Raw genomic sequence first — 57,671 nt, forward strand, 5'->3', positions numbered from 1 at the left:
CGGGCACGCTCGAACGCAAGCCCTTGATGCCCTTGCCGCGCAGCCGGAACGTCTTGGCTGACTGCGTGCCTTCCGGTACCGTAAAGCTCGCACGGCCCGCGAGCGTGGGCACTTCGATCTCGCCGCCGAGCGCCGCCGTCGTGAACGGAATCGGCATCTGGCAGTGCAGATCGTCGCCCTCGCGCTCGAATACCGAGTGCGACTTGATATGGATCTCCACGTAGAGATCGCCGGGAGGCCCGCCGTTGAGCCCCGGCTCGCCGTTGCCCGAGGAGCGGATCCGCATGCCGTCGTCGATGCCGGCGGGAATCTTCACTTCGAGTGTCTTCGTTTCCTTCACCTTGCCGGCACCGTGGCAATGCGCGCATGGATCGGGAATATGGGTGCCGCTGCCATGGCACTTCGGGCACGTCTGCTGAATGCTGAAAAAGCCCTGCGACATGCGCACTGCGCCGGAGCCGTGACAAGTCGGGCAGGTTTCGGGCTTCGTGCCGGGCTTCGCGCCCGAGCCGTGGCAGACCTCGCACGAAACCCAACTCGGCACGCGGATTTGCGTCTCGCAGCCGTGCGCGGCCTGCTCCAGCGTGATCTCCATGCTGTAGCGCAGATCGGCGCCGCGATAGACCTGCGGGCCCGCGCGACGGTTGCCGCCCGCGGCCTGACCGAAGATATCGCCGAAGATGTCGCCGAACGCATCGGCGAAGCCGCCGAAACCCTGCGCGCCGGCGCCGGCCATGTTCGGATCGACGCCCGCATGCCCGTACTGATCGTAAGCCGCCCGCTTTTGCGGCTCGGAGAGCATTTCGTAAGCCTCCTTGGCTTCCTTGAAGTGCTCTTCCGCGTTCTTGTTGTCCGGATTGCGGTCGGGGTGGTACTTCATCGCGAGCTTGCGATATGCCTTCTTGATCTCGTCATCGCTCGCGTTTTTCGCAACGCCCAGAACCTCGTAGTAATCCCTTTTCGCCATCGGTTCGCCGCCGGCCACGCGCCACGCGCGGCCGCTCCTTTCCCATGCTGTCGAGTCTCGCGACCCGTTCGGCGTGTGTACCGCGGCCGGCCAGACAAGCCGCGGCGCGCACGCCGTCCATAAAGCAAATGTGCCCGGAGAACCCGAAAGTCCGCCAGGCGCGTCGCCGGCCAGCCGCCCCTACGGGACGTACCGGCCGTTTCCTTCGGCTGGAGCCGAGCTCAGTCCTTCTTCACTTCCTTGAACTCTGCATCGACGACGTCGTCCTCGGGCTTGCCCGACGACTGCTGGCTCGCGCCCGCGCCAGCGCCCGCGCCCGCCGCAGCACCGGCAGCGCCGGCCGCGTTTTGCGCCTGCATGTCGGCGTACATCTTTTCGCCGAGCTTTTGCGAGACCTTCGCCACAGCCTCGATCTTTGCCTCGATCGTCGCCTTGTCGCTCGAGGTGTTTTTCAACGTTTCCTCGAGGTCCTTCAGCGCGGATTCGATCTTCTCCTTCTCGTCCGCATCGACCTTGTCGCCATATTCGGCGAGCGCCTTCTTCGTGCTGTGCGCGAGTGCGTCGCCCTGATTGCGCGCGTCAGCCAGCTCACGCAGACGGTGATCTTCCTCGGCGTTCGCTTCGGCATCCTTCACCATCTTCTCGATCTCGGCTTCCGAGAGGCCCGAGTTCGCCTTGATGGTGATCTTGCTCTCCTTGCCCGTGCCCTTGTCGCGAGCGCCCACGTGCAAAATGCCGTTCGCGTCGATGTCGAAGGTCACCTCGATCTGCGGCACGCCACGCGGTGCGGGAGGAATACCCTCGAGATTGAATTCGCCAAGCAGCTTGTTGCCCGCTGCCATCTCGCGCTCGCCTTGGAATACCTTGATCGTCACCGCCGACTGGTTGTCGTCGGCCGTCGAGTACACCTGCTGGTGCTTCGTCGGAATCGTCGTATTCTTGTTGATCATCTTCGTCATCACGCCGCCGAGCGTCTCGATACCGAGCGAAAGCGGCGTCACGTCGAGCAGCAGCACGTCCTTGCGGTCGCCCGAGAGCACCTGGCCCTGGATCGCGGCGCCAACGGCCACGGCCTCGTCAGGGTTCACGTCGCGGCGCGGATCCTTGCCGAAGAACTCCTTCACCGTTTCCAGGACCTTCGGCATGCGCGTCATGCCGCCGACGAGGATGACGTCGTCGATGTCGCTTACTTTCACGCCCGCATCCTTGATCGCGATGCGGCAGGGCTCGATCGTACGCTGGATCAGATCCTCGACGAGCGCCTCGAGCTTCGCGCGCGTAATCTTCAGGTTCAAGTGCTTCGGACCCGTCGCGTCGGCCGTGATGTACGGCAGATTGATTTCGGTCTGCTGGCTCGACGAAAGCTCGATCTTCGCCTTCTCGGCGGCTTCCTTCAGGCGCTGCAACGCGAGCACGTCCTTCGAGAGGTCGACTCCCTGCTCCTTCTTGAACTCGCCGATGATGTAATCGATGATGCGCTGGTCGAAGTCTTCGCCACCGAGGAACGTGTCGCCGTTCGTCGAGAGCACTTCGAACTGCATTTCGCCATCGACGTCCGCGATTTCGATGATCGAGATGTCGAACGTGCCGCCGCCGAGGTCGTAGACCGCGATCTTGCGGTCGCCCTTTTCGGCTTTGTCGAGGCCGAACGCGAGCGCTGCCGCCGTCGGCTCGTTGATGATCCGCTTTACTTCGAGGCCCGCGATGCGGCCCGCATCCTTCGTGGCCTGCCGCTGGCTATCGTTGAAGTAGGCCGGCACCGTGATCACCGCCTCGGTGACCGGCTCCCCGAGGTAGTCCTCGGCCGTCTTCTTCATCTTGCGCAGCACTTCGGCGGAAATCTGCGGCGGCGCGAGCTTCTTGTCGCGCGCCTGCACCCAGGCGTCGCCGTTTTCGGCCTTGATGATCTCGTAGGGCATCAGGCCGATGTCCTTTTGCACTTCTTTTTCCTCGAAGCGGCGGCCGATCAGGCGCTTGACCGCAAAGAGCGTGTTCTTCGGGTTCGTCACCGACTGGCGCTTGGCCGGCGCGCCAACGAGGATCTCGCCGTCGTCCATGTAAGCGATGATCGACGGCGTCGTGCGGGCGCCTTCCGAATTTTCGATCACCTTGACCTGATTGCCTTCCATCAGCGCCACGCACGAGTTCGTGGTGCCGAGGTCGATGCCGATGATTTTGCCCATTTTTCCTAATCTCCTGACTTTCGATCCCGAGGGCGGCGACACATTCGGCCAAGCCGCCCGTTCAATTCAAACCTGCACTCAACATGAGTGCCCCCGTACCGTTTTCAAGCCCACCCGGGCAATGCGGTCATTAATTTTTTTCAATCGGCGGCTGCGCGGTTGCACCCGCGTGCGCCCCAGCCGATTGCACCTCCGCCCTGGCCTTTTCGCGCGCCGCGGCCACCGCCGCCTGGAATGGCTCGATGCCGTGCCAGCCCGTCGCGCGCCCGAGCCGCTTGCCACGGTAAAAGAAGTACCAGGTCGGCACCCCGTGCAGCGCGAAGCGGCGCGCGAGGTCACGCTCCTCGTACACGTTGGCGTGAAACCAGGTAAGCCCGAGCGCGCGAATGGCCTCCGGCTGCGCCAGCATCGCCTTCTTTGCAATTTCGCAGTTGAAGCAGTTCACGCCCCAAAAAAAGACGACGACGAGAGCGTCACCCGCCGCCGCCAGCTTCGCATCGAACCCGCCCGCGCTCACCGCCTCCATCCTGAATACGGAGAACGCGGTGGGGCCGGCCTGATCGGGGCTCATCGCCGTTGCGCAAGCGCGAAGGTGGGCGAGCTCACGCCTACACCAGACTCACTTCGCCTGCGCGACCGTCACCAGCGCCGGACGCAGCACGCGGTCGGCGATCACATAGCCCTTTTGCAGCACCGACACGACCGTATTGGCCTCCTGCTCGGCGGGGACCATCGAAATCGCCTGGTGACGGTGCGGATCGAACTTCTCGCCGACCGGGTTGAGCGCGGCAACGCGCCCCTTTTCCATCGCGGCCTGGAGCTGGCGCAGCGTCAGTTCGACGCCTTCACGCAGTTTCGCCACGTCACCCGACGAATCGGCAAGCGCTGCCTCGAGGCTGTCGATAACAGGCAGCAGATGCTCGGCGAAGCTCTCGATCGCGAACTTATGCGCCTTGGAAACGTCCTCCTGCGCGCGGCGGCGGATGTTCTCCGTCTCGGCCTTGGCGCGCAGAAAACTCTCGCTGAGCTCGGCGATCTTGGCCTGCGCCTCCGCAAGCGCCGCTTCGGGCGCAGGCTGCGGTTCCGCGGGTGCCGCGGCGGCTTGCGCCGCGACCTGATCGCCAATCGGCTGGGCGCCCTCGCCGGCGCTCGCGGGATTCTGGTTCGGCGAATTGTCTTGCGGGTGTTCCATGTCGCTGAATCGTCCTAATAAGTGAAATCAAAGCGGCGGTAAAGTCGCGCCCCGGCTCGAGTCGCGGCGCCGGGGGCACCTCGGGGGCGCGCGGCGCGTTGCTAAAACGCAACTCTCTGGCGCGCATCGCCGGTGCAAATGGGGGTGCGCAACGGCTTTTCAAGAGCCCGCGCCCCGTTACCGCACCATCCGTGGGCAGCGCGAAACGATCGGTAACACCGGTTACGGCCCCTGAACGCAAGCCGCATTGAGCGCCATTATGGTTTGCCCTACACTGCCTTCATGCAGGCCGGCCGCGTTCCGGTCGGGTGGCAAGCGCCGCGCCTGCCGCACCGTTCCATCCGTTCGCGCAAGTTCGTAGCGCGCTTCTCCTTGGAGGAGTACCGTGAAACTGACCTTTGCTATCGCCGTGGTCGCGCTGGTACTCGTCGCAGGGACCACGACCATCTGCATCTCCGGTGCCGTCACCGACAAGACGACCGAATACGGGGTCGTCCATGCCACGTTCGAGCACTTCTTCAATCCCCACCTGAAAGTTTGTCGATAACACGTCGGTCGCGCTTCGTCGGCCGCCCATGCAGGGAAGCAGCCGGCTCACGATAGGTCTTGCGGCGCTCCGTCTCCGCCGTGCGCCGGGCCTGACTCTCGGTCGTTTCCGCGTAAAGCGTCTGCGCGACGCTCGCCGGCCCGCGCACCTCGCATATGCCCACGACGCGGACCTCCCAGACGAGGCGATCGACATCGATCTGAACAAGATCGCCCACACGGACGTCCTTGGCCGGTTTGACGGCCGCGCCGCCAATGCGCACTCGCCCCTTTTCGACCGCGTCGGCCGCGAGCGAACGCGTCTTGAAAAAACGTGCAGCCCACAGCCATTTGTCGATACGCAGGCGCGCGCCCGGTTCCGTCGAAATCTTGTAGTTCATCGCAATGCTGCTACTTCGGAGCGCGATCGCCCCTTTCGAGAACCAACGGGTGCAACGATCCTGCCCGCATCGGCAAACCGAGGCGCACGGGCAAGTCCCACTTGCCGGCACCTCATGCCAACGCTCCTGCATGAGCAGGTGCGCCCACTGGCCAGCCGGCGAGCTGCTGCGCGACGATCTCGCCAAGTGCCGCGACCCATGCGGGCGTTGCGTTCAGACACGGAATGCGGTGAAACGCCTTGCCGCCCGCATTCAGAAATTCGTCCCGGACTTCGATGCCGATCTCCTCGATCGTCTCGAGACAGTCCGCCGTGAAGCCCGGGCAGAAGACGTCGGCCCGACGTACGCCAGCCGCACCGAGCTCGTGCAGCGTCGGCGCCGTATAAGGCTGCAACCACTGCGCCCGGCCAAAGCGGGATTGGAACGTGACAAGACATTCGGTCGACGTGAGGCCGAGTTCCGCCATGAGCAGGGCAGCCGTCTGCCGGCATTGATCGTGGTACGGATCCCCCAGGTCGAGCGTGCGCTTGGGCACGCCGTGAAAACTGAGCACGAGTTTGTCGCCGGTGGAGAAATCCGGATGCCCGTGCGCCGCCCAGTAACCGCGCACCTGGGCGGCCAGCGCGCGGATATACGCGGGATGGTCGGCATAGTGCCGGACCGTGCGGACTTCGGGCTGATTGCGCATGCGCCCCAGCGCGGCGAAGGCATCGTCGAATGCCGTTGCCGTCGTGGAGGCCGAATACTGCGGGTACATCGGCATCAGCAGCACGCGCTCCGCCCCCGCAAGCTTCAGTTGCTTGAGCATCGCGCCGATACCCGGCGTGCCGTATCGCATTGCATACTCGACGATGACAGGGTAGCCGTTGGCGTGGAGCAACGTGCGCAGCGCCTCCACCTGCTTTTCGGTATACACGCGCAGCGGCGAGCCTTCGGGCATCCAGACGGCTGCGTACTTTCGTGCCGACGAGCGCCCGCGCAGCGGCAAAATCAGGCCGCGCAGCAACGGTTGCCACACGAGCGGCGGAATCTCGACCACTCGCGGGTCGGACAGAAACTGCGCAAGATAGCGGCGCACCGCGCGCGGCGTCGGCGCGTCAGGCGTGCCGAGGTTGATCAGCAGCACGGCAACGCGATGAGACGTGGCGGGCTGCGACGGCAGCTCGAGGTCGAAACGCATAGGCGATAAGAGGGGCCTCGCGCCGCGAGACCAGGTTCAGGTGCAGGACATTATAACGACGGCCGCTCGCCGCTCCACTCGGCCGTTCGGCCAATGGCACAACCGGCCCGCAGCGGGCATGATGGGTCGATCGGCGGTGGATGCGGTGCGGCGGCCGTTACTGCTGGCTCAACGCCGTGGAGAGCAGTCGGGCGGTAATGTCGACGATCGGAATAACGCGGCTGTAGGCCATGCGCGTAGGTCCGATCACGCCAAGCGTGCCAACGATCTTGCCGTTTACCTCGTACGGCGCCGTCACGACGCTCATCTGCTCGATCGGCACGAGAGTCGACTCCCCGCCGATGAAGATCTGCACGCCTTGCGCGTGACTCGATACGTCCAGCAACTGCAGGAGGCTCGTCTTTTGGTCGAATACGTCGAAAAGCTTGCGCAGGCGCGCCATGTCGGACGAAAGGTCCGCCACCTCGAGCAGATTGCGCTCGCCGGAAATCAGCACCGTTTCCTCGCCCTCGCTTTCCTCGGTGCTCGCCGTCACGGCAGCGTGCATGAGCGCCGTCATATCGCCGCGCAACTGGTCGATTTCCTCGCGCAGGCGCCGCCTCACCTCGTCGAACGACAAGCCTGCGAAGTGAGCGTTGATATAGTTGGAGGCCTCGGTCAGTTCCGACGGCGAATAATCGCGCTGTGTCGCCATCATGCGGTTCTGCACGTCGCCTTCCGGCGTCACGATAATGAGCAGGATGCGCTTGGCCGAAAGGCGCATGAACTCGATCTGCTTGAACACGTGGCTGCGGCGCGGCGTGAGGACCACACCCGCGAACTGAGACAGCCGCGAGAGCACGCTCGCGGCCGCGGCGATCACCTTTTGCGGCTCGCCCGGTCGAAGCGTGTGTTTCACGGCACGGGCAAGCGCCGCCTCGTCCTCGACCGATTCGACCGTGAGCATCGTGTCGACGAAAAGGCGATAGCCGCGCGGCGTGGGGATGCGTCCGGCCGACGTGTGCGGGCTCGCCACGAGCCCCATTTCCTCCAGGTCCGACATCACGTTGCGGATCGTGGCTGGACTCAGTTCGAGCCCCGAATACCGCGAAAGCGTGCGCGAGCCAACCGGCTGACCTTCCGCGATATATCGCTCGATCAGGGTTTTCAGTAGAGTTTGTGCGCGTGGTTCTAACATGACGCAAAATTTAACCCAAACGCCGATGCCCGCCGGGCACGGCAGCGTGCCCGCATACCGGCCCCCGCCCCTCTGTATGGGCGCCCCAGATTGGGGCACCCACGCGCGGCGGGGGCGCCGGCCGGGCCGATTCGTCATCGGCACGACATCATTCTAGCGACAAATCAACCCGGCGGATGCAGCCGGGTTGCCGCCGCCGTCGCCAACGGCTCGCTCGACGGTTCTTTTAGAGCCTTAACCTGTGGTGTAATGCCGGCATGGAAATTGGCAGCCAATTCAAGACCGTCGCGCTCATCGGGCGCAGCAACACGCCCGGCATCGGCGCGTCCCTCACCGCCCTCGCGGCATGCATCGCTCAGCGCGGGTTCGAGGTCATCTTCGAAACGGACACGGCGCGCGACATCGGCGCCGCCGGCTACCCATCGGCCACGCCGGCCGAGATCGGCGCGCGCGCCGACGTTGCCGTGGTACTGGGCGGCGACGGCACCATGCTCGGCATTGGTCGGCAACTCGCGCCCTATCGGACACCGCTCATCGGCATCAACCAGGGGCGCCTCGGCTTCATCACCGACATCCCGATCTCGGAGATGCAGCAGCGCGTCCCACAGATGCTGGCCGGGAGCTTCGAGCGCGAGGAACGCACGCTGCTGGAGGCGCGCATCATGCGCGCGGGCGAGCCGATCTATCATGCGCTGGCGTTCAACGACGTCGTGGTCAATCGCAGTGGGTTCTCCGGAATGGCGGAGTTGCGCGCCTCGGTGGACGGGCGGTTCATGTACAACCAGCGCTCGGACGGCCTCATCGTCGCCACGCCCACGGGATCCACGGCTTACGCGCTCTCGAGCCAGGGCCCGATTCTGCATCCGCAGTTGCGCGGCATCGTGCTCGTACCGATCGCGCCTCATGCGCTGTCGAACCGGCCGATCGTGCTGCCAGACGACTGCAAAGTCAGTATTCAGATCATCGCCGGGCGTGACGTCAACGTGAATTTCGACATGCAGTCGTTTACGGCCGTGCAACTCAATGACACGATCGAGGTCCGCCGTTCGAAGCACACCGTACCGTTCCTGCATCCGATCGGCTATAGCTACTACGCGACTCTGCGGCAAAAGCTCCACTGGAACGAGCATCCGTCGAGCGACGAGGACAAGGACAAGGACCCCGATGAGGCGCAATAAGCGCACCGCAGCGGCGCGCGGCATCTGAGGCCCGCCCGCGCGCCACGACCACACGACGCCAATACGATCTCATGCTCCGCCATCTTTCGATACGCGACTTCGTCATCGTCGCCGCGCTCGACCTCGAATTCGACCGCGGCTTCACGGTCTTCTCCGGCGAAACGGGCGCCGGCAAATCGATCCTCATCGACGCCCTGGCGCTCGCGCTCGGCGCGCGCGCCGATGCCGATGTCGTCCGCACAGGCATGGCCCGCGCCGACATCACGGCGGAATTCGCCGCCACGGCCGAAGCGATGCGCTGGCTCGACGATCAGGCGCTTTCGAACGGCGAAGCCGACGAGCACGGTCGCGACACAGTGCTGCTGCGACGCGTAGTGGATGCAAACGGCCGCTCCCGTGCCTTCATCAACGGCACGCAGGCCACCCTCGCCCAGTTGCGCGAGGTGGGAGAGATGCTCGTCGACATCCACGGGCAGCATGCGCATCAATTGCTCATGCGCCCGGACGCGCAGCGCACGCTCTTCGATACCCATGCCGGCCTTGCGGCGCAAGCGGCGAAGGTCGCGGGCGCCCATCGCGTCTGGCGCGACGCGGCCCATGCGCTGGAGCTCGCGCGCACGCGCGACCGCGAAATTCAGCTCGAACGCGAGCGCCTTGCCTGGCAGTTGGCCGAGCTCGACAAACTCGCCCCGCAGCCCGGGGAATGGGACGAGATCAGCGCCGAGCACCGGCGGCTTGCACATTCGGCGAGCCTGATCGAAGGCGTGCGCGGAACGCTCGACGCCCTCTCCGAAGGCGACGATGCGATGCTCGGCCAACTCGGCGCCATGATTTCGAGGCTGCGCGGGCTTGCGGATATCGACCCCGCGTTGGGCGACGCGCTCGCTTCGCTCGAACCGGCCGAGATTCAATTGCGCGAGGCGTCCTATTCGCTCTCGCATTATGCGCAGCGGCTCGAACTCGATCCGGACCGGCTGGCACAGGTCGAGGCACGGCTCGACGCGCTGCACTCGCTCGCGCGCAAGTTCCGCCTGCAGCCCGAGACGCTGCCGGCCGAGCACGAGGCGCGCCGCGCGCAACTGGCCGCGCTCGATGCCGCCGCGGACCTGGACAAGCTGACGGCGGCCGTCGAGGCGGCGCGCGAAGTCTACCTGCGCGACGCGAGGCAGCTATCGAAAGCCCGTGCCAAGGCGGCGAAAGCGCTCGGCGCCGCCGTCACCACCGGCATGCAGGAGCTCTCGATGGCCGGCGGCAGTTTCGAGGTGGCGCTCGTGCCGCTCGCGGAAGGCGGCGCACATGGGCTCGAGCAGATCGAGTTTCGCGTCGCGGGACACGCCGGGGTGCCAACCCGGCCACTGGCCAAAGTGGCGTCGGGCGGTGAACTCGCCCGCATCAGCCTTGCATTGGCGGTGATCGCAAGCACGGCGAGCCCGACGCCCACACTCATCTTCGACGAAGTGGACACCGGTATCGGCGGCGGCGTGGCCGAGGTTGTCGGCCGCCTGCTGCATCAGCTCGGCCGTGACCGGCAGGTGCTTTGCGTCACGCATTTGCCCCAGGTCGCGGCGCGCGGCGATCACCATTTCCAGGTCGCCAAGGCGGCTGCGTCCGATGGAGGCACGCTCTCGACCGTCACGCCGCTCGACCACGCAAACCGGATCGAAGAGGTCGCCCGCATGCTGGGCGGGCTCGAGATCACGGCAACGACCCGACGTCACGCGAAGGAAATGCTGGCGGCCTGAGCCGCGGCTGGCGGGCCGCACGCGGCACGGTCTAACCAAACACTCGCCTCCACAGGCCCAACACCGCATCGCGTTCGGCGGCAACCTGTTGTGTCGGCACGCGCGCCTTTTCCATGCCGTCCAGGCGCAGCCTGTGCTGCAGCTTGCGATAGGTCCGGTAGGCCGCGCCCACGGTCCCGGCTTCCTCCCGGCTCATCAGCCCGAAGCGCGAGACCTCGCGCAAAAGCGCGATGTTGCCTGTATTGCGGATCAGTTCGGGATGCGCCGCCGCATGCAGCAACACCCAATACTGAACGATGAATTCGATGTCCACCATCCCGCCGCGGTCGTGCTTGAGATCGAAGAACTCACTGCGGTTCGGGTGCCCCGCGTCTACGCGCTCCCGCATCGCCACGATCTCCTCGGCCAGCGGCCCGGCTTCGCGCGGCATCGTCAGCACCTGGGCGCGAATCGCCTCGAATTGGGTGCCTATGCGGGCATCGCCGGCACAAAAGCGCGCGCGCGTGATCGCCTGGTGCTCCCAAACCCAGGCCGTGTTCGCAGCGTCGCCCTCACGCAACTGATAGCGGCGGAACGCGTCGAGATCGGTGATGAGCAGCCCCGCCTCGCCGTTCGGCCTTAACCGGAGATCGATATCGAACAACACGCCCGCACCGGTGGCCGTCGTCAGCCAGGTGATCAGGCGCCGCGTGAACGTGGCATAGATTTCGGCCGCAGCCTCGTCGGGATCGTCATAGAGAAAGATCAGATCGAGGTCCGAGGCGTAGCCCAGCTCCTTGCCGCCGAGCTTGCCATAGGCGATGGCGGCGAAGTGGGGCACCTCGCGATGCCGCTTCGGCAATTGCTGCCAGACCGCCTCGATCGTGACGTCGAGCACCGAATCGGCCAGCTCCGAGAGACGGTCGCTCACCTGCTCGACCGTGAGCTTGCCGGCCAGATCGATGAGCAGAATGCGGAAAACCTCGGCCTGATGCGCATGACGCAGCAAGTCCATTTGCTGCTCGACGCCGTCGGCCGCGGCAAGACGCGCACGCAGTGAGGCCCTGAATTCGGCCCAGTCGAAGGGGGTCGCGATCGCTTCGTCGTCGAGCAGTTCGTCGAGGAGTTGAGGATGCCGGGCCAGGTAGCCGCCCCCCCAGCGCGAAGCCGAGAGCAGTGCGATCACGCGCTCGAGCGCGGCTGGGTACTCGTCGAGCAGTGCGAGGTAGGCCCCGCGCCGCCCGACTGCTTCCAGCAGTTCGATGAGGCGGGCCAGCGTCGGGCCGCGCTTGTCGGCCGGCTCGAGTACCGCGGTGGCATCGAGCGCGCGTCGCACGATGGTATCGAAGCGCTCCCGGCTGCGCTCGGGCAGCCGCTGGTAGCGCGACGAGCGCCGTACCCCGGAGAGCCGGGCCAGCACCTCGCCGGCGTCGCCAAAGCCGAGCGCGGCCAGACGCGCGCCGAGCGGCTCGGTCGTCGCATCGTCCTCGAGCGCGCTCGTCCAGATCTCGGCAGCGCCGCGCTCGTCGTGCACAGCCTCGCCATGCCGGCGTGTCTTGTCGGCGAAAATCTGATCGAACTGCGCCTGGACGAACTCGCGATGCGTCTCGAGCTTCGCGCAAAGCGCCGCGTAGTCGGCGAAGCCCAGCGATTCGGCAAGCCGCGCACGCTCGTGCTCGTCGACCGGGATGGCGTGCGTTTGCGCATCCTGCCTGTATTGCAGCCGGTGCTCGACCGTGCGCAGGAAACGGTACGCCTGCGTGAGCCCCGTGCAAACCGCCGGCGCGAGCAGTCCGCGCGCGGCCGCATGCTGGAGTACGGCGAGCGTCGGGCGTATGCGGAAACCGGCGTCCTGGCCACCCCGGATCAGTTGAAACACTTGCGCGCTGAACTCGATCTCGCGGATGCCGCCGCGCCCGAGCTTGATGTCGTCGGCTTTGTCCGGCCTCATCGACGCACGCCGCCGGGCCTCTTCGCCGATCTGACGATGCAGCGAGCGGATGGCGCTTATCACGCCGAAGTCGAGATAGCGCCGGTAGACGAACGGTTTGACGAGCGCATCGAGCTGCGAGGCGAGACGCTGGGCCGCCTCGCCCTCGCGCCCCGATACGAGGCGCCCCTTGATCCAGGCGTAGCGCTCCCACTCGCGCCCCTGCACGTAGAAGTACTCTTCGAGCATGCCAAGGCTGCACACGAGCGGACCCGAATCGCCGTTCGGCCTCAGGCGCATATCCACGCGAAATACGTAGCCGTCGGCCGTCTGCTCCGCGAGGGCGCCGATCAGGCGGCGCCCCAGCCGCGTGAAGAATTCCTGCGTCGCGATCGGCGGCCGCGCACCGCCCGCCGTCTCGCCTTCGTCCTCGTAGACGAAGATGAGATCGATGTCGGACGAAACGTTCAGTTCGCGGCCACCGAGCTTGCCCATGCCGAGCACGCCAAGCGTGAGCTTCTCCCCCTCGGGGCCGCGCGGCTCGCCGTAAAGCGCTTCCAGATCGGCCGTGAGCGCAGCCAGCGCGTACTGGATCGCGGCCTCCGCGAGGTCGGTCATCGCCCCCATGACCTCGTCGAGATCGCCGGTGCCGGCAAGGTCGCGCTCCATGACCGCGCAGAACACCTCCGTGCGCAAGCGGCGCAGCGCCCGGCGCAATGCCGGCTCGGGCAGCGGCGCGTGCTCGTCCAGCCCGCCGGCCAGGCGCTCTTCGGCCGCCAACGCCGCAAGGCGCGCGTCGATGCGCTCCCGGGTCATGGGCGCCTGGGCCCAGGCCGCGACGAGCGCGGCCAGTTCAGGCCGCGCCGCCATCGCGCGCGCGGCATAGGAGGAATAAGCGGAACTCGACAGTGCGGCAGCAGTCATGGATCAGGATGGTGCGCGCGTGGCGCTTCGAGATGTCGTTCGTGAATGAGGTTTTGCAAGATTCAGCAACATTGCCGAGGCCCGGCACGGCACTTGCAGCCACGCCGGCGCGCGCCCCTGTGTTACATTTCGTCGTCCGAGACGCCAAACTACCACAGCCCCGATTCACTGCAGCATGTCCGACAGCAAGGAATCCGTCGAAAAGGCCGTTGCCGGACCTGCGCGCCCCGATCTTCGTCTGCTGCGCCGAGCGCTGAAGGCGTCGCTCGCGGTCGCCGCCATCATCTACTTCGTCGTCGGCGCTGCATTCCTCGGCCTGCGCTACCTCGTTCTCCCGCGTATCGACACGTTCCGTCCGCGTATCGAGGCCCTCGTTTCGAGCAGGCTGCACGTCGAGCTGCGCATCGGCCGGCTCGATGCGCATTGGTCGGGGCTCGAACCGGGCGTCGACGTGACGGACCTCGAGATCCATGATCGCAACGGCGCGCTCGCCCTCTCGGTGCCGCGCGCCACGGCCACGCTCTCGTGGAGCGCATTGATGCGCGGCAAGGCGACACTGGCAAGCCTCGTCGTCGAGCGCCCCGACGTGCTCGTCGAGCGCGCGCCCGACGGCAGTTTGTCGGTGGCCGGCGTGCAGGTGCCGACGATGCACACCAGCAGCGACTCGACCTTCTCGAGCTGGGTGCTCTCGCAGCATGCGATCGTCCTGCGCGGCGGCACGCTGCGGTGGCGCGACGGGCAGCGTAAAGCGCCGGAGCTCGCGCTGCACGACATACGCGCGGCGATCTTCAACCAGGGCCTCTCGCACCGCGTCGCGCTGCAGGCACCAGCCGACGGCACCGTGCTCAAGGGGCCGCTCGACTTTCGCGCGCGGTTCCGCCATCTGCCGCTGCACGAAATCGGCGCACCGCAAAACTGGAGTGGGCAAGCCTACGTCTCCACGGGCCCGGTCGATCTTCCCTCGCTCGCGCGCTACGTGAAGGTGCCGTTCACGCTGTATGCGGGGCGCATCGACAACGCGATCTGGACCACGTTCTCGGGCGGCCAGTTGCGCTCGGCGCAAGGCGAGCTCCAGGGCAGCGATATCGCCCTGCGGGTGCGGCCGACCCAACCGCCGCTCGACGTACCAGCGGCTCGTTTCGGCTGGGCGGCGCAAATCGCGCCGCAAAGCGACTACCGCATCCGACTGACCAATTTGCACGCCGAACTCGGCCAGCCGCCGCTCGCGGACGGAACGCCGGTCAGCCGCACGCTCGCGTTCGAGACATTGACGGGCCGCTACCGCGTGCCCGACGCGCGCCATGGGCAGTTGATGAGCGTGGCGGGGGACCGCGTCGATCTGGGCGTGCTCGCGGAATTCAGCCGGGCGCTGCCCGTACCGGAGCGCTTCCTCGACGAACTCGTGCGGTTCGATCCGCGTGGGCTCGTCGCGAACTACGCGATCGAGGTCGAGCGCGCGCGCCCCGAAACTTCGCAGGCGGTGAGCGAGCAGCGCACCGCAGGCACGGCCCCCATCATCCGCTACAGGGTAAAAGGCGAACTCGAAGGCGTGAGCGTCGCGGCACAGGAACCGCCGCCGGGGCTCTCGGCGGCCGGCCACCCGCGCGCGGGGCTGCCCGGCTTCGAAAATCTCTGGGGAGCGATCGACGCGGACGAGACACGCGGCACGGCCACGGTCGATACAGCCAACGCCACCATCACACTGCCGGGCGAGTTCGACGATCCGCGCCTGGCGTTCGATCGCCTGCGCGGCCACGGAAGCTGGACGATCACGCCGGCGCCGGGCGAGCCGCACAAGGCGTTCGCGGTGAACGTGCCGGAGTTGAGTGTCGCGAACGCCGATACGGCAGGCAGCGTCGTGGCGACCTACACGAACCCGGGCCACGGCCGCGGTGTGCTCGAACTCGCCGCGAAAATCGATCGTGCGACCCTCCCGAGCATTCCGCGGTATCTGCCGACGAGCATCGGCGAGCACCTGCGTCACTATCTCGGCCACGCGCTGAAAGACGGCGTTGCGCGCAACGCGACGATCGAGGTGCGCGGCGGCCTCGACAAATTCCCCTACTCGCGCGAGCCCACCGCAGGCATCTTCAAGGTCGTCGCGCCGTTTGCCGGCGGCAAGTTCGACCCGTCGCCGTACCCGCCCAAGACGCTCAAGAGCGGCGAGCCGGACTACTGGCCAGCGCTCGAGGGAATCGACGGCGTCTTCACGCTGGCCCAGAACGTTTTGCGCTTCGATATCGACGCGGCCCGCTACAAACGCGTCGTGCTCGACCGCGTCAACGGCCGCATCGACGATCTCGGCAACCATGCGTCGAGCCTCGTGATCGACGGCCGGGCGCACGGGCCGCTCGCCGATTTCCTCGGCTATCTCAACGAGAGCGCGGCAGGCAGCATGACGGGGCACGTCGCGGAGAAAGTGCGGGCGAACGGGGCCGCCACGCTCGACCTGACGCTCACCGTGCCGCGTACGAACGAGCCGCAGGTGGGCGTGAGCGGCACCGTCGGCCTCATCGACAGCACGATCGAGCGCGATCAATGGCCACCGCTCGACCGGCTTCGGGGGCGCGTGCACTTTACGGAACATACGCTCGCGCTCGAGCACGTCACGGGCCGCTGGCTCGGAGGCGAGGTACGCGCCAACGGCACGCTTGCAACCGACGGCCGCTATGCATTCGACGTCGATGGACGCATAGCGGCCGACAGCGCGCGCGACCTCGACCTGCAGGGGCCGGCCGGCAAGCTGCTGGCACACGTGTACGGCGCGGCGCCGTATTCGCTTCAGATCCGCGGCGCCAGAAACGGCACCCCGCAAATCGTCGCGCGCTCGGATCTGACCGGCCTCGCGCTCGATTTGCCGGAACCGCTCAACAAGGCGCTCGGCACGCCAATGCCCTTCTCGTTCACCGTCAAGCCTACCGAAGCCGGCAATGGCGCGCTTTCGCGCGCCGAACTCGAACTGGGCCCGATCGCGGCCACCTATCTCCTGCGCCGCGATGCGACGCAGACCTCGCTCGCTCACGCCCTCAAGGTCGAGCAGGGTGCGATCGGCATCGGCCGCCCCGCTGCGCTGACCGGTTCGGGCGTGAACGTGGTTGCCACGCTGCCCTCGCTCGATGCGGATGCCTGGCGCGCCCTCGTCGGCGAACTGCACGCCGGCGCGCCGCAAAGCAAGGCTGGGCAACCGGCGGGCAGCGCCGCGGATCCGCTGCGGCAGTTCAAGCCAACGCAGTTGAAGGCCCACGTGGGCGAGCTGACGCTCCTCGAGCGTCGATGGACCGGCGTCGAGTTCGACGGCTCGGGCGTGCCGGGCAACTGGCAAGCCACGATCGCATCGGATCAGCTCGCGGGCACGCTGGCCTGGGAGCCTCGCGCGGCCGGCAACGACAGCGGCCTTCTGAAAGCGCATCTCACGAAAGCCGTCATTCCCGAGAGTACGCATCACGATCTCGTCGGGCAGATTTCCTCGGCGACGAGAGAACAGATGCCGGCCATCGATCTGCTCATCGACGATTTGACGGTGCGCGGGCACCGCTTCGGGCGGCTCGCAGTCGACGCGCACAACCGGGAAGAAGACGGCATGCCTGTCTGGCAGCTCGACAAGCTGGAACTCACGAACGCGGCAGCCCACCTGGTCGCAACAGCAAACTGGCGCACTACGCGGCGGCTGAGCGCCGCGGCCGCAGACGAAGATGCGCCACGTCGCACGGCGATCGATTTCAAGCTCGACATCGCAGACGCGGGCGCGCTGCTCGATCAGCTCGGCCTGCCGCGCACGGTCAAGGCGGGCACCGGCTCGCTCTCGGGCAAGATGTTCTGGCGTGGTGGCCCGACAGCCGTCGACTACCCCACGCTGCACGGCCAGATGGCGCTCGATCTGCGTCACGGCCAGGTTCTCAAGGTCGACCCGGGGGTCGCGAAACTGTTGGGCGTGCTGAGCCTGCAAAGCCTCGCGCGGGTAGTCACGCTGAACTTCAGGGACGTACTCGGCGAAGGGCTGCCTTTCGAAAGCATCACGGGCAAGGGGCGCGTGATAGACGGCATCGGCCATCTCGACGACTTCCATATCGTGACGGCGCCGGCCCGGGCCGACGTGACGGGCACGGTGAACCTCGCCGCCGAAACGCAGGACCTGCGGGTCATGGTCACGCCGACGCTGAATGCCGGTTCGGCCGTCATCGCGGCAGCCATCGTCAACCCGCTGCTCGGCCTGGGGGCGTTCGTGGCGAACCTGGCACTGTCGGAGTCGATCGCCCACGCGTTCGCGAGCCGCTACACGATAACGGGGTCATGGTCCCATCCCACCGTCGAGCGACTGTCGGGCGATCGGGGTAAGATGACTGCTCCGACAGAAGCGATCCACGAGTGACGCGCCGCGCCCCGCAGGCGTTGCGCTCGCCGCCCCGACCGATGAGCGATCGACAAGACCTACCGACGAAGCCATTTCGCGTCGCCGCGCTGCAGATGGTCAGCACGCCCGATCGCGAGCGCAATCTCGACGCTGCCGCGCAACTCGTCGCCGAAGCCGCCGCCGCCGGCGCCGAGCTCGTGCTGCTGCCCGAGTACTTCTGCTTCATGGGCCATAAGGAGACGGACAAGCTGGCTGTGCGCGAAGCGTACGGCGATGGTCCGATCCAGCGCTTTCTCGCCGATACGGCACGCCGCCACCGCGTGTGGGTCATCGGCGGCACGCTGCCGCTCGCGGCGGGCGGAGCCGCGGCGGACGCCACCCGCGTACTCAACACGACACTCGTGTTCGGGCCCGACGGTACTCAAGAGGCGCGCTACGACAAGATCCATCTTTTCAACTTCGAGAAAGGCAGCGAATCGTTCGACGAGGCGCGCACGATCCAGCCCGGCAAGGAGGTGCGCACGTTCGAGGCCCCGCTTGGCCGAGTGGGGCTGTCCGTCTGCTACGATCTGCGCTTTCCCGAGCTTTACCGCCGCATGGGGGATGTCGCGCTGATCGTCGTACCCTCGGCGTTCACCTACACCACGGGGCGTGCGCATTGGGAGACGCTGCTGCGCGCGCGGGCGGTCGAAAACCAATGCTACGTGCTTGCCGCGGCGCAAGGCGGCACGCACGAAAACGGCCGGCGCACCTGGGGTCACAGTATGCTGATCGACCCGTGGGGCGAGATCGTCGCCGTGCGCGCGCAAGAAGGCGCGGGCGTGGTGGCGGGCGACATCGAGCGTACGCGCATCGACGAAGTCAGGCGCAGCCTGCCCGCGTGGCGCCATCGTGTGCTGGCCTAGCGGGCGCCGTACGCACCGCGCGCAACGCCCAGGCGGCAGCCCGCCCGGGTTGCCGATACAACCGGCCCGAACCCCGAAACGAACGAAGCATCCGCAGCAAACTGCTCAACCGAACCGCTTTTCGCACGAACCATCCGCATGAACATCATCGAACCCGGCATCCGCAATCTGGCGACGGCGAAAGACGCGCTGCTCGCACCGTACGGCCTCGACGAGGCGCTCCTCACGCGCACGCTCGCCGATATCTTCACTCACCGCGTCGACTACGCGGACCTCTACTTTCAGGCAACGCGCAGCGAAGCCTGGAGTCTCGAGGAAGGCATCGTCAAGTCGGGCAGCTTCAGCATCGACCAGGGCGTAGGCGTGCGAGCCGTCTCGGGCGACCGCACGGCTTTCGCCTACTCCGACGACCTTTCTCCCGCAGCGCTCGCGCAGGCGGCCGCAGCCACGCGCTCGATCGCCAAGGCGGGCGGCGGCAAGCAGAAGATCAAGGTCGCCACGACACTCAAAGGCGTGGCCGGCCGCGATCTCTATCTGCCGGCCGACCCGCTCGCCTCGCTCGACGCAACGGCGAAAGTGAAACTGCTCGAGCGCGTCGAGCAGATGGCGCGTGCAAAAGATCCGCGCGTGACGCAGGTGATGGCCGGGCTCGCGGGCGAATACGACGTCGTGCTCGTGGCGCGCAGCGACGGCGCGCTGGCGGCCGACGTGCGGCCGCTCGTGCGCGTTTCGGTAACCGTCATCGCGGAGCAGAACGGCCGGCGCGAGATCGGCACGGGCGGCGGCGGCGGCCGCTTCGACTATGGCTACTTCACGGACGACGTCCTCGCGAGCTACGTACGCGACGCCGTCGATGCGGCGCTCGTCAATCTCGAAGCGCGGCCCGCGCCGGCCGGCACGATGACAGTCGTGCTCGGGCCGGGCTGGCCCGGCGTGCTGCTGCACGAGGCGATCGGCCACGGCCTTGAGGGCGACTTCAACCGCAAGGGCTCGTCGGCATTCGCGGGACGCATCGGTGAGCGCGTGGCGGCCAAGGGCGTGACGGTGGTGGACGACGGCACGCTGCCGAACCGGCGCGGCTCGCTCAACATCGATGACGAAGGCAACCCGACGCAGTGCACGACGCTGATCGAAGACGGCGTGCTGAAGGGCTACATCCAGGACACCCTCAACGCGCGGCTCATGAAGATGCCGGTGACGGGCAATGCGCGGCGCGAATCGTATGCGGCGCTGCCGATGCCGCGCATGACCAACACCTACATGCTCAATGGCGACAAGGACCCACGGGAGATCCTCGCGTCGGTGAAGAACGGCCTTTACGCAGTCAACTTCGGCGGTGGCCAGGTCGATATCACCAACGGCAAGTTCGTGTTCTCGGCATCCGAGGCGTACATGATCGAAGACGGCAAGGTGACGTACCCGGTGAAAGGTGCGACGCTGATCGGCAGCGGGCCCGAGTCGCTCAAGTACGTGACGATGATCGGCAATGACATGTCACTCGATACCGGCGTGGGCGTGTGCGGAAAGGAAGGCCAAAGCGTGCCGGTGGGTGTCGGCCAGCCGACGCTGCGCATCGAGAAGATGACGGTAGGCGGCACGCTCTGAATCCGCAGCGCGGCGCCGTTAATCTGCGTCGTTTTGACCGATTATGCGGATTTTCCGCGTTTTCCGGGCGTGCAGCTTGCCAGCCACGCCCGGCGGGCGTATAAAAGCGGGAGCACCCTTTTTGACGAGCTTCAAAGCCGCCATGACCACGAAGTTTTATTTTTACTTCTTTTGGTATCTCAGTCCGCCGGCGGATCGAGAGGGGTGTTAGCGCACTGCGCAAACCCGAATTCCCGAAAGAACCGCCGGCAGAGCCCGGCGGTTTTTTTTTGCCGCGGCTCGCCAAGACCAGCCGAGCCGCGGACGCGCACCACACCGACCGCACCGCGCCGAATCGATAAGGAGAAACGAAGCATGCCCCCCCACAACACCGACGATGTCCGCATTCGCGAACTCAAGGAACTGACGCCGCCCGCGCATCTGCTCCGGGAGTTTCCCTGCGCGGAGCCGGTTGCCGATCTGATTTTCACCACGCGCGCAGCGTTGCATCGGATCCTGCACGGCATGGACGACCGGCTCATCGTCGTGATCGGCCCCTGCTCGATACACGATCCGGAGGCGGCGCTCGACTATGCCCGCCGCCTCGCGCCCGAGCGCAAGCGTTTCGCGGGGGAGCTCGAGATCGTCATGCGCGTGTACTTCGAAAAGCCGCGCACGACGGTGGGCTGGAAGGGCCTCATCAACGATCCGCATCTCGACAACAGCTTCAAGATCAACGAAGGTCTGCGCACGGCTCGCGAACTGCTCGTCGGGATCAACGAGCTCGGCGTGCCCGCCGGCACCGAGTATCTCGACATGATCAGCCCGCAATACATTGCCGATCTCGTGTCGTGGGGCGCCATCGGGGCCCGCACGACCGAATCGCAGGTGCATCGCGAACTGGCCTCGGGGCTGTCCTGCCCCGTGGGCTTCAAAAACGGCACCGACGGCAACGTCAAGATCGCCGTCGATGCGATCAAGGCGGCCTCACAGCCGCACCATTTCCTGTCGGTGACGAAGGGCGGCCATTCGGCCATCGTCTCGACGGCCGGCAACGAGGATTGCCACGTGATCCTGCGCGGCGGCAAAGTGCCAAACTACGATGCCGAGAGCGTCGATGCCGCCTGCTCGGCCATCAGCAAATCGGGCCTCGCCGCGCGTCTTATGATCGACGCAAGCCACGCGAACAGCTCGAAAAAGCACGAGAACCAGATTCCCGTGTGCGCCGACATCGGCCGGCAGGTCGCAGCGGGCGACGAGCGTATCGTCGGCGTGATGGTCGAGTCGCACCTCGTCGCAGGGCGTCAGGATCTCGTGGAAGGGTGCCAGCTCACCTACGGGCAGAGCATTACCGACGCCTGCATCGGCTGGGACGAAAGCATCGGCGTGCTCGAAGGGCTGGCCGAAAGCGTCAAGGCACGCCGCATCGCGCGCGGCAGCGGGAATTGAATCGCGGGCACCCGGAATGACCGGGATGCCCGCGGCGCGCATGGGCTCCCCATCTCGCCGCCCCCGAATGCAACAAGGGCCGCCCGTGTGCCGGGCGGCCCTTGTTGTTTCTCGCCTGATCGGATCGGCGCGAACCGGCGGCGGCCGGCTCGCGCCTGCGCATCATACAGCGCCTGAACCGAAAACTTCGGTGTGGATCCGCGCCGCATCGACGCCGAGCCCGATCAGCGCCTCGCGTTGCTGCTGCATGAACGGGATCGGGCCGCAGAGGTAGTAGTCGGCGTCCGGCAGCACCGCTTGGCCGGCGATGCGGGCGAAATCGATGCGCCCCGTGAAGTCGTAATCGACGCCTTCGCGGTCGCCTTCGCCCACTTCCTCGTAGAAGACCGCCCGCGAAACATTCGCGTGCGCGGCCACCGTCTTGGCGAGCCAATCCTTGAACGCATGCACGCGCCCGTTGCGGCAGGCATGCACGAACGAGACACGGCGCTGGCTGCCCTGCGCGATCAACGTCGACAGCATCGACATCATCGGCGTGATGCCGACGCCGCCCGAGACGAGCACGACCGGCGTCGTCTTGTCGAGATCGAGGCAGAACTCGCCCATCGGCGCCGTCACCTCGACGATCGCGCCTTCTTCCACGCCATCGTGCAGCAGCGTCGACAGACGTCCCGCCGGCAACGTCTCCTTCGCCGCTTCGCGCTTGACCGAAATGCGCAGCCACTTTCCATTCGGCGCATCGGACAAACTGTATTGGCGCGGCTGATCGACGCCGAGCTCGCCCACGTAACGCTTGACCGTCACGAACTGGCCAGGGCGGAAACCGCAGGCCTGAGCGCCGTCGGCAGGGGTCAGATAGAAGGACGTGATTTCGTCGCTTTCCACCTGCTTGCGGGAGACCACGAACGGACGGTAGCCACTCCACGGGGCCTGCTCGTAGAGCTTCGCCTCAGCACCGATCATGATCTGGGCGAGCTGCGCGTAGGCCGCGCGCCATGCTTCGAGCGTTGCCTCGTCGACGGCATCGCCGAGCACCTCCACCACCGATGCCAGCAGATTTTCGCCGACGATCGGGTAGTGCTCCGGGCGAATGTTCAAGCTCGCATGCTTGTTGGCAATACGGCCCACGGCAGCGCCAAGCGCGCCGAGGTTGTCGATGTTGGCCGCATAGGCGTAGACAGCATGCGCGAGCACGTCGGCCTGGCTGCCGCTCGTCTGATGCGTCTGGTTGAACAGATTGCGCAGCTCCGGGCGGTTGGCGAACATCCGGCGGTAAAAGTGCTTCGTGATGACGGCGCCGTGCTCGGCGAAAACCGGTGCCGTCGCCTTGACGCGCGTGATCTGATCGGGGGTAAGCGGGGACATATCGTTCGGGCTCCTCGTTAACATACATCAAGAATACTTGTTAACAGAGGCGTTTCGACATAGGGCAATTTGTCGCAGTGCAGCGCAGGGCTGCGCGCCGCCGGAGCAAGGGGGCGAGCGACCCCGCCCCTTTGCCGCTCAGGTATTTCTGCCGCGCTGCCAGAGGACGTCGGTGCCGCCGCCGGCGCGGTTTAGCACGCGCGCGAGCACGAACAGCAGATCGGACAGGCGATTGACGTAGCGGCGCGGCGCCGGCTGCAGCGGCTCGGCTGCGCCAAGCGCGACAATTGCGCGTTCGGCGCGCCGGCATACGGTGCGGCAAACGTGGGCATGCGCCGCGGCCCGCGCGCCGCCCGGCAGGATGAATTCGGCGAGCGGCGCCAATTGCGCGTTGTAATGGGCGAGCCAACCGTCGATGCGCGCGAGGTGGCTATCGCCGATCATCGTGTGTCCGGGGATGCAAAGTTCGCCGCCCAGATCGAACAGATCGTGCTGCACGACCGTCAGGACGTCGCGTACGTCTTCGGGTAACGGCTCCGTGAGCAGTACGCCGATATGCGAGTTCAACTCGTCCACGTCCCCCATCGCCGCAATACGCGCATCGTCCTTGCGTACCCGGCTGCCGTCGCCGAGACCCGTCGTGCCGTCGTCGCCGGTGCGCGTGGCGATCCTGCTCAATCGATGACCCATCCTCCCGTCCTCCCATGGATGCCGCGCCCGGCGATAAAGGTGAAGCGCCCCATTATAGGCATGCGGGCCGCCCGCGCTCGTGGGGGCATACCATCGGCGTAGAATGGATCCGCTCGCCGATTGCAGCACGCCCGCCGCGCTGGCAATCGACACCCGGCTATGCAACTATCGCCCGCCCCTCGCAGGCGGGAGCGATCAGGAGACACCCTCGTGAACCATCCCGTGCCCCCGGCTGCCGTCCGCCCGCGCCGGCCTTTTCCGGACAGTCTGCTCGCCGCGCTGAAGGCCGCCTTCGCCGAGCGCGTGTCGACGTCCGAAGCGGTGCGCACGCACCATGGGCGCGACGAATCGCCATTCGACCCGCAACTGCCCGACGCCGTGGTCTTCGCCACGAGCACCGACGAGGTCCGGACCGTCGTCGAACTCTGCGCGCGCCATCGGACCCCCGTCATCCCCTATGGCAACGGCTCGTCGCTCGAAGGCCATCTGCTCGCGGTGGAAGGCGGCGTATCGATCGATCTCTCGGGCATGAACCGCGTGCTGTCGATCGATGCCGAAGATCTGACGGCGACGGTCGAGGCCGGCGTATCGCGCAAGGCGCTCAACGAAGCGCTGCGCGATACGGGCCTCTTCTTTCCGATCGACCCGGGCGCCGACGCGAGCCTCGGCGGCATGTCCGCCACGCGCGCCTCGGGCACCAACGCCGTGCGCTACGGCACGATGCGCGAGAACGTGCTCGGCCTGACCGTCGTGCTGGCCGACGGCCGCGTCATCAAAACCGGCACCCGCGCGCGCAAATCGTCGGCCGGCTACGATCTCACGCGCCTTTTCGTGGGCTCGGAGGGCACTCTTGGCGTCATCACCGAGGTCACCGTCCGGCTCTACCCTCAGCCCGAGGCCGTCTCCGCGGCCATCTGCGCGTTTCCCTCGATGGGCGAAGCGGTGCGCACCGTCATCGAGACGATCCAGCTCGGCGTGCCGGTCGCGCGGGTCGAGTTCGTCGATGCGCTCGCCATCCGCGCGATCAACCGCCATTCGAATCTCGCGCTGACCGAATCGCCGACGCTCTTTTTCGAGTTCCACGGCACCGACGCGAGCGTTCAGGAACAGGCCCAACGTGTCGACGAACTGGCCACCAGCCATTGCGGCAGCGGCTTTACCTGGGCGACCCGCCCCGAGGAGCGCAGCCGCCTCTGGAACGCGCGGCACAACGCCTACTTCGCGATGCTGCAGTTGAAGCCCGGCTGCCGCGCCGTCACGACGGACGTTTGCGTGCCGATATCGCGCCTGGCCGAGTGCGTCGTCGAAACGGAGGCGGACCTCGTGGCCTCGCCGCTGCCTTGCCCGATCGTCGGCCACGTCGGCGACGGCAACTTCCATGTGGCCATGCTCATCGATCCGACCAGGCCGGAAGAGCTCGCCGAAGCCGAGCGACTGAACAGCCGCATCGTCGAGCGCGCACTGCGCATGGATGGAACCTGTACGGGCGAACACGGCGTCGGCCTGCACAAGATGGCCTTTCTCGTCGAGGAACACGGCAGCGACGCCATCGACGTAATGCGTGCGCTCAAGCATGCGCTCGATCCGAACAACCTGATGAACCCCGGCAAGATCTTTTCTTACCGCGCATGAGCGCGGCCCGAGGAGGCACATGACAGCGGTCGTTCCCGAACCGGCCGAAATCGGCGCGCTCATGCGCGAAGCCCGTGAGGCGCGGCAGCGAGAAGTCGTACAGGCGTTGATGGCGACATTGCCCGCGCACTGCCTGCTCTATCGCGACGAAGATACGGCTCCCTACGAATGCGACGGCTTGAGTGCCTACCGGCAGTTGCCGCTCGCCGTCGTGCTACCCGAAACCGAAGCGCAGGTTCAGCGCATCGTGCAGATCTGCAAACGCCTGGCCGTGCCGGTCGTGCCGCGTGGCGCGGGCACGGGTCTTTCGGGCGGGGCAACGCCGATTGCGGAAGGCATCGTCGTGTCGCTGTCGCGCTTCACGAAGATCGTCGACGTCGATGCTTACGCGCGCACCGCCACGGTTCAACCCGGCGTGCGCAATCTGGCCGTTTCCGAGGCGGCGGCGCCGTACGGGCTCTACTACGCGCCGGACCCGTCGTCTCAGATCGCCTGCACGATCGGCGGCAACGTCGCCGAAAACTCGGGCGGCGTGCATTGCCTCAAGTATGGCTTGACCATCCATAACGTCCTGCGCGTGCGGGCCGTCACGATGGACGGCGAGATCGTCGAGTTCGGCTCGCTCGGGCCCGACGCGCCGGGGCTGGACCTGCTGGCCGTGTTGATCGGCAGCGAAGGCATGTTCGCGATCGTCACCGAGGTCACGGTGAAGCTGATTCCGAAGCCGTCCACGGCACAGGTCGTCATGGCCAGCTTCGACGACGTGATCAAGGGCGGCGAAGCCGTGGCGGCCATCATCGCCGCCGGCATCATTCCGGCTGGCCTCGAGATGATGGACAAGCCGGCCACACGCGCCGTCGAATCGTTCGTCGGCGCGGGCTACGACCTCGACGCGGCGGCCATTTTGCTGTGCGAATCGGACGGCACGCCCGAGGAGGTGGCCGACGAAATCGTGCGGATGACGGCCGTGCTGCGCGAGCACGGCGCGACAAGGCTGCAGATTTCGCGCAACGAGGCCGAGCGGCTCAAATTCTGGTCGGGCCGCAAGAACGCGTTTCCGGCGGCCGGGCGCCTGTCGCCCGACTACTACTGCATGGACGGCACGGTGCCGAGGCGCAGCATCGGGCCGCTGCTGGCCCGCATCGAGGGCATGGAGACGAAGTATGGCCTCGCCTGCATCAACGTCTTTCACGCGGGCGACGGCAACATGCATCCGCTCATTCTCTTCAACGGCAACAATCCTGACGAACTCTCGCGCGCCGAGGCGTTCGGCGCCGAAATTCTCGAAACCTGCGTCGAACTCGGCGGAACGGTGACGGGCGAACACGGCGTCGGTATCGAGAAGATCAATTCGATGTGCGTCCAGTTCACGCCAGCCGAATGCGATGCATTTTTCGCAGTCAAGCGGGCCTTCGATCCCGCGGCGCTGCTCAATCCGAGCAAGGGCATTCCGACGCGCGCCCGCTGCGCCGAGTATGGGCGAATGCGCGTGCGCGGCGGCCTTTTACCGCATCCGGATCTGCCCAGATTCTGAAACGCCGGGGGTAAACACCAGCCTGCCCTGGCTCACCCTCGGCTTGCCTGCGCAAAGTCGGCCGGTACAATCGAAGCTTGAGGCAACGACGGCAACCGGATGAACGACACAACGAAGCGGGAAGCCATGCAAGGTGACGAGATCGTCGAGCATTGGGCGCAGCGCGTACGCGCCGCCACTGCCGACGAGCGGCCGCTGCGCCTGCGCGGCGCCGGCACCAAGGACTGGTACGGCCAGTCCCTTCAAGGAGAGATACTCGATACGCGCGCCTACCGGGGCATCGTCTCGTACGATCCGGCCGAGCTCGTCGTCACGGCGCGCTGCGGCACGCCGCTCGCGGAACTCGAAGCGGCCCTGGCCGAGCATAATCAAATGCTGGCCTTCGAGCCGCCCCATTTCGGACGCGAAGCGACTCTCGGCGGTTGCATTGCGGCCGGCATCGCGGGGCCGCGCCGTACGTCGGCCGGGGCCGTGCGCGACTTCGTCCTTGGCGCGACCATATTGAACGGCAATGGTCAGGTCCTGCGTTTCGGCGGCCAGGTGGTCAAGAACGTGGCCGGTTACGATGTCTCGCGGCTCATGGCCGGCTCGCTCGGCACGCTCGGGCTCATTCTCGAACTGTCGATCAAGGTGCTGCCGCGCCCGTTCGCCGAAATCACGCTCAAGTTCGACATGAACGGAACCGACGCTGTTCGCAAGCTCAACGAGTGGTGCGGACGGCCATTGCCGATCACGGCCAGCGCGTGGCGCAACGGCACCTTGGCCGTGCGACTGTCGGGCGCAGAAACGGCCGTCAAAACCGCGCGCAATGTGCTTGGCGGCGAGGTTGTCGATGCGGTCGAGGCGGAACGCTTCTGGGAAGGCTTGCGCGAACAGACCGATCCCTTCTTCTCGACGATCCCGCCCCGCTCCGCGCTTTGGCGTCTGGCCCTGCCGTCGGTCACAGAGCCGCTGCAACTGCCGGGCACACAGCTCATGGAATGGGGCGGTGCTCAGCGCTGGTGGATCACCGATGCCGATGCACAAACGGTACGCATCAGCGCCAAGCAGGCGGGCGGTCATGCGACGGTGTTCCGCGCAGGCCGCGAGTTCGATCGCAACGCCGGCATCTTCACGCCTTTGCCGGCACCGCTCATGAAGATTCATCGCGGCCTGAAAGCGGCGTTCGACCCGGCGCGCATATTCAACCGCGGCCGGCTCTACCCCGACTTCTAACCCATCGACCGACCGGAACGAGCGAGCGCCCCGATGCAAACCCATCTCGCGGATTTCATTAGCAACACGGCGGACGGCGAAGAGGCCGAAGCGATTCTGCGCAAATGCGTGCACTGCGGCTTTTGCACGGCGACGTGTCCGACCTATCAGCTGCTCGGGGACGAACTCGACGGGCCGCGCGGACGCATTTACTTGATGAAGCAGATGCTCGAAGGCGCACCTGTCACGCGCAGCACGCAGCAGCATCTGGATCGGTGCCTCACCTGCCGCAGTTGCGAGACCACCTGCCCGTCCGGCGTGCGCTACGGCCGGCTCGTCGAGATCGGGCGGCAGCAAGTGGAAGAGCAGGTGCCCCGCCCGTGGCGGGAGCAGCTCGTACGGCGGCTGCTGGCGAGCGTCGTCCCCAATACGGCGATCTTCACGCCCGCGATGCGGCTCGGCCAGCTCGTGCGACCTCTGCTGCCGCGCAAGCTGCGCGACAAGGTACCCGCCCGGCAACGTATGCTCGATTGGCCGAGCGGCCCGCAGGCCGTGCACGAGCGCAAAATGCTGCTGCTCGCGGGCTGCGTGCAGCCGGCGATGCTCCCGAACATCGGCATCGCGACGGCGCGGGTGCTCGACGCCGTGGGCGTGCAGCCGATCGTGGCCGCGGAGGCCGGCTGTTGCGGCGCGATCCGACTGCATCTCGGTTACCGCGATGAAGCGCTCGACGATGTGCGCGTCAATATCGACGCATGGTGGCCGCACATCGAAGCGGGTGCCGAGGCCATCGTCATCGACGCGTCCGGCTGCGGAGCCATGGTGAAAGAGTACGGACATCTGCTGCGCAACGATGCCGCTTATGCCGACAAAGCGCGCCGCGTGAGCGAGCTGGCGCGCGACATCTCCGAGGTACTCGTCGGCTTCGAAGCGGAATTGATGGCGCTGGCACGCCGGCGTGGCGTGCATACGGTCGCGTTTCACCCTCCTTGCACGCTGCAGCATGGGCAACAGATCAGGGGGCTCGTGGAGCGGCTTTTGACCACGCTCGGCGTCGACGTGCGTCTGCCCGCCGACAGCCATCTGTGCTGCGGCTCCGCCGGTACCTATTCGATCACGCAGCCGTCGCTGGCTTACACGCTGCGCGATCGCAAGCTCGATGCCCTCGGCGCGCTCGAGCCGCAGATGATCGTATCGGCCAACGTCGGGTGCATCGCGCATCTGCAAAGCGGTACGTCGACGCCCGTCGCGCATTGGGTCGAGCTCGTCGAGCATTTACTGTACGCGTGAACACGACACGGCGCGCATCGCGCGCCGCGATGGCGGCCCTGCGCCGCCTGCATCCGTATAATCGCGAGATGGCACACGCCGTGCCTCGCCACCGCTCAGCTATGTCCGATCTCGCTCAGAATCTCGAAGCCGTTCATCGCCGCATCGCCGACGCTGCCATGGCAGCCGGCCGTGATCCGTCGTCGGTGCGGCTTTTGGCCGTATCGAAGACCTTCCCCGCCGATGCGGTGCGCGACGCCTTCTCCGCCGGTCAGCGTGCCTTCGGCGAAAATTACGTACAGGAAGCGCTCGCCAAGATCGAATCGCTAGCCGAATACCGCGCGCAACTCGAGTGGCATTTCATCGGCCCGTTGCAATCGAACAAGACGCGCCCCGTCGCCGAACATTTCGACTGGGTGCATTCGGTCGACCGTCTCAAGATCGCTCAGCGTCTTTCGGAGCAGCGGCCTGCACATCTGCCGCCGCTCAACGTCTGCCTGCAGGTGAACGTCAGCGGCGAAGCATCCAAAAGCGGTGCCGCGCCCACCGAGGCTACGGCGCTTGCGCGCCAAATCGCGGCATTGCCGAATCTCCGGCTGCGCGGGCTCATGTCGATTCCCGAGCCCGCCGACGGCCTCGAAGCGCAACGGGCACCGCACCGCGCGCTGCATATCCTCTTCGACCAGTTGCGCGGCGAGGGGCTGGACCTCGACACGCTGTCGATGGGCATGTCGTCCGACCTCGAAGCAGCCGTGCTGGAGGGCGCCACGATCGTGCGTGTCGGCACGGCGATTTTCGGCGGACGCACGTACGCCCACTGACCCGACTCCCCCTTTCCCTTTCGACTCGAACACCATGAAAATCGCATTCATCGGCGGCGGCAATATGGCTGCCGCTTTGATCGGCGGCCTGGTCAAGCGCGACATCGCGGCCTCAGGCCTGTACGCCGTCGACGTCAACGAAGACGCGCGCAAACGGCTCGAAACTCAGTTCGGCGTGCGCACCGGCGCGGCCGCTGACGAGGCGCTAGGCAGCTACGACGCCATCGTGCTCGCGGTCAAGCCACAGGTGATGAAGCAGGTAGCGGCCGCGCTCGCGCCGCATCTTTCGACGCAACTCGTCATCAGCATCGCAGCGGGCATTCGCGGCGCCGACCTCTCCCGTTGGCTCGGCGGCTATACGCGCGTCGTGCGGGCGATGCCGAATACGCCGGCGCTGATCGGCATGGGCGTGACGGGGCTGGCTGCCCTTCCCGGCGTCGACGAAACGGGCCGCACGCTTGCGACGACCGTGCTCGGTGCCGTGGGCGAAACGGTCTGGTTCGACGACGAAGCGAAGATCGATGCGGTGACGGCGATCTCAGGCAGCGGCCCGGCCTATGTCTTTTACTTCATCGAAGCGTTGCAGGCGGCGGCTCAGGAACTGGGGCTCGACGATGAGCAGGGCCGCGCGCTCGCGCTTGCCACGTTCGCCGGCGCGGCCCAGCTTGCCGTGCAATCGGACGAGCCGGCGAGCGTGCTGCGCGAGCGGGTGACGTCCAAGGGCGGCACGACCGCCGCGGCGCTCGCTTCGTTCGATGCGCAAGGCGTGAAGGCGGCGATCGTCAAAGGGGTGCGCGCGGCCGATGCGCGCGCCAAAGAGATGGGGGACGAACTGGGCGGGCAGTAAACGTTGGAAGGAGCACCGAGGTTCGCGCTCCTTCCAGCAAACCGTGTTTCCTCAATAACCGCTTGCCGCCAATAACGTCTCGTCCTGCGAAATGCCGCCGATGGTGGTGTTTGACGCGGTTGACGAGGCTGGATCAAACGACGCGAGCGCCGCGAGCATGTTGCTCAGTTGCACGGGCACAATCGTATCGCTGCCGCTCGGCACGGCAGCACTGCCACCAGCGGCGGGCGCCTCGCTATAGAGCGCTTGTATGCCAGCCGTATCCGTCGCATCGAGCGTGCGATTAGCGGCGTTGAGTTCGTAATACATGATCGAGTTGCTGTCCGAATTGTCGGCCAGCCCCAATGCATGCCCGATCTCGTGAAGCAGCATCTGATCCAGCGTGGCCTCGGTGCCGGTATAGGTCAACTGTCCGTCCGCGCCGGCGACCAAGGGATCTTGCGACGGATCCTCGAGTTCAATCGATGCATTCTCGATCTCGCCGGACTTCGCTTGAAACGTGGTGTAACCGGCAACGGCAGAGTCGGCAGTATCGAGATCGGCGAAACTTAAACGGATGTCGGCCGTATCGTCGGCACCGACCTCCTTGAAAGTCAATCCTGACGCAGCCGCCCATGTCGAGAATGCCTGAGCGATCTGCACGTCATACTCCTGCGTACCGCCCTCGGCGCTCCACGTAATGACATTGCTGCCCCATGTCCCGCCCTCGGCAACGGCTGTGCCTACACCGCCGGCTGCGCCTGCGGCTGCCTGCCGCGCTTGCAGCAAACCGAGTTGGGCTGCGACGGCCTCGGCGTAGTCCCCTTGGTTCAGTTCGTATTGAGCGACGACGCCGATGTTGGCATTCACCGCCGATTGCACGACCGAATCGGATCCCGCAAGTCCATAAAAACCGTAATCATCGTCCCAGTAGTCGTCGTCGCCGTAATCCTCGCCTGTGGATCCGAAGTCGAGGCTATCGCCAGCACCGGTGATGACATCACCAGTGGCATTGCCCAGGTAATCGATGATGTCGTATGAACCGTAGAACGAATCATATTGGCCATCGACTTCGATGACATCCGACGTTCCTCCATCGATACGGTCCGTGTTGCCTACGACTTCTCCGGTCACGCTGTTGCCGAGACCAATAATGTCGTTCGAGCCTTCGATGAGTTCGTTCGTGCTGCCACTGAGGAAATTGATCGTGGCAGAGCTGGCCAAAACGGTGTCGAACGCGCCGGCCGCCGTGACATCTGCGCCGGAGAGCTCCGAAATGAACTCGGAGTTGCCATCTACTTGGGCCGTCACGCTATTGCTGGCGTTGATCAAGTCATACGATCCGACGATTAACTCTCCGGTGCTCCCACTGACGAAGCTGATCGTTGCGTAGTTGGCTGTTACATCGTCGTTGAAGCCCGCCGCCGTGATATCGGCCGCTGATTGCTCGATGATGTTTTCATTATTGCCATCGATCTGCGCAGTCACGCTGTTGCCGGCGTTGATGACGTCGTTGGACCCTGTAACGAGTTCGTCACCACTACCGCTGACGAAGTTGATTGTGGCATAGCTGCCGGAAACTTGATCATCGAAGCCGGCGGCCGTAATGTCCGCGCCGGACTGTTCGATGATGCTTTCGTTGTTGCCGTCGATCTGCGCGGTGACACTATTGCCGGCGTTGATGACGTCGTTGGATCCCAATACGAGTTCACCGCTGCTGCCGCTGACGAAATTGATCGTGGCATAACTGCCAGCAACTGCATCGTTGAGCCCCGCAGCCGTGATATCGGCACCGGACTGTGCAATGATGCTCTCGTTGTTGCCGTCGATTTGCGCGGTGACGCTGTTGCCGGCGTTGATCGTATTGTTGGAGCCGGTGACAAGCTCCTCGGTGCTACCGCTGACGAACGTCACGGTTGAAGAGCTGGCCGACACGTCGTTGTTTGCGCCGACCACGGTAACCCTGGCATCTGTCGTCGAAATGCTATCTGACGAGCCTGTGACTGTCACACTGGAGCCTGATGAGACGTTCACGTTCGTGCTGGAGGCGTACACCAGGTCTCCGGTACCGGAGATACCCAATAACGTGCTCGACGCACCAGGTGTATCGGCGATGACATTTTCATTGCCGATTATGTTGGCATCGCCAGATGTAACATTCACGGAGCTACCCGTCAGATCGAACGCGTTCCCTCGACCAGATGATGTTACGACGCTCCCGCTGCCCCCGATGACTTGATTGTCGTCCCCGATGACTGAAACGTTTATGCTGCCCGGTGCAGCAGAAGGCACCGGGGAGCCGGTTATAATCGCACCTTGCGACGAAATGTTGTTGTTACTGCCAACTACCTCCACGTTCAAGCTCCCCGTAACGACAATCTCGCTACCTTCTGAGGGCACAATGACCGTCGCAACGCCCGAAGGGGTGACCGTAACAGACGGAAGCTCGCTGGACGACTGGAGTATGCTCGTGTTATTACTACCAGCAATACTGAACATTGTCGACGCATTGCTAGAATCGCAGATGAAGTAGGAGCTGCTAAAGCTAGAAGGATTGTAGGAGCCGTCCGAGTTCTGGGTAAGGCCAGAATCTGTAAGTTGTTGGGTAACGATGTTGGTGATCGTATCGCTATCAAAAGACGCGCCAACTGTCGCCAATACAGTACCGACGGCCTCCGCAACTTGGCCGATTGTAATTACAGATCCACCGACTATCGGATTGAGCGACATTTCCGATAAACCTAGAAACACCGCACCTTGCCCCACAATCGTGACCATATCACCGGCGATTGCCGCCTCGGTCGACATTATCTGGTCGCTCGTCATGGAATCATGATTTTCGGCCAAATTTTGAATATTCGCCGCGAGGGCATAACTCGCGAATGCCATACCTTCGCCCGGAATCATAGCAGTTAACGCGGCGGCTTCGTTCGCCAAGCTAGCCTCGTAGGCTATGCGATTTCCGACGGACGGATTGGCAGTATAGGTGTTTGCAGCATCTACTACGCTCGTGACGCCGTCGAGATTACCAATCGTATACCCAGCAACCGATATAAAAGTTCCCATCCTCAAATTCCCTCAACAAATTTATAAATCATCACAACTTCACGATAATCTGCTATTCGCCAAATCAATCACAACACCCACCCGACAGAGCATGCACGGAACCAAGAATCAAAATTTAACCCATCAAATCGCATGACGCTTGGATATTTACAATAGCCTCTCGCGCCCGCCCTCGCAGGCACTGGGATAGTGGAAAATAGAAACCAGTATCGCACCAGTCACCACAAACGGGCTCATAATGAGCACGCGCAGTGCAGAACTGGGTGGAGAGCAATATCGTTGCAGGCTGGGCGCTGATCCTGTCTACATACTCTCCGATCACTTACCCCCAACCAATATCGAACTATATGTCCCCAAAAAAACCACCACCCGAATATAATCAATAGCGAAAACCTCCGACGACGATTAGTTTTTCCAAGCTTAATTGCAATATCTAGTCGAGAAAGTATGAGCAGCACCAAAAAACACGATAAATCCCACCAAAAAGCACGTCGCCCGAATATTTGTAATGACCAATCTCCGCCGCCCTCCCCCACAGGCTTTGAAATAGTAAAAAATAGAACCTAATATCGCGCCAGCCATCAAAAATGGATATATAATAAGAAAAAGTAGCGCAACATTACTTGGCAAACTATGAATTGTTACTGGAAGTCTCTCGCAATCAAAAAACATAAGCATAGCGATCAAAATCATTGCCAGCATGGTGCTGATCACCGCCTTTACATACCTACCGATCATTCTTTTTCTCCGAAATCAACCTCGAGCCATTCGATCAACACCCTCGCTCTCACCCGAAGGGACATTTCCACTGCACTCATGCCGTACCGAAGCGCTGCTCTGCTCAGCCCGCGATTACTGCTTGTGATATACACGACTAAACCACCAAAGAGATACCTAACATCACCGCCATTCACGACCGTTTCTTATGATTAAACTCAAAGATTATTTCCTATATCCCACATCACAGCTCTCCCTAGCTTCGAAGCAAGGCCGCAGGCGTACCCACGGCGCTCCTATATTCGCCCTCGGTCTTCGTCCTGTCGACGACGGCATCGGCCCACCAGGCTTGGGTCTGCAGCTGATCGCTGATATAAGTTCGCCGACCAAGAGAGCGTAGTGACAACCCTGATCTGCCATAAAACTATAGAAGCCCGCAAGATCACCTCCATCTATCATTGCCTGAGCTTGCTGCAACTCGGAGGTCGTCATCGATACGGCCATGGATACTCTCCTCAAGAAACGCAGTATGATTTCTTATTTGCCGATGAATGAATGAGCTATATCGTTGACTCTTGCCTCTATTTCTCGCCAGCGATACAGATCTTTTTTCGTATAAAACGCCTCAGCCATCAAATTTAATTCCGGCACAATAAAATGATGCTCGCAGTGATCAAAGGTATCAAAAGGCGGGACCTTCTTTCGAAGCGTGCTACACTTTATCGTCGTAATTGTTGATTTGTTGTAAAAATATTCAACATGTCCATAGAAACCCCGCATACCGTCGTCTACTGACTGCCTCGACTCCCACTGCATCAATCCGTACGGCCGCTCCTTGTTCAGTATGAATGGCCCCCAGTGCTCAACCATTTCCGGCCGGTCTGACCCGCCCGTTGGAGGGGGATAATGATTATCGAAAGACACCATCATCCACGTTTTTTCAAAGAATGTTTTAGAGGTCGCAGCACGGAAATCGTTGCGATCCTGCTCCGTCAAGACAGGCTCAAGGTTAGATAAGCGAAGCAATATACCGAAATTATCGATTTGCGAATTCTGCGTGACGACTCTGGAGGCTGACCCAGATCCATCGCGTCGATCGCCGACATAGACGACGCCGTATTGCAGATAATACTTCGGAATTCTCAGCCTCACGCCATTCACCGTTCCAACGGCATATCGCCGCGCGTCCCTACTCTCATAAGCCGCTTCTTTTGCGTACGCAGCAGAAGCCCCCGACGTTTCCTGCTGCGCCCGGCATTCGTCAACATACAATGCCGACACCATCACCAAAACGACAACAACAATGGCAAAAAATGCGACTCGCCAAATTGAATTTAGGCATAATCCATTTTTACCAATATCTAGATTCACCATATAAAAGACAGCACCACAAGGATTGCTCTCGACACAATCATCGGACTGAACCATCCGATAACCAGCAGCATTACCGTGCATAGCACCACCTCTCGTCACAGAGAAAAGCAATACGAACAAAACTTCCTGCAGATCATCGACAATATCGAATTGACCCATAATGAACAACCATCAAATACACAGCCAATCCAAAAATAAAATATCTCGCCTTCCACCTCTCAATCACTACAGCATGCGGAGCCACCTTGCATGCCTCGAAAAACAGCACCACTGCCACGATCCAAACTCCGGCAATTAAAAACGCATAAATCGCCAACACTGGGCCAATCAAGCGATCCGGCAAGACATGAATTGTCACCGGAAAATTCTTGCAATTCAAAAATCCGACTGGAGCATAAATTCCCAGCGCAGCCACAATCGCCAGCGTGGCCCTACTATATTCACTCATGACCCACCTCCATAATTACAGACGCAAACTCCCGATCCTTTTTCATGATGGCACTCAAGGACTCTTCCCTACATCCCACAGCCCAGCTCTCCCGAGCTTGGCGGCGAGTTGCAACCTTGCCGAACGCCAGTCGGTCAATGCCTGAATCCGTTGCCGTTTTGCACTCGCGAGCGAGGACTGAGTGGTTAGCAGCTCCAAAATGCTGCCCACGCCCTGGTCGTATCGCCGCTGTGCCGCCTGATACGAGCGACCAGCAACATCGAGCAGCATGGCGCTGTTTCCGACATTCACCTTCGCAACTTGCAACGCCTGATAACTGATCCACACATCCAGCCCCACCTGCCGGCGGGCTTCCTCCAATACGTCTCTCTCATGCTCTGCCTGCGCTCGCGCTTGCTCAACCTGATAGGTTCTGCCGAACCCTTCGAACAGCGGAATCGTTAATTGAAGGCCGAGATACCACTCTCGTCCGGTCGTTGCGAATTGCGGTTGGCCGATCTGCAATGTCGTCGGCTGATTGTTTCGGCTATATTTCGCGACCAGACTGAGCGTGGGCATCCCCTGCGCCTTCGTCTGCGCAACCTTCGCCTCGGAGGCTTCGAGCTGTGCCTGCGCGGCTGCGATGCTTGGATGCGAACGTTTGGCTTCACCGATGAGCTCGGAAATCGACTCATCGAATTGCGCGTCCGGTAGCACGCCCTCGGCCACCTCCGGCAACGCAAGCGGAGTATCTGGCTCGAGATTCATGTCCGCCGCAAGCGTACCAACAGCGTTCTTATATTCACCCTCAGCCTTCGTTCGGTTGACGACGGCATCGGCCCACGAGGTTTGGGCCTGCAGCTGATCGCTGATTGGTGCGACGCCCTTATCGACTTTTGCGGTAGCCGCTTTGAAGCTGTCGCTCGCGTGCCGTTCGATTTCCTGAGCCGCGGCAAGCGCGCCTTCGGCCGCCTGGGCCGCGTAGTAGTCCTTGGCGACGCTCGCGAACGTCTCCTGCAACGTGGCATCTTCCGTCGCACGCGCTGCAACGAGCAACGCCGTAGCATTGGAAAGCGCGGCGCGCCGTCCTCCGAAATCGTAGAGAACCCAACTCAGCGAAATGCTGTCCGTCCGCAGCAGGCTGTTGCGGTATTTCGAATTGAATTGTGGAAATCCGTCGATGTTCGTGGTCGTTTCGTCCCGTACGCCCTGCCAGTTTGCCGTCACCCCAGGCAAGTAAGCGGCTCGGCTCACGCCCACCGCCGCTGCCGCGGCTTTCACGTCCGCCCACGCCTGGCGTGTCTTCGGATGATTGCAAAGGGCGCGCTCGATCGCATCCGGCAATGCAAGCGGTGCCGATAACGCGCCAAAAACGCAGACATCGCCGCGCGGCCCGGCAGCGACCATCGATGCCGCCGCGCTCGGGGGTACCCCGCGTTCCGAGAAAAGCGGATCGAACGCGTGAGCAACGGCCGCGAGAGAAAGCAACACCCACGCAATATGGCGATGATGTAAACGCTGCGGCTTTGCTTCGCCCACTTGCTGCTTATCGTTCATGCAGGCTTTCCTGTCCTGCCTCGACCACGGGATCGAAGAAGTAGTGTGCGACGCTGCGCTTGCCAGTCTTGATTTCTGCCGTGACGGTCATGCCCGGCGTCAACGCAATCCATTGATCGTTGGCCAAAATCCGATTCGTCGACAAGCGCACGCGCGCCACGAACTTGAGGCCGAGCCTCTTGTCCTGAACCGCATCGTTCGGTACGGATACGACCGTCCCGGTCAGATAGCCGAATCGTGTGTACGGAAACGCATCGATCTTGACTGCCGCGCTTTGTCCGGCTTTCACGAATCCGATGTCCTTGTTTTCGATATCGACCTCGACCTCGATCGAATCATCGGGGACGATCTCCATCAACGATTGAGCCGTCGTCACCACGCCGCCGAGCGTATGCACGGACAATTGCTGGACTGTGCCAGCCACCGGGGCCATCAACGACATCAGCTTTTGACGTGTATCGGCTTTCGTTTCGTCCTGGCTGCTCTGCTTGAGCTGCTGTGCGGCTTTGTCGAGCGTATCGAGCTGGGTGCTGCGGAACTGCGAGATGGTCGAGGCGATATCGGCTTTTTGCTCCGCGATTCCCGCTGCCAGCTCGCGTGCACGGCTTTGCTGTGCCGCCAGATCATGTTCTTTCTGCAGCGCAGCCTGTTCCTTGTCGAGGTAGTCCGTCTGTGCGACGTATTTGTCCGCCGCGAGCGCGTGATACCGATCCGCTTGCTGACGCGCCAGCGGCGCGGTCGCCGTCAGGCTCGCGATCTGCTCGCGCGTGGTGGCAAGTTCCGCCTCGCGTTTCGCGAGTTCCGCACGCGATCCGTTTAGTTTGTCTTCAAAAGCCTCGAAAACGCCCTCAGCGAAGCGCTGCGCCTGCTCGAGATCGGCCGGCGACGCATCCGCCGCAGCCGCAACGGCTGGCGAGCGGCCGTTTGCCTGCGCTTGCAGCAGCGCCGATGCACGCGCGACGGTTAGCGCCGCATCGATCTTCGAAGCACGGGCTTTATCGGCATCGGCGGTTGCCTGCGTCGTATCGAGCTCGATAAGCAGATCGCCCGCGCGCACGCGCTGCCCGTCGTGCACGACGATGCGGCGGACTACGCCGGTGAGCGCGGGTTGGATGACCTTGATGCGATCGTTCGGAATGAGCCGCCCCTTGGCGACGGCCACGATATCGAGCTGGCCAAACGCGGCGACGAGCGCGGCGAGTGCGGCGAGCGCCACGATGAGGCGCATCGACCAGCGAGGCAGCGGATGCACGGGTGTCTCGACCAGCTCAAGGTTCGCCGGCAGAAATGCCAATTCATGGCTCGTGCGCGATTGCCCGTCGAGTTCGCGACGAATCGACCATGCCGTACGAAACACGGCACCGTAACGGCGCAGTAGGTCGAACAAAGCCTGGGCTCTCAGCGGCGTCATGTCGATCGAATTCTTCGCTGTCGGTCAACCGTTTTGAAGAGAAATCAAATGCGCGTAATACCCCCCCTAGCGAGCAGTTCGTCGTGCTTTCCACGCTCGACTACCCGCCCTTTATCCATCGCGATGATTTGATCGGCATGGCGCACCGCAGTGAGCCTGTGCGCGATGATGACGACCGTACGCCCTTGGCACATCGCACGCATGTTTTGCTGAATCACCCGCTCGGTTTCGAAGTCGAGCGCGCTGGTTGCCTCGTCGAAGATCAAAATCCGCGGATCGGTGGCAAGTGCGCGCGCGATCGCAATGCGCTGCCTTTGCCCACCCGAGAGATTCGATCCGTGCTCGCCGACAACCGTGTCATAGCCTTCCGGCAGTTCGGAAATGAACTCGTGCGCCCCGGCCAAGCGGGCCACATGCATGACCGCGCCGAGAGGCATGCCCGGATCCACCACAGCGATGTTCTCGCGAATGGACCGATTGAAGAGCCGGTTTTCCTGCAGGACTACCCCGATTTGCCGACGCAGCCACGCCGGGTCCGCCAGAGCAAGGTCAATTCCGTCGATGCAGACACGCCCGTGCTCGGGAATGTAGAGCCGCCGCAGCAGTTTGGTGAGGGTGCTCTTTCCCGAGCCCGAGCGCCCGACGATCCCGATGATCTGGCCGGCTCGAATGTCGATCGACACATCCTGGAGTACGAGTGGACCATCGCCGCGATAACGAAAGCGAATGTGCTCGAAGCTGACGTCGCCTCGGATCGGCGGCAACGCCTGCCGGCTTTGCGGCAATTCGGTACGCGTGTTCAGAATGTCGCCGAGCCTTCCCATCGAGATCCCTATCTGCTGGAAGTCTTGCCAGAGTTGGGCGAGACGCAAGACAGGCGTGGCCACCCGCTGCGACATCATGTTGAATGCCACGAGTTCGCCCACCGACAGTGCGCCTTCGATAACAAGTTTCGCACCGAGGTAAAGCGTAGCCAGCGTCACAAGCTTGCCCACATATTGGATGAGCTGCTGACCGACATTGCCGAGCTCGCTCACGCGGAATCCCGCCGCTACGTAGGCGGCTAGCTGGTTGTCCCAGCGGCGCGTAAACTGCGGCTCGACAGCCATCGATTTGACGGTTTCCGTCGATGAGACGGTTTCGACCAGGAATGATTGATTGTCAGCGTTCCGGGCGAATTTCTCGTTCAACCGTTGACGCAGCGCCGGGTTGAGCGTCAACGAAATGGCGGCATAGACAGGCAGAGAGGCCATCACGACGATCGTGAGGCGCACGCTGTACGTGAACATGACCGCGAAGAAGATGAACGAAAAGAACAGATCGATGACGGCGGTGAGAGCCTGCCCGGTCAGAAAGCTGCGGATATTTTCGAGTTCACGCACGCGAGCAACGACGTCGCCTACGCGGCGCGCGCCGAAGTAGGCGAGCGGGAGCGCGAGCATATGGCGAAAGAGGCGCGCCCCGAGTTCGACGTCGATGCGATTCGCCGTATGAGAGAAGACGTAATTACGCAACCCTGTCAGCAGCACTTCGAACGTGGAACTGATCAGCAATGCGATGCAAACGACGTTCAATGTATTGAAGGCCCGGTTGACGAGCACCTTGTCCATGACCACCTGAAACATCAGCGGGGATACGAGCCCGAACAACTGGAGCACCGCCGAGACGAGCAGCACCTCGAGCAACAGCCGCCGATACTTGACCACGGCCGGAATGAACCACGAAAAATCGAACCGGGCCAACTCGCCGGCAAGCGATGCGCGCGACGCGAACAGAATCAATCGGCCGTCGCTGCGTATCATCACTTCATCGGGCATCACCGTAACCGGCGATGTACGGCCGCTATCGAGCACGAGAGCCTTGCCCGCGGTACAGCCCGCGACAATGAAATGCTTGCCTTCCTTATCGAGTGCGAGCGCGGGGAAAGGCGTCCGTGCGAGACGCTCGGCCTTTACTACCACCGTGCGCGCTTTCAGGCCCAGCGAACGCGCGGCGAGCAAGAGCATCGGCTCGTCGAACGGTGCAGTGCCTGCCCCCACTGAATGGCGAAGCTGGCCCGCATCGGCGGTGGTGTTATGAAAACGCGCGATCAATACGAGCGCCGAGAGGCCCGGATCAGGCGGTACTTGAGGGTTGGATTCGGCCATATGCGCAACACACCATCGGGGCGCGATGCGCTCCGGTGCGTCAGTTCCCGTCAGCGATATTTCGCGCGGGTAGCCGCGTCAACCGTTTGCCTTCGATATGACAAGCCTGGACGCGATGCCGCGCAGGCAAGAGTCGACCTGATGCTCATACAGCCCCCGTTAAAGCTGGTCAGTTGTTGTCAATTAGTAAGGTTTATTATGGCTTTGTAATAACTTTCGCGCGAGCATCTATTCGCAACTCAAAACCCTGCTAAAGCCAAAATATACCAATACCACCTCTATCTTTGCAATTCGCTATTTTATTTTTTTGCGCAAACGATTGGCATTGGACCGGCGTGGCAGTCATGAACGACGGCGCGACCCGCCAAGGCGGTTCTTTCATCGGCTAGCCGGGCGGCCACCCGGCATGTTTAACGCATCGACAGAGCCACCTTGCGGTCGATTCAGCGACCGATCAGATAGTGCGCAGCAATACCGGCAAAGAGCACGCCGCCGAGCCAGTTGTTGTGATTGAACGCCGCGAAGCAGGCCATGCGCTCACGGTTGCGAATCAGCGTGTAGTGATAGATCGCGCAGCCGGCCGCGCCAGCCAGCCCAAGCCAATACGGCCAGCCGAAGCCACGCTGCGCGCCGAGCACGCCATAGATGCCGAGCGTCGCCGCATAGCAGAGCATGATGGCGGCGATGTCGAAGCGGCCGAACGTCAGGGCGGAGGTCCGAATACCGATCTTGATGTCGTCGTCGCGATCGACCATTGCGTACTCCGTGTCATACGCAACGGACCAGAACACGTTCGCCGCGAGCATGGCCCAGGCGATCGCCGGTACGTGGTTCTGCACCGCCGCAAAGGCCATCGGGATGCCGAAGCCGAACGCAATGCCGAGATAGGCTTGCGGAATCGCGAAAAAACGCTTGGTGAACGGATAGCTGCCTGCAACGAAGAGCGCCACCACCGAAAGCGCTTTCGTCAGGCCGTTGAGCGGCAGAATGAGCAGAAACGAAATGAACGCCAGGCTCACCGCGATCGCCACCGCCTCCCACGCGTGAATCTTCCCCGACGTCAACGGCCGTTCGGCCGTGCGCTTGACGTGCTTGTCGAAATCGCGGTCGGCGTAATCGTTGATCGCGCAGCCCGCCGAGCGCATCAGGATCGTGCCCACGGCGAAGATTGCAATGAGCGAGAGTGGCGGGTGGCCGTCCGACGCGATCCAGAGTGCGTTGAGCGTCGGCCAGAGCAAAAGCAGGCTGCCGATCGGCTTGTGCATGCGGATCAGGCGCAGATACAACGGAAGGCGGGCAAACATGAGGGTGGACATCGGGCAGCCGATTCGAGCGTCGATTGCCGTATTTTAAGGCCGAAACGAAAAGGGCCTTCCGGAGCGAACCGGAAAGCCCTGCGTCGTCGCCGGCCGGCGCGCGCTCACTCGCGCGGGGGCCGCTGCCGGCATGCGAATCGACGCACGAATCGGCGTGCGTTGCGACGTTACGCCAGCATCGCGCGCAGCATCCACGCCGTTTTTTCGTGCGTCTGCATCCGTTGCGTGAGCAGGTCGGCCGTCGGCTCGTCGTGCGCCGCGTCGGTAGCCGGGAAGATTGCGCGCGCCGTGCGCACGACCGCTTCCTGGCCTTCCACGAGCTGACGAATCATCTCTTCGGCGCTCGGCACGCCGTCAGCCTCGGGGATCGACGAAAGCTTGGCGAATTCCTTGTAGCTGCCCGGCGCGGGCGCACCCAGTGCGCGAATGCGCTCGGCGATGGCGTCGACGGCCAATGCGAGTTCCGTGTACTGCGTCTCGAACATGAGGTGCAGCGTGTTGAACATCGGGCCTGTCACGTTCCAATGGAAGTTGTGCGTCTTGAGATAAAGCGTGTACGTGTCGGCAAGCAGTCGCGAGAGCCCTTCCGCAATCTTCTTGCGATCCTTGTCGCTGATGCCGATGTCGATTTGCGTAGCGGTGTTTTTCTTTGCCATGGCTGTTCCTTCAAGAATGATGCAATCGTAAAGACGGCGATACGTTCAATGCGCGCGGAACGAAGCGAGATGCCCGGCCTCGTTGCATCGAGCCGAGCGCCAGTGTAGCCCAGGCAAAGGATGCGGCGCCACCTCGCGCACGCCGCACACCACGCTACCGAGCCATTACGCCACGTTTGCCGCTTTTGCCGCTCGTCTGCGCTCGATGGCCGCGGCCACCCCCGCGCCATAGGCGGGATCGGCACGCCGAAAATGCTCGAGCTGACGCGCGACGATCTCCTCGGGCACCCCATCGATATGACGCGCGATGTTGTCGAAAAGCCGCGCCTGCTGGCCAGCATCGAAGAGCCTGAAGAGCGCGCCCGGCTGGCTGTAGTAGTCGTCGTCCTCCCGATGGTCATAGCGCTCGACGGTACCCGCCGCGAGCGGCGGCTCCATTGCGCTGCGATCCTGAGCGAACGCGCCGAAACGGTTCGGCTCGTAGTTCGGCGCGCCGCCCAGATTGCCGTCGGTACGCATGGCGCCGTCGCGGTGAAACGAGTGGAACGGACACCTCGGCGCGTTCACCGGGATCTGGTGGTGATTGACGCCCAATCGGTACCGCTGCGCATCCCCATACGAGAAGAGGCGCCCCTGCAGCAGGCGATCCGGCGAAAAGCCGATACCCGGCACCACGTTCGCAGGCGTAAACGCGGCCTGCTCGACGTCCGAGAAGTAATTGCCCGCGTTGCGATTCAACTCGATCACGCCCACGTCGATAAGCGGGTAATCCCGATGCGGCCAGACTTTCGTGATATCGAACGGGTTGTAGGGCACCTTTGCCGCATCGGCCTCCGGCATCACCTGAATGCGGAACTGCCATTTCGGGAAGTTGCCGCGATCGATACTCTCGATCAGATCGCGCTGAGCGCTCTCGCGGTCACCCGCGATGACCTGCGCCGCTTGCGCGTCGGTGTAGTTCTCCACCCCCTGTGCCGATTTGAAGTGGAACTTCACCCAGAAACGCTCGCCCGCATCGTTGACGAAGGAGAACGTGTGCGAACCGAAGCCGTGCTGCTGCCGGTAGTTCTTCGGAATGCCGCGATCGCTCATGAGAATCGTCACCTGATGCAGCGATTCGGGATGGCGCGACCAGAAATCCCACGCGGCCACGTTACTGCGCAGGTTCGTATAGGGGTCGCGCTTTTGCGAGTGAATGAAGTCCGGGAACTTGAGCGGATCGCGAATGAAAAACACCGGTGTGTTGTTGCCGACGACATCCCAATTGCCCTCCTCCGTATAGAACTTGATGGAAAAGCCGCGCACGTCGCGCTCGGCATCCGCCGCGCCGCGCTCGCCCGCCACAGTGGAAAAGCGGATGAAAAGCGGCGTCTGCTTGCCGATTTCGCCGAAAAGCTTTGCCTTCGTATAGCGCGTGATGTCATGGGTGACGGTAAATGTACCGAACGCGCCCGAACCCTTGGCGTGAACGCGCCGCTCGGGGATCACCTCCCGATCGAAATGCGCAAGCTTCTCGAGCAGCCAGACATCCTGCAAGGCGACGGGGCCGCGCGGGCCGGCAGTCAACGAGTTCTGGTTGTCGGCGACGGGCGCGCCGGCGGCGGTGGTGAGCTTGCGGTCGGACATGGGGAACACTCCTTTTTCGGTATCGGGTCTGTCGTGCGGGAAGGGGCGCGCTATGCAGCCCAGGCGCGGTCCGCCAGCAATGCCAGGACGGCTTCGCGGGAGCGGGCAGAAGCGCCCTGCGAACGGCCATCGGCCGAGGTCTTGTTCGTTTGAAAGATGCGACCGATCAGCTGTGACATGGCTTCTTCCTTTCTCAGAGGGGTTGCGGCAACCCATGGAAGAAGTTTATTCGACACTATTGAATATGTTAAATTGATTGATTTTATCTATTCAATAGGCGCGCGCGTGGCGAGACCAACACCACGCGCCAACCGCGCGAGCGGGCGCTATCGAAAGTTTCCGCGTGGACCGCGGCATCTGATCGAGCAGACAGAGGAGGCCCGATGGAGGGGCCGATGGAGGGGCCGATGGAGGGGCCGATGGAGGGGCCGATGGAGGGGCCGATATAGCGGCCCCGCCGTCAGTTGACCGCGGCTGGGATATTGAGCTTGGTAACGCCAGGCAGATCGCAATTGGCGATTGCATCGCTGATGGCATCGATAGCCGGCATGCGTGTGAAGCTTTTGCGCCAGGCGAGCACGACGCGACGATCGGGCACCGGATCGTCAAAAGGCACGTAGCTGAGAAGCCCCGCATCGGGCCCGCCAGCATGCGGCCTCACGTCCGGCACCGACATGCGCGGCAGTACCGTAATGCCGACACCGCTCGCCACCATGTGGCGAATCGTTTCGAGCGACGATCCCTCGAACGTCTTCTGAATGCCGTCCGCAGTCTGGGAGAAGCGCATCAACTCGGGGCACACGCCGAGCACATGATCGCGGAAGCAGTGCCCGTTGCCGAGCAGCAGCATCGTCTCCTGCTTGAGGTCGTCCGGATCGATCTTTTTACGGGATTCCCACGCGTGGCCGGCCGGCAGCGCCACGACGAAAGGCTCGTCGTAGAGCGGGCGCACCATGAGCCCCGTTTCGGGAAACGGCAAGGCCATGATCGCGACGTCGATCTCCCCCTGCTTGAGCAGCTCGATCAACTTCAGCGTGTAATTTTCCTGCAGCATCAACGGCATCTGCGGCACGCGCCGAATCATCTGCTTGACGAGCGTAGGCAGTAGATACGGCCCGATCGTATAGATGACGCCGAGCCGCAGCGGCCCGATCAGCGGATCCTTGCCTTGCTTGGCTATTTCCTTGATCGCGAGCGTCTGCTCGAGCACCCGCTGGGCCTGCGTGACAATCTGCTCGCCGATCGGCGTGACGCTGACTTCGCTCGTGCCGCGCTCGAAAATCTGCACATTCAGCTCGTCCTCGAGCTTCTTGATCGCAACCGACAACGTCGGTTGGCTGACGAAGCATGCCTCGGCGGCGCGGCCGAAATGTCGCTCGCGCGCCACCGCCACGATGTATTTGAGTTCGGTGAGCGTCATGGTGGGGACAATCAACGCATAAAGTTCGATAGGTTTATCTTATACACCTACCGCGCGAATTCGCCAACCGCTGAACGACGAAGCGGCGCGCGTCTCAGCGAAAGCCCCCATTCATGTGGGCCACACCGAACGATCCGGCCTTACTCGGCCTGCACTGTATTCATGTACAGAAAACCGCCCCACTGTCGATAGAAACGGTTCATGCAGTATTCGTAGAGCGGCAGGTCGTACCGGCACGCCTCCATCAGCAATTCGATCGCGCGCAGGCTCAAGGGCTGCCCATGGCGCGTCACGGTACGGCTGCTGCTGCGAGACACCTGACGCAGCGGCGCCAGCCCGCCGGCCCCGGTGGCCTGCTGGCGGGCGAGGAACTCCGGCTCATGGATCGCGGCCAGGATGGCCGCGGCGTTGGCCAGTTCCTCGAGCGGTGCAGTCAGATAAAAGGACCGCAGCGCTTCGAGTGCCAGCGCGTAGGCGTCTTTCGGGGGCGCGACAATGATCGAGCGCCAGACGTCGTGCCGCACCACGCCCTCGTCGACGAGACAAGCGAAGAAGTAGGTGTAGATATTGAAGACGCTGATATCGTCCATCTTCGATTCGATGAACGACTCCAGCGATACCTCGGGCCGGCAGCCGAATTGCTCGTTCTGCGTGTCGCGATAGATCTTCCTGGACCATTCGTAGTACGACACGATGCGATCGAACGGATGACGCAGCACGGTGAAGCAGGCAACCTTCTCCGGCTCGAGATAGCGCTGGATTTGCACCGGCACGTGAATGTGCAAGAACCGGTGCGAAGCGAACTCGCGTTGGAAGGACCCTGAGTCGCGCAGCTCGGCGAAAATCGAGAACCGCTTCGACTCGACGAACGTGTCGAGCACGAAGTCGTTGCCGAGGTTGGTGAAAAGAAAATCGAGTAACGCGCTACCGCCCGTGCGCGGCACGTGCGCGAAGCAGTACCGATTCACTCCTTCCAATTGGCCCCGGGCCAGTGCCAGGGCCTCGTCTCGCGAGGTCAACGACATACCGTTGCCGCTCACATCAAGTACTTGGCGACGCGCGAGTAGAGCTCTTCGGAGAGCTCCGGCGACATCTTGTGAAGCGGGTTGGACGCCATGCCCGTCGGCGTCACGCGGCTCGTGATCTTCGGGAAGTAGGTCTGTTCCGGATCGATCGTCACGAGGAACGCACACGGGCCTTCGGCCTCGAACTGCTCGATGAAGCGCGGATCGTTTTCGTAACCGACGCCCACGCGCACGGCCGGCACGCCGTACGCGGCAAAAAGCGCTTCCCAGTTCGGCAAGCCGAGGCCGGTCTGCAGATCGCAGCCGACGTACCGGCCGCCGAAATAATTGCGTTGCGTCATGCGAATCGACGCATAGCCCGAATCGTCGAAGACGAACATCTTGAGATTGAGCTTGTTGACGCCGACCGTTCCGACTTCCTGCAGGTTCTGCGAGAAACCGCCGTCGCCTTCGACGAGAATCACGCGGCGGTCGCGATTCGCAAACGCCGCGCCGATCGCGCCCGACAGCCCGTAACCCATCGCCGCCAGCCCCTTGTTCGTCACGATGCGCTGCCCGACCTTTTGAGCGAACGTCTGCATCATGACCGTGAACGCGCCGCCGCTGCTGCAGGGAATGACGACATCATCGGCACGCGCGAGCGTCGAGAGCCGCTCCACGAACCGGAACGGCGAGAGGTAGCCTTCCCGGGTCGCGTTTTCTTCCACGAGCGGCAGTGCCTTCTTGACTTCTTCGCAATGGTGCAGCCACTCGGGCCATTGGCCCTCGATTCGCTGCATGATCGGCACAAGCCACGCATTGACGTCGGCGCACACGGGCAGGTCCACGCGCGGGTGGCCCTTCGCGAGCTCCGCCGGGTCGCAATCGATCTGAACCACTTTCGCCTTCAGGCCGAACTCCTGCCAATTGAAGCCCGTTTGCTGAAGACCGAGCCGCGTGCCGAGCGCGAAGATGACGTCGGCTTGCTGCAGCAGCAGGTTGGCGTACCGCTGGCCCCAGGTGTTGGGCCGGCCGAAATAGCAGCGATGATCGGCAGGCACACGATCCATACCGTTCCAGGTGGTGAAGAGCGGCAAATCATGCCGCTCGGCAACAGCAGCCAGCGCGGCCGCCGTTTCACGCGATACACCGCCCCCGATCAGGAATGCCGGGCGCTTCGCGGCGCCAAGCAATGTCAGCGCTTCGTCGATCGATTCCTCGGCGCGCTTCACGCCGGCCGGCAGCACGGGTGCCGCCGGCACGTCCGGCTGCGCTGTCGGCAACTCGTTCTCCGCGAGTTGGCGGCCCTGAACGTCGAGCGGTAGTTCGATGAAAACGGGGCCGTGGCGACCATTCTCGTTGCTCGCGCAAAGAGCGGAGAACTCGGCACGCGAAACCGGAGCGTCGAGGCGCCGGCTGACGACCGTCACGGGCTTGGCGATCGCCACCCCGTCGACCTCCTGGATACCGCGCTGGCGCAGTTGGCCAAGCGCGAGATCGCTCGTCTTCACCTGACCGCCGATCACGAGCAGCTCACGACTTTCCAGATACGCACCGGCCAATGCCGTCACGATGTTCGTGAGCCCGGGGCCCGCCGTGACCAGCGCAAGTGCCTTGCCCGAGGTCGACGTCGCGTTGAAGTATTCCGCAGCCACCCCGGCCGCCACTTCATGGACCACAGGCACGCATTCCAAATGATGGCTGAGGCTCTCGAGCAAGTGCATGATGTTGCCGCCGGCAACGAAAAAGCAATGCGTGTAGCCATCGGCCTTGAGCCATTCGGCGATCCAGTCGCTATATTTCTTCTGCATGATTCCGTTCAGTCGTTGAGTCTATCGATTCTTCGCCGACGATCTTGCCGTGCGAAACATGCAGAATCCGACTGCATGTCCGTGCGAGCATCGCCTGATCATGCGATGCAATCACGACGATCGCCGAGCGGTTCATGAGGTGCGTGAGGCGCTCGGAAGCGCGCTCGCGGAATTCGTCGTCGCCGACGCTGAGCCATTCGTCCATCAGCAGGATGTCCGAACCCACCGATGTCGAAATCGCAAAGGCGAGCCGCATCATCATGCCGCTCGAGTAAGTGCGCACGGGGAGTTTCAGGTATTCGCCGAGCCCCGAGAAATCGGCGATTTCGTCGGCATGCGGGCGAATGCGCTTCGGCGACAGGCCCATCGTGATCCCGCGCAATACGATGTTCTCTTCGCCTGTGGCGTCGGAGTCGAAGCCCGTTGCGATATCGAGCAGCGAAGTCACCGAGCCTTCGATGTCGAGCCGGCCGGAAGTCGGCTCGTAAATCCCGCTGAGCGCCCTCAACAACGTGGTCTTGCCCGAGCCGTTGTGACCGAGCAGGCCGATGCGCTCGCCGTCACCGAAGTGAAACGACATGCCGTCGACGGCGCGCACGCTGACACGCTTGTCGCTACCGGAGAGCCTGCCGCCCGTCGCGGCCTTGAGAAAAGTCTTTCTCATGGACCGCTGCGCGCCCTGGTAAATCGGAAACTCGACGACGAGTTCTTCTGCCGTGATATGAGCCATGGCTTACAACCAATACACGATGCGCGAACGAAAGCGCGAGAAAAAGGCGAACGACAGGAATGCCGTTGCGAGCATCACCGCCGCCACGCTTTGCCACAGCACCGGATCGAACCGCTCCCCTAGCAGCGGATTGCGCACGAGCTCGAGCATGTAGAAAAACGGATTCAGCTCCGCGATCCACTCCCGGTTTTTCAGGACGTCGGCACGCCACATGATCGGAGTCATGAAAAACACGACCTGCAGCACGTTGGCGACGATCTGCGGAATATCGCGAAACCGCGCGCTCAGAAGGCCTACGAGCAGCGCCAGCCAGAACAGGAATACCGCGACGATGGCGAGCCCCACTACGGCCATCGCCAAGCCGGTGAGGCTCAACGGCCGGAACCAGAGCACGACAGCCAGCAGCACGACCGCGTTATGCGCGAAGATAATCACGTTGCGCCAGATCAGCCTCAGCACATAGGACGCGATCGGTATCTGTCCTGACTTGATGCTTCCTTCCGCGCCCATGAACACGAAGCAGCTTTCGTTGATCACGGCCGCCATGAAGTTCCAGGTGATCAACCCCGCCGCCAGATACGGGATGTAGTGTGCGACGTCCTGATGGAACAGTCCCGCATACATGACCCCGAGGCCGGCGACGAGCAGCGCCGTGCTCAGGGTGATCCAGAACGGCCCGAGCACGGAACGGCGGTAGCGCTGACGAATGTCGTGCCAGCCGAGAAAGACCCACGTCTCGGTGGCATTCAACGCCTTGCGCAGATCTCCCGCGGCTTCCGCCATCCGCGTGGAAAACGACTTTTGCAATTGCAGTCCTGATTAAAAATTGACGCCGACGAACGTTTCGAGCCGATCGACGACGTAATCGAGCATCTCGGACGTCAGCCCCGGGTATACCCCTACCCAGAACGTCTGGTTCATGATGCGGTCCGTCTGCTCGAGCGTGCCCGACACGCGATAGTTGCGCCCCTTCATATACGGCTGGCGAGTCAGATTGCCCGCGAAAAGCAAACGCGTGCCGATTTTATACTGGTCGAGGTACTCGAGCAGATCGACGCGGTTGAACGACGCGGATTCGCGAATCGTGATCGGGAAGCCGAACCAGGACGGCTCGCTGCCGGGCGTCGGCTCCGGCAGAATGAGAAACTCCTCGCACGAAGCCAGTTTCGACTTCAGGTAGTCGAAGTTGTGCTTGCGCGCCTCGATGAAGCTCTCGAGCTTGTCCATCTGCGCGAGCGCGCACGCGGCCTGCATGTCGGAGATCTTCAGGTTGTAGCCGAGGTGCGAGTACGTGTACTTGTGGTCGTAGCCGAACGGCAGATCGCCCAGCTTCCAGCAAAAGCGCTTGCCGCAGGTGTTGTCCTTGCCCGGCTGGCAGTAGCAGTCGCGGCCCCAATCGCGGATCGATTCCACCGCGCGGCGCAGGTCCGGATTGTTCGTGAACACCGCACCGCCCTCGCCCATCGTGATGTGATGCGCGGGGTAGAAGCTCAACGTGCCGATATCGCCGAACGTGCCGACGAGCCGCCCATCGTAGCGCGAGCCGAGCGCGTCGCAGCAGTCTTCGACGAGCCACAGGTTGTACTTGTCGCACAGTTCGCGCACGACCTTCAGGTTGTACGGATTGCCGAGCGTGTGCGCCAGCATGATCGCCTTCGTCTTCGGCGTGATCGCCGCCTCGATCAACGCCGGATCGACGTTGTAGGTCGGAATGTCCACGTCGACGAAAACGGGAATCGCACCGTTCTGAATGATCGGATTGACCGTCGTCGGGAAGCCCGCCGCCACGCCGATCACTTCGTCGCCGGGCACGATCGCGCGCTCGCCGAGCGTCGGCGAGGTCAGCGCCGTGAAGGCAAGCAGGTTGGCCGACGAACCGGAGTTCGTCGTCAAGACGTTCTGCACGCCCAGGAATTTGGCAAGGCGCGCCTCGAATGCTTCGTTGAAGCGTCCCGTCGTCAACCAGCCATCGAGGGCCGCTTCGATCATCAGCCCGACTTCAGCGCCGTCGATCACCTTGCCGGAGGGCGGGATGACGGTCACGCCCGGTTCGAAGTCGCGCCGGCGAAACGCCTCTTTCGAATATTGTTGAGCGAGTTCGCCGATTTGCTTTCTCAGGGAATCTTGAGTCATTGTGAGGACTTCCATCAAGGGTCACGCTTCGCAAAAGCGTGAAATTTGTTCCAGGCACACCTCGCGCATGTCGGCGCCGCCGAGATAGGCGCGATGCCACGAGACCACTTCGTCGAGCGCGCGCGCAAGATCCCAGCGCGGCTGCCAGCCGAGCCGGCTGCGCGCCTTGGAGCAGTCGAGCTTCAGGTAATGCGCCTCGTGCGGGTGCTTCGTCGCATCGTCGACGCGGTAACCGGCGCCATTGCCCCAGATCTGCGCCATGCGCTCGGCAATCCACGACACCGGCTTCGCATCATTGTCGCCCGGTCCGAAGTTCCAGCCTTCCGCGCAATCCATCCCGCCGCTGGCAAGCCGCTGTGCCAGCACGAGGTAGCCCGACACGGGCTCGAGCACGTGCTGCCAGGGCCGGATCGCGTGCGGATTGCGGATCTGCGCCGGCTTGCCGCTCTCGAATGCTCGCAGCAAATCAGGCACCAGTCTGTCCGTCGCCCAGTCGCCGCCGCCGATCACGTTGCCCGCGCGGCCGCTCGCCAACGCAAGGCCGTGCCGCGAGAAATCGGCGGCATTGAAATACGAATTCCGATACGCCGAGACGACAAGCTCCGTACACCCCTTGCTGCTGCTATAGGGGTCGTACCCGCCCATCGCTTCGTTCTCGCGATAGCCCCACGGCCATTCGCGGTTCTCGTAGCACTTGTCGGAGCTCACCACCACGCACGCCTTGGCCTGTCCCCAGGCACGCACGGCCTCGAGCAGATGGACCGTGCCCATGACGTTGGTGGCATACGTTTCGACGGGCGCCTCGTACGAATACCGCACGAGCGGCTGCGCCGCCAGATGCAGCACGATATCGGGTGCCGCATCGCGCAGCGCGCGCGAGAGCGTATCCGGATCGCGAATGTCGCCGATCACCGAGGCCATATTCTCGCCGACTTTCGCCTGCGTGAAGAGATTCGGCTCGTCGGGCGGCGCGAGCGCGAAGCCCGTCACCTGCGCGCCCATCCGCTGCAGCCACAAGGCGAGCCAGCCGCCCTTGAAGCCCGTATGGCCCGTCAGGAAAACGCGCTTGCCTTGCCAGAACGCCGGATCGACTACCACTTTTTCCACGGTGCCTCCCCGCGCGCCCAAAGCTCCTCGAGGTGGTGCTTGTCGCGCAACGTGTCCATCGGCTGCCAGAAGCCTTGATGCTCGTAGGCCTGCAGTTGGCCTTGACGGGCCAGCGTCTCGAGCGGCTTGCGTTCCCAGATCGTGTCGTCGCCGTCGATGAGGTCGATGACCGCGGGCTTCAGAACGAAATAGCCGCCATTGATCCACGCGCCGTCGCCTTGAGGCTTTTCGCGAAAACTTTCGACTTGCCCGTGATTGATGTTCAGCGCGCCGAAGCGGCCCGGCGGCTGCGTGGCGGTGATCGTCGCCTGCTTGCCGTGCGCGCGATGGAACGCGATCAGCTTGCCGACGTCGACGTCGGCCACCCCGTCACCGTAGGTGAAGCAGAAATCCTCTTCGCCCGCCAGGTAATCGCGAACGCGACCGAGTCGGCCGCCGGTCTGCGTGTCCGCGCCCGTCTCGACGAGCGTCACGCGCCACGGCTCCGCGTTGTTCTGGTGAACTTCCATCTTGTTGCTGGCCATGTCGAACGTGACGTCGGACATGTGCAGGAAGTAGTTCGCGAAATACTCCTTGATCACATAGCCCTTATAGCCGAGGCAGATGATGAAGTCGTTCACGCCATGATGCGAATAGATCTTCATGATGTGCCAGAGAATGGGCCGCCCGCCCACTTCCACCATCGGCTTGGGCCGCAGCCCCGTTTCCTCGCTGAGCCGCGTGCCGAGGCCCCCCGCCAAAATCACCGCTTTCATTCCACCTCCCTGTATCGTTGCCCGTCTTCGCGCAGCCGCCCACGACGGCTCATGCATTCGTCAAGCGCCCCACGGCGCGCCGCACGACGTTTCTCGCCCGCCGGATCGGATTGACGATCAAGTTCGACACGACGCGCACGGGCGCGGTCGTCTGCCGGCTGATTTCCACCCGGGTCGCATATTGCCCGAGGATGGCATGGCTGACGCCGAGGAACTCCCGGCCGAGGCTCAACAGTTCCGCCTGGCTACCCTGCCTGAAGGCATCGTTGGCCGCAAGCGACATGCGGTACTCGGTGATGTTCGCAACCAGCCTGTTCAGGTCCGTGTCCACCCAGACATGCGGCCGCGCCTCGGCGATATCGAGCACGGCGAGCACGGCCGCCACTCCCCCCGGCACCGCCGGATCGACGGCAACCCATCCGCACGGCATTTGATAGATGTCGAAGCCCGAGCGGTTAAAGCGCTTGCAGTCGCGATAGATGTCGCGGTCGTGCTCGGCGTACGTGCGGTGGAAAAGGCGCGTCCACTTGCGCAGTTCGCCGCGCGGCCGCTTGCCTTCGGCAATCTCCTGGATTCGCTCGATCGGCTCGAACAGATCATAAGCGAACAGGTCGCACGAAACGAGAAAGTCGCGAACCGAGCGGAAAACATCGGGTGCGACCTGATTGCGCGGCTCACCGGTAAGGACCGCGGCCTCGACCTGCTTGAAGACCTTGTGGATGCACTCGTGCAGAAACTTGAAACGCGTGCCGTCACGCCGGCCTTCGAAAATCTGAGGAATGACGGACGGCTTCAATACCCCCTTCGATACGAGGTACTGTAATTGCCGGGTCACACCTATACCCCAGAAATAAAAATCGCCAATTCCATGACGCTTGGCGAAATTACGGAAGTGATCGAATTGCTGCGTGTCGCCGGCGTGACGATAAAAAACGAGCGGCCGGTTGACGATTCTCGTGCGTCTCTGGTTGAAGCACTCGAGCAGCCAGCATACGTGCGAGTAGATCTTCTGGACGGCGAGCGCCTCGCGCGCGAGCGAAACCTCGGCGAACCGGCGCCTGAAGATGACGTTCGATATACCGGCGAGCATGAACATGAAGCCGACGGCACGGACGAACTCGTCACCGGTGGCATCGAAATGATCGCCGTTCATCGGCACCATGAACTCGGCCAACAACGCGCCGTCGCCGTCGATGAGCCGCGAATTGAAAATGAAGAGATCGGCGGTGTCCGCGCGGATGAGATCGACGAGATCGAGGATCGTATCGCACACGGGAACTTCGTCATCGCCATGGAACCATACGAATTCGCCGTTGCAGAACTCGAGCGACTCGAACATGTTCTCTTCGGCTGTCGGCAGGAATTCGGTGCGATTGATCAGGCGTACGCGGTCTCCGGCAAGCGGCTCGATGAGCTGCTGCGTCTCGTCCTTGGAGCAGTTGTTGACCACGACGATTTCGACCTGGTCGGTAAACGGCAGAAGGTTGCGCTTCAGATAAAGCACGAGCGCATGCACCCGCTTGCCGCGGTTGTAGGTCGGAATGCAAATGGTCAGCGCATAGCGCTGGTCGGCAGTTGCCATGAAAAGCTATCTCCGGGAAACCACTTGATTGGATCTATGCCTGATACAGCTTCGTGCGACCAGCTTTGAGCCGGTTCTTGATCACATTCGCCGTATACAGAGGGCCCCGTTCTTTCGACATCAGCCAGATCGTGCGTGCAATCGTCAAATACCGCTCGGCCGGCGTGATCTTCGCCACGTAAGCATCGGACATCGGCTCCGAGTAAGGCACGCCGCCGACCGCTTCCTGCGTTTGCGCGACAAATCGCCGCAACTCGGCCTCCGCTCGCGCAAACAGGTTCATATACCGCTCGCGCGCGAGGTGCACCGTCTCGCGCGCGAGCCGCAGTCCTGCCGGATCGTCGCCCCAGACATAGCCCTCGGTGCCGAGCTCGCTGCGGCCGATCAATTCGGTGAAATGCTCGTTCGGCAGGAAGACGACCGGGCACCCGCAAAGCATGGCTTCGATCGCGAGCGCCGAATTCTCATAGCAATAGAAAACGTCGGAGCGCTGAAAAAGATCGCGCAGCTGGTCGGGCGTTTGCGCATCCGGGCGGTCGCGAACGATCTCGACCATGCCGTCGGTGACCGGAAACGTCTCGCCGCCATGGTAATACTTGTACTTGCCGGCGTAATAGCAGCCGCCCTCGCGCTTCGCTCCGGCCGGCGGAGGAACGAAGAACAACGGATCCGACGCGGGGATGAAAATCGTGTGGCGTGACTGCGGAACAGTAGCGGCGATGGTGTCGCTGTACGAAATGCAGTACTCGTCGGCCGGAAACTCCTTGTCGCCGCCGAGCAGGCCCGCGTAATTGAGCACGTAACGGACGACGAAAGGCGCATTGAGCGGATTACCCTTCACGCTCTCCGCGTAAATCGTAATCGGCGTCAATCCGTTCTCGCGGTGGTAGTCCATGATGCGCTTCGTCAATTGCGGCGTATTCAGAGCCGGGTGCGCGGACAGGTACGGCGGGAAATGAGGATGCACGATCAAAAACGCTTGCTCGCCCATGCGATTGAGCGCATGGCAAAGATAGTGCAGGACCTTGATGCCGGCCGAAGTCCGCACGTAGCGCGGCGCAACTACGTAATACGGGTTTCGCGGCTTCGCGAAGAAAATGGACTCTAACTCACTCACCCGTGGATTTCCCTGCAAAGGAACGCAGATAGGCTGCCGTATCGAGGATCTGTCGATCGAGCGAGCGCGGTGCGATATTGCAGCGCGCCTCGAGCGTACGTATGCCCGCCGGCGCGCCAACGTAGTAGTTGTTCGGCTCGGCTTTGACGTAAGGCCGCTCGACCGATACCTGGGCGGCGCCGAGCACGTGCCGGCACCGCTGGGCCAGTTCTCCGACCTCGATCACTTCCGTGCCGACCGTATCGATGATCGACTCGATGCCGATCGTTTCATCCGTCATCGAGGCAATAGCCAGCGAGATCAGATCCTCCACCGCATAGTACGAGCGCCAGACCGGATGCGACGCCTGGATGCGTACGGGCTCGTTTCTCAAGCAGGCGAGGATGATGGACGACAGCGCGTAGAGTTCGTGCTTGTTGATGTACGGCCCGCTCAGATTGAACACGCGCGCGATGACCGCGCGGAATCCGTTTTGCGCGGCCTTTCCGGCGAACACGCGCTCGTCGTCGAGCTTGCAGCGGCCGTAGATCGCGGCATCCGACCGATTGTCGCGCTCGAGGCCCGCATAGGCCGCACCGCTCGACGGAACGAACATGCCCGCCATCGCATGAGTGTCGATAAACTCGACGAGTGCCCGGCGGATGCCTTCGTTGCTGCGTACGTACTCGTCGACGGACATATCGCCGACACGATCCTTGGTACGAAACGCATAATGAA

Annotated in this window: 44 protein-coding genes (2 of these 44 cut by a window edge); 13 read left to right on the top strand and 31 right to left on the bottom strand. The window is 63.2% G+C overall.

Features of this window, described 5'->3' with window-relative positions; all coding sequences use genetic code 11:
• The 4 genes from dnaJ to grpE form a co-directional block, all read right to left on the bottom strand.
• Positions 1-967, bottom strand: partial view of a molecular chaperone DnaJ gene (gene dnaJ / locus U0034_RS05995; RefSeq protein ID WP_085224382.1) — the 5' portion only. 161 nt of this gene lie to the left of the window's left edge; only the first 967 of its 1,128 coding nucleotides appear in the window; it begins with the start codon at positions 965-967; its stop codon lies beyond the left edge, outside the window.
• Positions 968-1,188: 221 nt separating this feature from the next.
• Complete coding sequence (dnaK, locus tag U0034_RS06000; protein ID WP_085223435.1) at positions 1,189-3,150, bottom strand: molecular chaperone DnaK; 1,962 nt, start codon at positions 3,148-3,150, stop codon at positions 1,189-1,191.
• A 130-nt stretch (positions 3,151-3,280) separates the two neighbouring features.
• Positions 3,281-3,721 carry a thioredoxin family protein gene (locus U0034_RS06005; protein ID WP_085223433.1) on the bottom strand — a complete coding sequence of 147 codons (441 nt, stop codon included), beginning with the start codon at positions 3,719-3,721 and terminating at the stop codon, positions 3,281-3,283.
• A 48-nt stretch (positions 3,722-3,769) separates the two neighbouring features.
• Positions 3,770-4,342 carry a nucleotide exchange factor GrpE gene (gene grpE / locus U0034_RS06010; RefSeq protein ID WP_085223431.1) on the bottom strand — a complete coding sequence of 191 codons (573 nt, stop codon included), beginning with the start codon at positions 4,340-4,342 and terminating at the stop codon, positions 3,770-3,772.
• 385 nt (positions 4,343-4,727) lie between these two features.
• Here grpE and U0034_RS06015 point away from each other — a divergent pair, with 385 nt between their 5' ends.
• Positions 4,728-4,889: a hypothetical protein gene (locus U0034_RS06015; protein ID WP_170151686.1), complete on the top strand. Its 162-nt coding sequence runs from the start codon at positions 4,728-4,730 to the stop codon at positions 4,887-4,889.
• Here the strand turns inward: U0034_RS06015 and U0034_RS06020 are convergent.
• The 3 genes from U0034_RS06020 to hrcA all read right to left on the bottom strand — a co-directional run bounded on the left by U0034_RS06020 (position 4,861) and on the right by hrcA (position 7,625).
• A complete protein-coding gene (locus U0034_RS06020; protein ID WP_085223429.1) occupies positions 4,861-5,268 on the bottom strand; it encodes an RNA-binding S4 domain-containing protein in 408 nt (135 codons plus the stop codon). The genes U0034_RS06015 and U0034_RS06020 overlap by 29 nt on opposite strands.
• A gap of 112 nt (positions 5,269-5,380) precedes the next feature.
• On the bottom strand, positions 5,381-6,448 hold the full coding sequence (gene hemH, locus U0034_RS06025; RefSeq protein ID WP_085223427.1) for a ferrochelatase: 1,068 nt from the start codon (positions 6,446-6,448) through the stop codon (positions 5,381-5,383).
• Positions 6,449-6,605: 157 nt separating this feature from the next.
• A complete protein-coding gene (gene hrcA / locus U0034_RS06030; RefSeq protein WP_233211917.1) occupies positions 6,606-7,625 on the bottom strand; it encodes a heat-inducible transcriptional repressor HrcA in 1,020 nt (339 codons plus the stop codon).
• Between the two features lie 257 nt (positions 7,626-7,882).
• On the opposite strand from hrcA, the gene U0034_RS06035 reads away from it, so the two are divergent.
• A complete protein-coding gene (locus tag U0034_RS06035) occupies positions 7,883-8,803 on the top strand; it encodes an NAD kinase (RefSeq protein WP_085223425.1) in 921 nt (306 codons plus the stop codon).
• 71 nt (positions 8,804-8,874) lie between these two features.
• A complete protein-coding gene (gene recN / locus U0034_RS06040; protein ID WP_085223423.1) occupies positions 8,875-10,545 on the top strand; it encodes a DNA repair protein RecN in 1,671 nt (556 codons plus the stop codon).
• 31 nt (positions 10,546-10,576) lie between these two features.
• Here recN and glnE read toward each other — a convergent pair whose 3' ends face one another.
• A complete protein-coding gene (gene glnE, locus U0034_RS06045) occupies positions 10,577-13,378 on the bottom strand; it encodes a bifunctional [glutamate--ammonia ligase]-adenylyl-L-tyrosine phosphorylase/[glutamate--ammonia-ligase] adenylyltransferase (protein ID WP_085223421.1) in 2,802 nt (933 codons plus the stop codon).
• A gap of 175 nt (positions 13,379-13,553) precedes the next feature.
• Between glnE and U0034_RS06050 the strand changes: the two genes are divergently transcribed.
• The 4 genes from U0034_RS06050 to aroG all read left to right on the top strand — a co-directional run bounded on the left by U0034_RS06050 (position 13,554) and on the right by aroG (position 21,667).
• On the top strand, positions 13,554-17,747 hold the full coding sequence (locus U0034_RS06050) for a YhdP family phospholipid transporter (RefSeq protein WP_085223419.1): 4,194 nt from the start codon (positions 13,554-13,556) through the stop codon (positions 17,745-17,747).
• Positions 17,748-17,788: 41 nt separating this feature from the next.
• Positions 17,789-18,634 carry a carbon-nitrogen hydrolase family protein gene (locus tag U0034_RS06055; protein WP_085223417.1) on the top strand — a complete coding sequence of 282 codons (846 nt, stop codon included), beginning with the start codon at positions 17,789-17,791 and terminating at the stop codon, positions 18,632-18,634.
• Positions 18,635-18,772: 138 nt separating this feature from the next.
• Positions 18,773-20,239: a metalloprotease TldD gene (gene tldD / locus U0034_RS06060; RefSeq protein ID WP_085223414.1), complete on the top strand. Its 1,467-nt coding sequence runs from the start codon at positions 18,773-18,775 to the stop codon at positions 20,237-20,239.
• Positions 20,240-20,593: 354 nt separating this feature from the next.
• Positions 20,594-21,667 (top strand): 3-deoxy-7-phosphoheptulonate synthase AroG, encoded by a 1,074-nt coding sequence (gene aroG / locus U0034_RS06065; RefSeq protein ID WP_085223412.1) that lies wholly within the window; start codon positions 20,594-20,596, stop codon positions 21,665-21,667.
• A gap of 162 nt (positions 21,668-21,829) precedes the next feature.
• Here the strand turns inward: aroG and hmpA are convergent, their stop codons facing one another.
• Both hmpA and U0034_RS06075 read right to left on the bottom strand, forming a co-directional pair.
• Positions 21,830-23,032, bottom strand: coding sequence for an NO-inducible flavohemoprotein (hmpA, locus tag U0034_RS06070; RefSeq protein WP_085223410.1), 1,203 nt, complete (start codon positions 23,030-23,032; stop codon positions 21,830-21,832).
• A gap of 138 nt (positions 23,033-23,170) precedes the next feature.
• Positions 23,171-23,722, bottom strand: a complete 552-nt coding sequence (locus tag U0034_RS06075) for a cob(I)yrinic acid a,c-diamide adenosyltransferase (protein WP_085223408.1) — start codon at positions 23,720-23,722, stop codon at positions 23,171-23,173.
• Positions 23,723-23,932: 210 nt separating this feature from the next.
• Here U0034_RS06075 and U0034_RS06080 point away from each other — a divergent pair, with 210 nt between their 5' ends.
• The 6 genes from U0034_RS06080 (at position 23,933) to proC (ending at position 31,019) form a co-directional block, all read left to right on the top strand.
• On the top strand, positions 23,933-25,354 hold the full coding sequence (locus U0034_RS06080; protein ID WP_085223406.1) for an FAD-binding oxidoreductase: 1,422 nt from the start codon (positions 23,933-23,935) through the stop codon (positions 25,352-25,354).
• A gap of 19 nt (positions 25,355-25,373) precedes the next feature.
• Positions 25,374-26,888 (top strand): FAD-linked oxidase C-terminal domain-containing protein, encoded by a 1,515-nt coding sequence (locus U0034_RS06085; RefSeq protein WP_085223404.1) that lies wholly within the window; start codon positions 25,374-25,376, stop codon positions 26,886-26,888.
• Between the two features lie 126 nt (positions 26,889-27,014).
• Positions 27,015-28,103 (top strand): glycolate oxidase subunit GlcE, encoded by a 1,089-nt coding sequence (gene glcE / locus U0034_RS06090; protein WP_085224378.1) that lies wholly within the window; start codon positions 27,015-27,017, stop codon positions 28,101-28,103.
• Between the two features lie 33 nt (positions 28,104-28,136).
• Positions 28,137-29,372, top strand: a complete 1,236-nt coding sequence (gene glcF / locus U0034_RS06095) for a glycolate oxidase subunit GlcF (RefSeq protein WP_085223402.1) — start codon at positions 28,137-28,139, stop codon at positions 29,370-29,372.
• Between the two features lie 101 nt (positions 29,373-29,473).
• Entirely contained in the window at positions 29,474-30,172 is a 699-nt protein-coding gene (locus U0034_RS06100) for a YggS family pyridoxal phosphate-dependent enzyme (RefSeq protein ID WP_085224376.1), read from the top strand.
• Positions 30,173-30,206: 34 nt separating this feature from the next.
• Positions 30,207-31,019 carry a pyrroline-5-carboxylate reductase gene (gene proC, locus U0034_RS06105; protein ID WP_085223400.1) on the top strand — a complete coding sequence of 271 codons (813 nt, stop codon included), beginning with the start codon at positions 30,207-30,209 and terminating at the stop codon, positions 31,017-31,019.
• 51 nt (positions 31,020-31,070) lie between these two features.
• Here the strand turns inward: proC and U0034_RS06110 are convergent, their stop codons facing one another.
• The 21 genes from U0034_RS06110 to U0034_RS06210 all read right to left on the bottom strand — a co-directional run.
• On the bottom strand, positions 31,071-33,935 hold the full coding sequence (locus U0034_RS06110) for a matrixin family metalloprotease (RefSeq protein ID WP_158243520.1): 2,865 nt from the start codon (positions 33,933-33,935) through the stop codon (positions 31,071-31,073).
• A 1,383-nt stretch (positions 33,936-35,318) separates the two neighbouring features.
• Positions 35,319-36,314 (bottom strand): hypothetical protein, encoded by a 996-nt coding sequence (locus U0034_RS06115; RefSeq protein WP_139831095.1) that lies wholly within the window; start codon positions 36,312-36,314, stop codon positions 35,319-35,321.
• A complete protein-coding gene (locus tag U0034_RS06120) occupies positions 36,289-36,603 on the bottom strand; it encodes a hypothetical protein (protein WP_139831094.1) in 315 nt (104 codons plus the stop codon). The genes U0034_RS06115 and U0034_RS06120 overlap by 26 nt, the downstream gene beginning before the upstream one ends.
• A 54-nt stretch (positions 36,604-36,657) precedes the next feature.
• The gene (locus tag U0034_RS06125) at positions 36,658-38,139 is read right to left on the bottom strand and encodes a TolC family protein (RefSeq protein WP_085223396.1); all 1,482 of its coding nucleotides are present in this window, start codon (positions 38,137-38,139) and stop codon (positions 36,658-36,660) included.
• Positions 38,129-39,550, bottom strand: a complete 1,422-nt coding sequence (locus tag U0034_RS06130; protein ID WP_085223394.1) for an HlyD family type I secretion periplasmic adaptor subunit — start codon at positions 39,548-39,550, stop codon at positions 38,129-38,131. The genes U0034_RS06125 and U0034_RS06130 overlap by 11 nt, the downstream gene beginning before the upstream one ends.
• 44 nt (positions 39,551-39,594) lie before the next feature.
• Positions 39,595-41,697: a type I secretion system permease/ATPase gene (locus U0034_RS06135; protein ID WP_386091975.1), complete on the bottom strand. Its 2,103-nt coding sequence runs from the start codon at positions 41,695-41,697 to the stop codon at positions 39,595-39,597.
• A gap of 443 nt (positions 41,698-42,140) precedes the next feature.
• The gene (gene ubiA / locus U0034_RS06140; RefSeq protein ID WP_085223392.1) at positions 42,141-43,001 is read right to left on the bottom strand and encodes a 4-hydroxybenzoate octaprenyltransferase; all 861 of its coding nucleotides are present in this window, start codon (positions 42,999-43,001) and stop codon (positions 42,141-42,143) included.
• Positions 43,002-43,180: 179 nt separating this feature from the next.
• The gene (locus tag U0034_RS06145) at positions 43,181-43,669 is read right to left on the bottom strand and encodes a Dps family protein (protein ID WP_085223390.1); all 489 of its coding nucleotides are present in this window, start codon (positions 43,667-43,669) and stop codon (positions 43,181-43,183) included.
• Between the two features lie 165 nt (positions 43,670-43,834).
• Complete coding sequence (locus tag U0034_RS06150) at positions 43,835-45,295, bottom strand: catalase (RefSeq protein WP_085223388.1); 1,461 nt, start codon at positions 45,293-45,295, stop codon at positions 43,835-43,837.
• 50 nt (positions 45,296-45,345) lie between these two features.
• Positions 45,346-45,474 carry a hypothetical protein gene (locus U0034_RS06155; protein WP_254902535.1) on the bottom strand — a complete coding sequence of 43 codons (129 nt, stop codon included), beginning with the start codon at positions 45,472-45,474 and terminating at the stop codon, positions 45,346-45,348.
• A gap of 281 nt (positions 45,475-45,755) precedes the next feature.
• Positions 45,756-46,715, bottom strand: a complete 960-nt coding sequence (locus U0034_RS06160; protein ID WP_085223386.1) for a LysR substrate-binding domain-containing protein — start codon at positions 46,713-46,715, stop codon at positions 45,756-45,758.
• A 140-nt stretch (positions 46,716-46,855) separates the two neighbouring features.
• Positions 46,856-47,740 carry a sulfotransferase family 2 domain-containing protein gene (locus tag U0034_RS06165; RefSeq protein ID WP_085223384.1) on the bottom strand — a complete coding sequence of 295 codons (885 nt, stop codon included), beginning with the start codon at positions 47,738-47,740 and terminating at the stop codon, positions 46,856-46,858.
• Positions 47,741-47,751: 11 nt separating this feature from the next.
• Positions 47,752-49,530 carry a thiamine pyrophosphate-binding protein gene (locus U0034_RS06170; protein WP_085223382.1) on the bottom strand — a complete coding sequence of 593 codons (1,779 nt, stop codon included), beginning with the start codon at positions 49,528-49,530 and terminating at the stop codon, positions 47,752-47,754.
• Entirely contained in the window at positions 49,514-50,260 is a 747-nt protein-coding gene (locus U0034_RS06175; RefSeq protein WP_085223380.1) for an ABC transporter ATP-binding protein, read from the bottom strand. Before U0034_RS06175 ends, U0034_RS06170 begins: the two co-directional genes overlap by 17 nt.
• A gap of 3 nt (positions 50,261-50,263) precedes the next feature.
• On the bottom strand, positions 50,264-51,067 hold the full coding sequence (locus tag U0034_RS06180; protein ID WP_139831093.1) for an ABC transporter permease: 804 nt from the start codon (positions 51,065-51,067) through the stop codon (positions 50,264-50,266).
• A 12-nt stretch (positions 51,068-51,079) separates the two neighbouring features.
• Positions 51,080-52,393, bottom strand: a complete 1,314-nt coding sequence (gene rfbH, locus U0034_RS06185) for a lipopolysaccharide biosynthesis protein RfbH (RefSeq protein ID WP_085224374.1) — start codon at positions 52,391-52,393, stop codon at positions 51,080-51,082.
• Positions 52,394-52,414: 21 nt separating this feature from the next.
• The gene (rfbG, locus tag U0034_RS06190; protein ID WP_176072573.1) at positions 52,415-53,500 is read right to left on the bottom strand and encodes a CDP-glucose 4,6-dehydratase; all 1,086 of its coding nucleotides are present in this window, start codon (positions 53,498-53,500) and stop codon (positions 52,415-52,417) included.
• Positions 53,485-54,255: a glucose-1-phosphate cytidylyltransferase gene (rfbF, locus tag U0034_RS06195; protein ID WP_085223374.1), complete on the bottom strand. Its 771-nt coding sequence runs from the start codon at positions 54,253-54,255 to the stop codon at positions 53,485-53,487. The genes rfbG and rfbF overlap by 16 nt, the downstream gene beginning before the upstream one ends.
• A gap of 49 nt (positions 54,256-54,304) precedes the next feature.
• Entirely contained in the window at positions 54,305-55,837 is a 1,533-nt protein-coding gene (locus U0034_RS06200; RefSeq protein WP_085223371.1) for a glycosyltransferase family 2 protein, read from the bottom strand.
• Between the two features lie 34 nt (positions 55,838-55,871).
• Positions 55,872-56,954 (bottom strand): glycosyltransferase family protein, encoded by a 1,083-nt coding sequence (locus tag U0034_RS06205; protein WP_085223369.1) that lies wholly within the window; start codon positions 56,952-56,954, stop codon positions 55,872-55,874.
• On the bottom strand, positions 56,947-57,671 hold the 3' portion of the coding sequence (locus tag U0034_RS06210; RefSeq protein WP_158243519.1) for an NAD-dependent epimerase/dehydratase family protein. The gene runs 226 nt beyond the window's last position; only the last 725 of its 951 coding nucleotides appear in the window; the start codon falls outside the window, past its right edge; it ends in the stop codon at positions 56,947-56,949. The genes U0034_RS06205 and U0034_RS06210 overlap by 8 nt, the downstream gene beginning before the upstream one ends.

This window comes from Trinickia caryophylli, assembly GCF_034424545.1.
GTDB lineage: Bacteria > Pseudomonadota > Gammaproteobacteria > Burkholderiales > Burkholderiaceae > Trinickia > Trinickia caryophylli.

Excerpts from the sequence above, each read along its gene's own strand:
- U0034_RS06170 (WP_085223382.1), bottom strand. The coding sequence starts at position 49,530 with ATGCAGAAGAAATATAGCGACTGGATCGCCGAATGGCTCAAGGCCGAT.
- U0034_RS06005 (WP_085223433.1), bottom strand. The coding sequence starts at position 3,721 with ATGAGCCCCGATCAGGCCGGCCCCACCGCGTTCTCCGTATTCAGGATG.
- U0034_RS06155 (WP_254902535.1), bottom strand. The coding sequence starts at position 45,474 with ATGTCACAGCTGATCGGTCGCATCTTTCAAACGAACAAGACCTCGGCC.
- hemH (WP_085223427.1), bottom strand. The coding sequence starts at position 6,448 with ATGCGTTTCGACCTCGAGCTGCCGTCGCAGCCCGCCACGTCTCATCGC.
- U0034_RS06115 (WP_139831095.1), bottom strand. The coding sequence starts at position 36,314 with ATGGGTCAATTCGATATTGTCGATGATCTGCAGGAAGTTTTGTTCGTA.
- U0034_RS06150 (WP_085223388.1), bottom strand. The coding sequence starts at position 45,295 with ATGTCCGACCGCAAGCTCACCACCGCCGCCGGCGCGCCCGTCGCCGAC.
- proC (WP_085223400.1), top strand. The coding sequence starts at position 30,207 with ATGAAAATCGCATTCATCGGCGGCGGCAATATGGCTGCCGCTTTGATC.
- U0034_RS06145 (WP_085223390.1), bottom strand. The coding sequence starts at position 43,669 with ATGGCAAAGAAAAACACCGCTACGCAAATCGACATCGGCATCAGCGAC.
- grpE (WP_085223431.1), bottom strand. The coding sequence starts at position 4,342 with ATGGAACACCCGCAAGACAATTCGCCGAACCAGAATCCCGCGAGCGCC.
- aroG (WP_085223412.1), top strand. The coding sequence starts at position 20,594 with ATGCCCCCCCACAACACCGACGATGTCCGCATTCGCGAACTCAAGGAA.
- recN (WP_085223423.1), top strand. The coding sequence starts at position 8,875 with ATGCTCCGCCATCTTTCGATACGCGACTTCGTCATCGTCGCCGCGCTC.
- tldD (WP_085223414.1), top strand. The coding sequence starts at position 18,773 with ATGAACATCATCGAACCCGGCATCCGCAATCTGGCGACGGCGAAAGAC.
- dnaK (WP_085223435.1), bottom strand. The coding sequence starts at position 3,150 with ATGGGCAAAATCATCGGCATCGACCTCGGCACCACGAACTCGTGCGTG.
- hrcA (WP_233211917.1), bottom strand. The coding sequence starts at position 7,625 with ATGTTAGAACCACGCGCACAAACTCTACTGAAAACCCTGATCGAGCGA.
- U0034_RS06055 (WP_085223417.1), top strand. The coding sequence starts at position 17,789 with ATGAGCGATCGACAAGACCTACCGACGAAGCCATTTCGCGTCGCCGCG.
- glnE (WP_085223421.1), bottom strand. The coding sequence starts at position 13,378 with ATGACTGCTGCCGCACTGTCGAGTTCCGCTTATTCCTCCTATGCCGCG.
- U0034_RS06200 (WP_085223371.1), bottom strand. The coding sequence starts at position 55,837 with ATGGCAACTGCCGACCAGCGCTATGCGCTGACCATTTGCATTCCGACC.
- U0034_RS06135 (WP_386091975.1), bottom strand. The coding sequence starts at position 41,697 with ATGGCCGAATCCAACCCTCAAGTACCGCCTGATCCGGGCCTCTCGGCG.
- U0034_RS06075 (WP_085223408.1), bottom strand. The coding sequence starts at position 23,722 with ATGGGTCATCGATTGAGCAGGATCGCCACGCGCACCGGCGACGACGGC.
- U0034_RS06100 (WP_085224376.1), top strand. The coding sequence starts at position 29,474 with ATGTCCGATCTCGCTCAGAATCTCGAAGCCGTTCATCGCCGCATCGCC.
- U0034_RS06020 (WP_085223429.1), bottom strand. The coding sequence starts at position 5,268 with ATGAACTACAAGATTTCGACGGAACCGGGCGCGCGCCTGCGTATCGAC.
- rfbF (WP_085223374.1), bottom strand. The coding sequence starts at position 54,255 with ATGAAAGCGGTGATTTTGGCGGGGGGCCTCGGCACGCGGCTCAGCGAG.
- U0034_RS06035 (WP_085223425.1), top strand. The coding sequence starts at position 7,883 with ATGGAAATTGGCAGCCAATTCAAGACCGTCGCGCTCATCGGGCGCAGC.
- U0034_RS06120 (WP_139831094.1), bottom strand. The coding sequence starts at position 36,603 with ATGAGTGAATATAGTAGGGCCACGCTGGCGATTGTGGCTGCGCTGGGA.
- hmpA (WP_085223410.1), bottom strand. The coding sequence starts at position 23,032 with ATGTCCCCGCTTACCCCCGATCAGATCACGCGCGTCAAGGCGACGGCA.
- U0034_RS06085 (WP_085223404.1), top strand. The coding sequence starts at position 25,374 with ATGACAGCGGTCGTTCCCGAACCGGCCGAAATCGGCGCGCTCATGCGC.
- U0034_RS06050 (WP_085223419.1), top strand. The coding sequence starts at position 13,554 with ATGTCCGACAGCAAGGAATCCGTCGAAAAGGCCGTTGCCGGACCTGCG.
- U0034_RS06125 (WP_085223396.1), bottom strand. The coding sequence starts at position 38,139 with ATGAACGATAAGCAGCAAGTGGGCGAAGCAAAGCCGCAGCGTTTACAT.
- glcE (WP_085224378.1), top strand. The coding sequence starts at position 27,015 with ATGCAAGGTGACGAGATCGTCGAGCATTGGGCGCAGCGCGTACGCGCC.
- glcF (WP_085223402.1), top strand. The coding sequence starts at position 28,137 with ATGCAAACCCATCTCGCGGATTTCATTAGCAACACGGCGGACGGCGAA.
- U0034_RS06130 (WP_085223394.1), bottom strand. The coding sequence starts at position 39,550 with ATGACGCCGCTGAGAGCCCAGGCTTTGTTCGACCTACTGCGCCGTTAC.
- U0034_RS06165 (WP_085223384.1), bottom strand. The coding sequence starts at position 47,740 with ATGTCGTTGACCTCGCGAGACGAGGCCCTGGCACTGGCCCGGGGCCAA.
- U0034_RS06160 (WP_085223386.1), bottom strand. The coding sequence starts at position 46,715 with ATGACGCTCACCGAACTCAAATACATCGTGGCGGTGGCGCGCGAGCGA.
- rfbH (WP_085224374.1), bottom strand. The coding sequence starts at position 52,393 with ATGACTCAAGATTCCCTGAGAAAGCAAATCGGCGAACTCGCTCAACAA.
- U0034_RS06175 (WP_085223380.1), bottom strand. The coding sequence starts at position 50,260 with ATGGCTCATATCACGGCAGAAGAACTCGTCGTCGAGTTTCCGATTTAC.
- ubiA (WP_085223392.1), bottom strand. The coding sequence starts at position 43,001 with ATGTTTGCCCGCCTTCCGTTGTATCTGCGCCTGATCCGCATGCACAAG.